This window comes from Roseinatronobacter bogoriensis DSM 18756 (genome assembly GCF_004366635.1).
Taxonomy (GTDB): domain Bacteria; phylum Pseudomonadota; class Alphaproteobacteria; order Rhodobacterales; family Rhodobacteraceae; genus Roseinatronobacter; species Roseinatronobacter bogoriensis.
Genome location: NZ_SORN01000007.1, coordinates 115,344 through 173,014 on the forward strand (window position 1 = coordinate 115,344; position 57,671 = coordinate 173,014).

51 protein-coding genes and 3 pseudogenes (2 of these 54 cut by a window edge) are annotated in these 57,671 nt (G+C 57.5%); 15 read left to right on the plus strand and 39 right to left on the minus strand.

Annotation, left to right across the window (positions count from 1 at the left end; translation table 11 throughout):
• On the minus strand, positions 1-4,123 hold the 5' portion of the coding sequence (locus EV660_RS18915) for a VCBS domain-containing protein (protein WP_134047594.1). 1,379 nt of this gene lie to the left of the window's left edge; 4,123 of the gene's 5,502 nt are visible here — the first part of the coding sequence; its start codon is at positions 4,121-4,123; the stop codon falls past the left edge of the window.
• Between the two features lie 561 nt (positions 4,124-4,684).
• Between EV660_RS18915 and EV660_RS14300 the strand changes: the two genes are divergently transcribed.
• The gene (locus tag EV660_RS14300; protein ID WP_071479461.1) at positions 4,685-5,755 is read left to right on the plus strand and encodes a hypothetical protein; all 1,071 of its coding nucleotides are present in this window, start codon (positions 4,685-4,687) and stop codon (positions 5,753-5,755) included.
• 306 nt (positions 5,756-6,061) lie between these two features.
• Here the strand turns inward: EV660_RS14300 and EV660_RS14305 are convergent, their stop codons facing one another.
• From EV660_RS14305 to EV660_RS14335, 7 genes are all read right to left on the minus strand, one after another.
• The gene (locus EV660_RS14305) at positions 6,062-7,720 is read right to left on the minus strand and encodes a Na/Pi cotransporter family protein (RefSeq protein ID WP_071479460.1); all 1,659 of its coding nucleotides are present in this window, start codon (positions 7,718-7,720) and stop codon (positions 6,062-6,064) included.
• A 45-nt stretch (positions 7,721-7,765) separates the two neighbouring features.
• Positions 7,766-8,563 carry a metallophosphoesterase gene (locus EV660_RS14310; protein WP_071479459.1) on the minus strand — a complete coding sequence of 266 codons (798 nt, stop codon included), beginning with the start codon at positions 8,561-8,563 and terminating at the stop codon, positions 7,766-7,768.
• A gap of 3 nt (positions 8,564-8,566) precedes the next feature.
• Positions 8,567-9,397, minus strand: a complete 831-nt coding sequence (locus EV660_RS14315; RefSeq protein WP_071481847.1) for a carbohydrate ABC transporter permease — start codon at positions 9,395-9,397, stop codon at positions 8,567-8,569.
• A 38-nt stretch (positions 9,398-9,435) separates the two neighbouring features.
• Entirely contained in the window at positions 9,436-10,329 is an 894-nt protein-coding gene (locus tag EV660_RS14320; protein WP_071479458.1) for a carbohydrate ABC transporter permease, read from the minus strand.
• 89 nt (positions 10,330-10,418) lie between these two features.
• Positions 10,419-11,684: an ABC transporter substrate-binding protein gene (locus EV660_RS14325; protein WP_071479457.1), complete on the minus strand. Its 1,266-nt coding sequence runs from the start codon at positions 11,682-11,684 to the stop codon at positions 10,419-10,421.
• Between the two features lie 60 nt (positions 11,685-11,744).
• On the minus strand, positions 11,745-12,776 hold the full coding sequence (locus EV660_RS14330) for an ABC transporter ATP-binding protein (RefSeq protein WP_071479456.1): 1,032 nt from the start codon (positions 12,774-12,776) through the stop codon (positions 11,745-11,747).
• The gene (locus tag EV660_RS14335; RefSeq protein ID WP_071481846.1) at positions 12,773-13,555 is read right to left on the minus strand and encodes a DeoR/GlpR family DNA-binding transcription regulator; all 783 of its coding nucleotides are present in this window, start codon (positions 13,553-13,555) and stop codon (positions 12,773-12,775) included. Before EV660_RS14335 ends, EV660_RS14330 begins: the two co-directional genes overlap by 4 nt.
• A gap of 251 nt (positions 13,556-13,806) precedes the next feature.
• Between EV660_RS14335 and EV660_RS14340 the strand changes: the two genes are divergently transcribed.
• The gene (locus tag EV660_RS14340; protein WP_071481845.1) at positions 13,807-14,691 is read left to right on the plus strand and encodes an HAD-IIA family hydrolase; all 885 of its coding nucleotides are present in this window, start codon (positions 13,807-13,809) and stop codon (positions 14,689-14,691) included.
• Positions 14,692-15,002: 311 nt separating this feature from the next.
• Here EV660_RS14340 and EV660_RS14345 read toward each other — a convergent pair whose 3' ends face one another.
• Both EV660_RS14345 and EV660_RS14350 read right to left on the minus strand, forming a co-directional pair.
• Positions 15,003-15,368 carry a YigZ family protein gene (locus EV660_RS14345; RefSeq protein WP_071479455.1) on the minus strand — a complete coding sequence of 122 codons (366 nt, stop codon included), beginning with the start codon at positions 15,366-15,368 and terminating at the stop codon, positions 15,003-15,005.
• A gap of 318 nt (positions 15,369-15,686) precedes the next feature.
• Positions 15,687-16,247: a TetR/AcrR family transcriptional regulator gene (locus EV660_RS14350; RefSeq protein ID WP_071479454.1), complete on the minus strand. Its 561-nt coding sequence runs from the start codon at positions 16,245-16,247 to the stop codon at positions 15,687-15,689.
• Positions 16,248-16,328: 81 nt separating this feature from the next.
• Between EV660_RS14350 and EV660_RS14355 the strand changes: the two genes are divergently transcribed.
• Together EV660_RS14355 and EV660_RS14360 are read left to right on the plus strand one after the other, a co-directional pair.
• Positions 16,329-17,426 carry an efflux RND transporter periplasmic adaptor subunit gene (locus EV660_RS14355; protein ID WP_071479453.1) on the plus strand — a complete coding sequence of 366 codons (1,098 nt, stop codon included), beginning with the start codon at positions 16,329-16,331 and terminating at the stop codon, positions 17,424-17,426.
• Positions 17,423-20,497 (plus strand): efflux RND transporter permease subunit, encoded by a 3,075-nt coding sequence (locus EV660_RS14360; protein WP_071479452.1) that lies wholly within the window; start codon positions 17,423-17,425, stop codon positions 20,495-20,497. The genes EV660_RS14355 and EV660_RS14360 overlap by 4 nt, the downstream gene beginning before the upstream one ends.
• 170 nt (positions 20,498-20,667) lie before the next feature.
• Here EV660_RS14360 and EV660_RS18920 read toward each other — a convergent pair whose 3' ends face one another.
• Positions 20,668-20,808 carry a hypothetical protein gene (locus EV660_RS18920; protein WP_232727333.1) on the minus strand — a complete coding sequence of 47 codons (141 nt, stop codon included), beginning with the start codon at positions 20,806-20,808 and terminating at the stop codon, positions 20,668-20,670.
• A 46-nt stretch (positions 20,809-20,854) separates the two neighbouring features.
• Between EV660_RS18920 and EV660_RS14365 the strand changes: the two genes are divergently transcribed.
• Both EV660_RS14365 and EV660_RS14370 read left to right on the plus strand, forming a co-directional pair.
• Entirely contained in the window at positions 20,855-21,139 is a 285-nt protein-coding gene (locus EV660_RS14365) for a cyanase (RefSeq protein ID WP_232727334.1), read from the plus strand.
• An 11-nt stretch (positions 21,140-21,150) separates the two neighbouring features.
• A pseudogene (locus EV660_RS14370) lies at positions 21,151-21,270 on the plus strand (IS3 family transposase); the annotation flags it as partial.
• 129 nt (positions 21,271-21,399) lie between these two features.
• Here EV660_RS14370 and EV660_RS14375 read toward each other — a convergent pair.
• Positions 21,400-21,885: a hypothetical protein gene (locus EV660_RS14375; protein ID WP_071479451.1), complete on the minus strand. Its 486-nt coding sequence runs from the start codon at positions 21,883-21,885 to the stop codon at positions 21,400-21,402.
• 211 nt (positions 21,886-22,096) lie between these two features.
• A complete protein-coding gene (locus EV660_RS14380) occupies positions 22,097-22,447 on the minus strand; it encodes a winged helix-turn-helix transcriptional regulator (protein ID WP_232727335.1) in 351 nt (116 codons plus the stop codon).
• A 167-nt stretch (positions 22,448-22,614) separates the two neighbouring features.
• On the opposite strand from EV660_RS14380, the gene EV660_RS14385 reads away from it, so the two are divergent.
• A complete protein-coding gene (locus tag EV660_RS14385) occupies positions 22,615-24,045 on the plus strand; it encodes an amidohydrolase family protein (protein WP_246028978.1) in 1,431 nt (476 codons plus the stop codon).
• Between the two features lie 69 nt (positions 24,046-24,114).
• Here EV660_RS14385 and EV660_RS14390 read toward each other — a convergent pair whose 3' ends face one another.
• Positions 24,115-24,306, minus strand: a complete 192-nt coding sequence (locus tag EV660_RS14390; RefSeq protein ID WP_134047595.1) for a hypothetical protein — start codon at positions 24,304-24,306, stop codon at positions 24,115-24,117.
• A gap of 239 nt (positions 24,307-24,545) precedes the next feature.
• Between EV660_RS14390 and EV660_RS14395 the strand changes: the two genes are divergently transcribed.
• Genes EV660_RS14395 through cls form a run of 4 tightly spaced genes read left to right on the plus strand, consistent with a single transcriptional unit; the run spans position 24,546 to position 30,794 of the window.
• Positions 24,546-26,927, plus strand: a complete 2,382-nt coding sequence (locus EV660_RS14395) for a pyrroloquinoline quinone-dependent dehydrogenase (RefSeq protein ID WP_157798875.1) — start codon at positions 24,546-24,548, stop codon at positions 26,925-26,927.
• Between the two features lie 20 nt (positions 26,928-26,947).
• Positions 26,948-27,880: a cation diffusion facilitator family transporter gene (locus EV660_RS14400; protein ID WP_184409760.1), complete on the plus strand. Its 933-nt coding sequence runs from the start codon at positions 26,948-26,950 to the stop codon at positions 27,878-27,880.
• The gene (locus EV660_RS14405; RefSeq protein WP_071479447.1) at positions 27,877-29,508 is read left to right on the plus strand and encodes an FAD/NAD(P)-binding protein; all 1,632 of its coding nucleotides are present in this window, start codon (positions 27,877-27,879) and stop codon (positions 29,506-29,508) included. Before EV660_RS14400 ends, EV660_RS14405 begins: the two co-directional genes overlap by 4 nt.
• The gene (gene cls, locus EV660_RS14410; RefSeq protein WP_071479446.1) at positions 29,502-30,794 is read left to right on the plus strand and encodes a cardiolipin synthase; all 1,293 of its coding nucleotides are present in this window, start codon (positions 29,502-29,504) and stop codon (positions 30,792-30,794) included. Before EV660_RS14405 ends, cls begins: the two co-directional genes overlap by 7 nt.
• Positions 30,795-31,008: 214 nt before the next feature.
• Here cls and EV660_RS14415 read toward each other — a convergent pair whose 3' ends face one another.
• From EV660_RS14415 to EV660_RS14470, 13 genes are all read right to left on the minus strand, one after another.
• Positions 31,009-31,251 (minus strand): hypothetical protein, encoded by a 243-nt coding sequence (locus tag EV660_RS14415; protein ID WP_071479445.1) that lies wholly within the window; start codon positions 31,249-31,251, stop codon positions 31,009-31,011.
• 88 nt (positions 31,252-31,339) lie between these two features.
• Complete coding sequence (locus EV660_RS14420; protein ID WP_071479444.1) at positions 31,340-32,839, minus strand: tripartite tricarboxylate transporter permease; 1,500 nt, start codon at positions 32,837-32,839, stop codon at positions 31,340-31,342.
• Positions 32,840-32,852: 13 nt separating this feature from the next.
• Positions 32,853-33,296: a tripartite tricarboxylate transporter TctB family protein gene (locus tag EV660_RS14425; RefSeq protein ID WP_071479443.1), complete on the minus strand. Its 444-nt coding sequence runs from the start codon at positions 33,294-33,296 to the stop codon at positions 32,853-32,855.
• A gap of 13 nt (positions 33,297-33,309) precedes the next feature.
• Positions 33,310-34,287, minus strand: coding sequence for a Bug family tripartite tricarboxylate transporter substrate binding protein (locus tag EV660_RS14430; RefSeq protein WP_071479442.1), 978 nt, complete (start codon positions 34,285-34,287; stop codon positions 33,310-33,312).
• Positions 34,288-34,374: 87 nt separating this feature from the next.
• Complete coding sequence (locus tag EV660_RS18675) at positions 34,375-34,545, minus strand: DUF7713 domain-containing protein (protein WP_157798876.1); 171 nt, start codon at positions 34,543-34,545, stop codon at positions 34,375-34,377.
• Between the two features lie 22 nt (positions 34,546-34,567).
• Positions 34,568-35,638, minus strand: a complete 1,071-nt coding sequence (locus tag EV660_RS14435) for a PDDEXK family nuclease (RefSeq protein WP_071479441.1) — start codon at positions 35,636-35,638, stop codon at positions 34,568-34,570.
• 356 nt (positions 35,639-35,994) lie between these two features.
• On the minus strand, positions 35,995-36,906 hold the full coding sequence (locus tag EV660_RS14440) for a DMT family transporter (RefSeq protein ID WP_071479440.1): 912 nt from the start codon (positions 36,904-36,906) through the stop codon (positions 35,995-35,997).
• Positions 36,899-38,698, minus strand: coding sequence for an ABC transporter ATP-binding protein (locus EV660_RS14445; protein ID WP_071479439.1), 1,800 nt, complete (start codon positions 38,696-38,698; stop codon positions 36,899-36,901). The genes EV660_RS14440 and EV660_RS14445 overlap by 8 nt, the downstream gene beginning before the upstream one ends.
• 7 nt (positions 38,699-38,705) lie before the next feature.
• Positions 38,706-39,062, minus strand: coding sequence for a Rid family hydrolase (locus EV660_RS14450; RefSeq protein WP_071479438.1), 357 nt, complete (start codon positions 39,060-39,062; stop codon positions 38,706-38,708).
• Complete coding sequence (locus tag EV660_RS14455; protein WP_071479437.1) at positions 39,059-39,433, minus strand: RidA family protein; 375 nt, start codon at positions 39,431-39,433, stop codon at positions 39,059-39,061. Before EV660_RS14455 ends, EV660_RS14450 begins: the two co-directional genes overlap by 4 nt.
• Before the next feature lie 11 nt (positions 39,434-39,444).
• Positions 39,445-40,305 (minus strand): ABC transporter permease, encoded by an 861-nt coding sequence (locus EV660_RS14460; RefSeq protein WP_084634646.1) that lies wholly within the window; start codon positions 40,303-40,305, stop codon positions 39,445-39,447.
• A 3-nt stretch (positions 40,306-40,308) separates the two neighbouring features.
• Positions 40,309-41,313, minus strand: a complete 1,005-nt coding sequence (locus EV660_RS14465) for an ABC transporter permease (RefSeq protein WP_071479436.1) — start codon at positions 41,311-41,313, stop codon at positions 40,309-40,311.
• 56 nt (positions 41,314-41,369) lie between these two features.
• Entirely contained in the window at positions 41,370-42,962 is a 1,593-nt protein-coding gene (locus tag EV660_RS14470; RefSeq protein WP_232727336.1) for an ABC transporter substrate-binding protein, read from the minus strand.
• Between the two features lie 99 nt (positions 42,963-43,061).
• Between EV660_RS14470 and EV660_RS14475 the strand changes: the two genes are divergently transcribed.
• Positions 43,062-43,751 (plus strand): TetR/AcrR family transcriptional regulator, encoded by a 690-nt coding sequence (locus tag EV660_RS14475; RefSeq protein WP_071479435.1) that lies wholly within the window; start codon positions 43,062-43,064, stop codon positions 43,749-43,751.
• Positions 43,752-43,935: 184 nt separating this feature from the next.
• Here EV660_RS14475 and EV660_RS14480 read toward each other — a convergent pair.
• The 4 genes and pseudogenes from EV660_RS14480 to EV660_RS14495 form a co-directional block, all read right to left on the minus strand.
• Positions 43,936-44,091 (minus strand): annotated as a pseudogene (locus tag EV660_RS14480) (integrase core domain-containing protein); the annotation flags it as partial.
• A gap of 279 nt (positions 44,092-44,370) precedes the next feature.
• Positions 44,371-44,844, minus strand: coding sequence for a tripartite tricarboxylate transporter TctB family protein (locus tag EV660_RS14485; RefSeq protein ID WP_071479434.1), 474 nt, complete (start codon positions 44,842-44,844; stop codon positions 44,371-44,373).
• On the minus strand, positions 44,841-46,373 hold the full coding sequence (locus EV660_RS14490; RefSeq protein WP_071479433.1) for a tripartite tricarboxylate transporter permease: 1,533 nt from the start codon (positions 46,371-46,373) through the stop codon (positions 44,841-44,843). Before EV660_RS14490 ends, EV660_RS14485 begins: the two co-directional genes overlap by 4 nt.
• Before the next feature lie 89 nt (positions 46,374-46,462).
• Positions 46,463-47,422: a Bug family tripartite tricarboxylate transporter substrate binding protein gene (locus EV660_RS14495; protein WP_071479432.1), complete on the minus strand. Its 960-nt coding sequence runs from the start codon at positions 47,420-47,422 to the stop codon at positions 46,463-46,465.
• A 264-nt stretch (positions 47,423-47,686) separates the two neighbouring features.
• Between EV660_RS14495 and EV660_RS14500 the strand changes: the two genes are divergently transcribed.
• From EV660_RS14500 to EV660_RS14510, 3 genes are read left to right on the plus strand one after another with little or no spacing between them, the layout of a single operon-like run.
• A complete protein-coding gene (locus tag EV660_RS14500; RefSeq protein WP_100319042.1) occupies positions 47,687-48,616 on the plus strand; it encodes a DUF6282 family protein in 930 nt (309 codons plus the stop codon).
• Positions 48,617-48,621: 5 nt separating this feature from the next.
• Positions 48,622-50,010: a dihydropyrimidinase gene (gene hydA / locus EV660_RS14505; RefSeq protein WP_071479430.1), complete on the plus strand. Its 1,389-nt coding sequence runs from the start codon at positions 48,622-48,624 to the stop codon at positions 50,008-50,010.
• Positions 50,011-50,056: 46 nt separating this feature from the next.
• On the plus strand, positions 50,057-50,713 hold the full coding sequence (locus tag EV660_RS14510) for a GntR family transcriptional regulator (RefSeq protein ID WP_071479429.1): 657 nt from the start codon (positions 50,057-50,059) through the stop codon (positions 50,711-50,713).
• Here the strand turns inward: EV660_RS14510 and allE are convergent.
• The 8 genes and pseudogenes from allE to istA form a co-directional block, all read right to left on the minus strand.
• Positions 50,710-51,462 carry a (S)-ureidoglycine aminohydrolase gene (gene allE / locus EV660_RS14515; protein ID WP_084634644.1) on the minus strand — a complete coding sequence of 251 codons (753 nt, stop codon included), beginning with the start codon at positions 51,460-51,462 and terminating at the stop codon, positions 50,710-50,712. The genes EV660_RS14510 and allE overlap by 4 nt on opposite strands.
• Entirely contained in the window at positions 51,459-52,418 is a 960-nt protein-coding gene (locus EV660_RS14520) for a dihydrodipicolinate synthase family protein (RefSeq protein ID WP_071479428.1), read from the minus strand. The genes allE and EV660_RS14520 overlap by 4 nt, the downstream gene beginning before the upstream one ends.
• A 10-nt stretch (positions 52,419-52,428) precedes the next feature.
• On the minus strand, positions 52,429-53,553 hold the full coding sequence (locus EV660_RS14525; RefSeq protein WP_071479427.1) for an NAD(P)/FAD-dependent oxidoreductase: 1,125 nt from the start codon (positions 53,551-53,553) through the stop codon (positions 52,429-52,431).
• Positions 53,550-54,935, minus strand: a complete 1,386-nt coding sequence (locus EV660_RS19030; RefSeq protein ID WP_168800318.1) for an NAD(P)/FAD-dependent oxidoreductase — start codon at positions 54,933-54,935, stop codon at positions 53,550-53,552. The genes EV660_RS14525 and EV660_RS19030 overlap by 4 nt, the downstream gene beginning before the upstream one ends.
• A gap of 14 nt (positions 54,936-54,949) precedes the next feature.
• Positions 54,950-55,207, minus strand: coding sequence for a (2Fe-2S)-binding protein (locus tag EV660_RS14535; protein WP_084634642.1), 258 nt, complete (start codon positions 55,205-55,207; stop codon positions 54,950-54,952).
• Between the two features lie 571 nt (positions 55,208-55,778).
• Complete coding sequence (locus tag EV660_RS14540; RefSeq protein ID WP_071479425.1) at positions 55,779-56,591, minus strand: aminotransferase class V-fold PLP-dependent enzyme; 813 nt, start codon at positions 56,589-56,591, stop codon at positions 55,779-55,781.
• A 173-nt stretch (positions 56,592-56,764) separates the two neighbouring features.
• Positions 56,765-57,566, minus strand: a pseudogene (istB, locus tag EV660_RS14545) (IS21-like element helper ATPase IstB).
• A protein-coding gene (gene istA / locus EV660_RS14550; RefSeq protein ID WP_071479424.1) for an IS21 family transposase crosses the window boundary here: on the minus strand, positions 57,563-57,671 show its 3' end. The gene runs 1,331 nt beyond the window's last position; the window shows 109 of its 1,440 coding nt (coding positions 1,332-1,440); its start codon lies beyond the right edge, outside the window; the stop codon is at positions 57,563-57,565. The pseudogene istB and the gene istA overlap by 4 nt, the downstream one beginning before the upstream one ends.

Here is a 57,671-nt window from a genome sequence, read left to right on the forward strand (position 1 = left end):
GGTCGCCGTAGCCCCCAGTTTCTCCGTAGCCGGTAGTGTCGCCGTAGCCCCCAGTTTCTCCGTAGCCGGAAGTGTCGCCATAGCCGCCAGTGTCGCCATAGCTGTCGCCATAGCCATCAACAGGGCCATCACCGGTTGTCGCCAAGCCGTCAAAATTGGCCCCGCCTGCATGCAAGCCGTGGAAGAAGAAATTGTTCTCGATCGAGGCATCTTCCAGCGAGGACAGATACATATGGCCAGCGGTCGGGCGCCAGAACAGGTTGTCAGAGATATCGATTTCGGCCACGCCGCTGATATAAAGCGCACCGGCATTGCCCGATGTCATGCCACCGAACAGGTTGCCCGAGAGTTCCCAGTTGCTGGCCACTGTTTCACCTGCATAGCTGCCGGCATCGACAGTCGGATCAGGGTTGAACTTTGGCGCGCCTTCAGCCGTGTAGCCAACGACAATGCTGTTCAGCAGTGCAAACCCATCAAGTGAACCCGTCTGCAAGACATCCATGTCCCAGGCAAGTGGCGCATCTGACGCAAACTTGACCCCGTCGATGGTGACATTCTCGCTTGCAACTGTGACGGCCCCAGTCAGAACGGTTTCGGCACCGCGCTCACCTGCCATATCTTCGCCCGAGAAGGCATTGCCGATGGCCGCTGTGTCTGCCGTATCGCCATCCATGAATTTGGCAGAAAGCCCGGCGTTTGCACCGCTTAGCGTAATGCCCTTGTCGATGACAAGCGCCTCATCGAAGCTGCCAGCGATAATGCTGATCTCATCCCCCTCCGATGCTGCGGCAATGGCTGCTGCGATCGTGGTGAATGTGGCACCTGTTGCGACATTGGTAGCCACAATATCGCCAGGCTCTGCCGGATCGGTCGGTTCAACCGGATCGGTCGGTTCTGCCGGATCGGTCGGTTCAACCGGATCGGTTGGCTCTGCCGGGTCGGTCGGCTCAGCCGGGTCGGTCGGCTCTACCGGATCGGTCGGCTCTGCCGGATCGGTTGGCTCTGCCGGATCGGTCGGCTCTACCGGATCGGTCGGCTCTGCCGGATCGGTCGGCTCTGCCGGGTCGGTCGGCTCTACCGGATCGGTCGGTTCTGCCGGATCGGTTGGCTCTGCCGGATCGGTCGGCTCTGCCGGATCGGTCGGTTCTGCCGGATCGGTCGGCTCTGCCGGATCGGTCGGTTCTGCCGGATCGGTTGGCTCTGCCGGATCGGTCGGCTCTGCCGGATCGGTCGGTTCTGCCGGATCGGTTGGCTCTGCCGGATCGGTCGGCTCTGCCGGATCGGTTGGCTCTGCCGGATCGGTTGGCTCTGCCGGATCGGTTGGCTCTGCCGGATCGGTCGGCTCTGCCGGATCGGTCGGTTCTGCCGGATCGGTCGGTTCTGCCGGATCGGTTGGCTCTGCCGGATCGGTCGGCTCTGCCGGATCGGTCGGCTCTGCCGGATCGGTCGGCTCTGCCGGATCGGTCGGCTCTGCCGGATCGGTTGGCTCTGCCGGATCGGTTGGCTCTGCCGGATCGGTCGGCTCTGACGGATCAGTCGGCGTGACCGGGTCAGTCGGCTCTGCCGGATCGGTCGGCTCATCAATAACGCCTTCCTGCGTCACACGAATGGACAGGGTCTGCGAGGCAAGCCGCCCTTCTTCTGTGCGGATGGTGAAGGTGAAATCATCTGAAACAGTGGCGCCGGCTGGGATGTCATCGGCATGTTCGCCACCGGGCTGATAAATGTAATCTCCGCCCTTGGTCACGATCAACAGGCCGTATTTCCCTGTGACCACAAGCGCAGAGATGCTTGGGTCTACCACCTCGCCGTAAGACTGGACATTGCCGATCTGTCCGAAGCCATCTAGGAATTCGACCGCCCCATCCACATCAAGTCGGATATTCGAGGCGTAAAGGATGGAGTCGACGATGCGGTCGCCGACATCCGTGGCCCCGATCCCGATCTTGAACGTGCCTGCTTCTTCAAAAGTGTAGCTGAAAGTCTGTTCGTCACCCAGACGCCAGCGACCAGCCTCTGCAAAGGGAACAGGGCCCTTGAGGTCCAGGACATCTTGCGGGCCGCCTTCACTGGTGTTGCGCAGAACAAGGCCAGCCTGTTCCTCTGCCGTGCCGCCGTCGGTCGCCTTGACCGTGAAGAAGGAATAATCGATCCAGGGCACATAGTCGAAAGAACCGAACTGGTAGTCAAACTCAAGCGTTGTCCCTGCTTCTACCGTGATTTCCTTACCAATCGCCGAACCTGCCGTTGCAGGACGAACCCAGGTCCAGGGTGAACTCTGCGGACTTACTGTTGCTGTCGGAAAATCAGAGAATTCAACGCCAAGAAAATCAGCGACGCCGTTCTGCCCGGCAATGTTTACGGTACGAACTGGGGTGTTCCAGTCAGCAGTGCTGATGACGAAATTCAACCCTTCGCCTTGCGCACCGGTCAGAATATCCGGCACCAAAGTGCCATTGACGGAGTGCAGACTGGAAGCAGAGGATAGACCGTCCCCAGTGGTGAACGTAACCCCGTCGAGAAGGTTGCCCTTGATATCTTCCATCTGCTCTTCGCCCTCAAGGAACAACTCCTCGATGACAAACGGCACGCTCAGGCCCAAGATATTCGTGTTGACCGCATCGCCGACATCGCCCAGCAGCTTGTCTTCAAGCGAATCCAAATCCGCGCGCAATGCATCACTACCCTCACCCAGAAGCGGGCCATCGGCATTACGCAAAAGGGTCTCGATATCACGTGCGCCTGTGCTTACAGCCGTGCTGGTGTCGCGCACCGCGGCGGATTGCTCATTGCTCAACCGCCCTGCAGCTACTTCATCCTGAAGTGCTGCCGAGATAGCATCGGCTGCTGTTTGCCCTTCGGGGCGTGCATTTATCCGCCCGATCATATCATTTGCACTGATCTCGGGGTTCGATTGACGCGCGGAAATGACGGCAGAAGAAATAGCCGCGATATCCTCCAGCGGCGTACCGGCTGGAACGCTGCTGATGACCTCTGCCGCATCGCGGGCGGCATCTTGCGAAATCTGGCGAATCTGGGCCAGCGAGAGCGGCTGCTCTGATCCGGCCTGCGCGGCAGTGACAGCCGCTTCGATTGAGCGGGCCATGGCAATATTGGCCGAAGCCAATGTGCGCGCGGCTGCTTGCACGGCAGGGTCTGCAGAGGCGAAATTATCAATATAGTTGAAGTTTGCCAGATCCAGATCCGCAGGCAAACCAAGCGCGGCCTTCAGCGCCCCCTCATCTGCTCCTTGCGCTATCAGGGTCGAAATTGGCGAGATGATCTGATCGCCAGCACCAGTATCATTTCCGGCAAGTGAAATCTGGAACCGGTTGGCTGTGACCACGTCGCGCGTGACCACTTCACCAAGGTTGGTATCGGCGATATTATCGCCATCGATAAACGCATCCGTCCAACCAAAACCTTCGGCGCGACCTGCCGAAACCGGCGCAGAAATAACAATGAAGCTGCCATTTGCGGTGGGCGTATATTCGACCTGCGCGGCGCCGTTTTCATCCGTAAGCCCCAAAAACTCTGCCATCTCGGGGATGCCGTTGCCATTCGCATCATAGAAGACCAGCGCGTTTTCAAGCGGGCCGTCCAGCACGAAAACAGATTTGCTGACCACCGCAGGCCCGGAGGAAGAGCTGCTGCCGCCACCGCCGCCCGCAGCTGCCGCAGCAGCAACAGCACCACCAGCGACGGCCGCGATTGCGCCAGGGGCACCAGCCCCTGCAATCGCCCCACCGACGCCCGCCACGCCCGCAGCAGTCGCCGCTTCGGCTGCCGCTGCAATCTGCGCGGCCATGTCCGGGCCAATCAGAACCGATCCTGCCTCGCCCAACTGGACACTGGCTGCATCAAGGCGCAGAACTGTTCCGTCCTGCATTGTGATTCGCACATCGCCCGATTCAAGGATTTCAATATTCCGCACGCCCTCGACATCCGCGAGGTTCAGCATCCCTTCCTGCGCATGCCCGACCAGCGGCAGCACCATCAACCCCGAGACCATGCTCAGCCGAATGCGCGAGCGGTTGCGTTTCAGCCAGTCACGAACGAACGCGTTCTTTTCAGCGCGATCCTGTGGCAATTCCAGACCTTCGGCTGCGATTGCCTCATTCACTTGACGGGCAAGGGCTGGCCATGTGAGGCTTTTGCGGAAGCTGTTTCTTTTAGCCAGACTGTTGACAGAATCTTGAAATACCTGCGGCAAGCGAATGTTCATGGAGCAATTCCCATCGAAGCTGTTTTTAAATAAAAAGAATGCAAAATCACAGGGACGTTATTTCACTAGACCGCTTTGCGTCAAGAGGCGCTATTGCAGATAAATCATGGCGTGTGTTACTTCACCATTCCCTTCTGAATACCTGCCATTTTTTTCATCTTTTATTGGTTTTTTCACATTCCACTCATCGTGATGATGGCAGCAAGGAAGGGGTATTCCGGATCATCCGAAGCGCGCGGGCTGTGCGATCTGAAGCGACCGGCCAGAACACAATTCATCGCCTTGACGGGCTGTTGCGGCAGTTGGCCAGATCCGCCCCGCTTCAGGCATTTGCGCGGCCATAGACAGGGCTTGGGCGATAATTACTTGTTAAATCGAAAGTTTCGCGCGATCCTGAGCCCATTCAAGTAAAGCATTCTTATTTTATATCGAAAATTATCTGACTAAGAACAGGTTTTCATGACGGCATCGCCCTCCCCGACCGAGATTACGCAGCAACGCCGCGATCTTCTTGCAGCTGTCGGCCTCTCGCGCGCTGGCAAGACCGCCGCGGCTGAGGCCGCATTCAAAGACTATCTGGCCAAGTACCCTAATTGTTTTGACGGGTGGTGCAGCCTTGCGCTTCTGCTCAAACGTGACAATCGTTTTGCGCAGGCCGCGCGGGCTTTTGAGGCCGCGCTGCGCATTCGTGACGATATTCCGGCGCGCAATGCGGTGGTAACCTCGCTCTGGCGGGCGGGTGAGCATACCGCCGCAAAAACGCAGGGCAGAATCGCGCTTGAAAAGAAAGATGCGCTGGCCTGTGACGCCTACAGAGCACAACCTCAAGGCGACCAGAAGGCGCTATCTGAACGCAGGCCAGATCACGCCAAGCGCAAGCCCGGTCAGAAAGTCATTTCCTTCGGGCTTTGGGGCGACAATCCGGTCTATGTTTCGGGTGCAATCATCAATGCGCGGATTGCACCGCATCTCTATCAGGGCTGGAAGGCGCGGTTTTATTGTGATCACACTGTTCCGCAAGACGCGCGAGACATCTTGTCACGCCTTGGGGCGCAGGTTATCCTGATGGAGGATCCGGCATGGCAAGCCTTTCGACCGATGTGGCGCTTTCTGGCCTCTGATGATCCCGAAGTAGATCTGTTTCTGTGCCGGGATGCGGATTCACGCCTGAATGTGCAGGAAGTGCTGGCGGTCGAGGCTTGGCGCAACTCTGGCAAGCGCTTCCATGTGATGCGCGACCATATCTTCCATATGGAACTTATACTGGCCGGGCTTTGGGGTGGCGTCGCAGGCGTGCTACCCCCGTTGGGGCCTTGGCTGCGCGAAGCGCGCGCCTATCATGATGACCGCTTTGCCGATCAGGCGTTTCTGGCAGCAGAGATATGGCCGCTCATCCGCGAAGACCTGTGCACGCATGACAGTGTCTATGGCTTTCCTGATGATCAGGACTTTCCGCCCGGCTATCGCTTGCCGCGGCCTATTCATGTCGGTGGCGGGGTCAAGAAGATGCCGCATTGGACCAAGATCTGACCCTTCTCATACTGTAAGCAATTCTCCTGCAATAAACAGGTGGCCTTCCAACAACCCGGTCGCGGTTTGGTGCCGCCGCATGATGGCGTCATGCGCAACATTGCAGATAAGATGCGGCAGGCGCGCCAAGGGTAGATCACGCGTCACTAACCAGCCATGCTTCAGCTATTTCCAAGTTCGGGTTTCATGTATGAGGCCCCCCTCAAGACACACATGATAAAGAGCACTGGTCGATCTGCGAAAAGCGCATATCAGCCCGGTAACGCTGCCCCTGTCTGCGGGTGGACCGTGGTAAAGGCAACGCAACTAGACTTCAGTCAAACGGCTCTCAAGCAACTCTCCGCGCTTGCGAAGTAGTGGGTAGCCGATCATGGCAAAAGACGTGTTCAAAGACTTGAATGCCCGTAAGAGTTCGAGATGAATCGCGCTTGTTTCAATCGATTCCGCCGTGCCCTTACGTAACCGATCCAGGTGGCGTGATTGCAGGTCGCGTGCGGTGTTGCGGATTTTCTCCTTTTCCTCCACCAATTCGCGGGCAAGCCCCACATCCTCTGACATCAGAACCGCAATCCCTTGCTGAACATTGCGAAGGACAACATCGTGGAAATCCGACAACTCGCGCCAGCCATCGCTGGAGAACTGAAGGTTCTCAAGTGATTTCCGCCGCGCCAGATCGACGGCCTTGCGTGCGATCATATCTGCACCAGCTTCGAGATTGATGGCCGTCGTCGATAATTCAAATGCCCGAGCACCAATATCCTCTTGGCCATCGCGGCTACGAATCCCGGCGAGGTACATCCTCACCTCCAATGCGCGGCGCTCGATAGCGCCATGTGCGTCCTGCATTTTCTGCGCAGCGACTTCATCAAAACTTTCAAACAATGGAAGGACCTGCCGCATCATGGTTTCAATACGATTGCCCATATCCACCAGTTCACGCACAGCGCAGGCATAGGCGCGTGCAGGCTGGTCCTGAACTGCAGGATCAAGTGAGCTGTGGTTCATATCGGCAAGATGCGGATTAGGCACATCCGGCAGTAATACGGATGTCATACGCATGATCGGCCCGATCAATGGCAAACACACCGCCAGAAGCGCGGCATTGAACAACAGGTGCAAATGCAGCGCTTGGGCCCCAGCGTCTGAACCCAGCAGATGTACCGGTAATTCTCCGGCCACGATCGCCCATAGCAGTAGTATCGCACCACCACCGCGTAGAACAAAATTTGCCCAGATCACCCTGCGCACCGTTACATCTGATTTCAGGGTCAGCAATACTGCAATCAAGGCCCCGCCCAGATTGGCACCCAGAACCATCGCAAACGCGGCAGAGGGGGGCAGCGCCCCTTGTGCTGCCAATGTTACGAATAACAGCACGGCCGCAACACTGGAATGCACAAGCCACGCAAAGACCGCTGCCAGAACAAACGCACTGACCATGTCATTTGCCAGATATTGCATGACGGTGCTTGCGCCCGCGCCATCGACCAGCGGCAGGCTGGCAGAGCGGATCAGGTCAAGTGACAAAAACACGAGGGCCAGGCCGATCATGATGCGCCCGATCTGGCGCAAACGCCTGCGCGAACTGCGCAGGAATATCAGCACACCCCCCAACAGCAATACCGGCGTAACGCCCACCAGCCGCGAATTCAGGACCAGCGCAACCACCGCCGAGCCTAGATCGGCCCCCAGAACAATGGCCATCCCCGCCATGCTGCCAATCGCGCCCGCAGACACGAAACCCGCCATCAGCATGGCCACGGCTGTAGAGCTTTGCAGCAATACCGCTGCACCTGCACCACTGAACGCGGCAGCAAGACGGTTTGATGTAGACCTGCGCAACCATAGGCGCAACTGTCCGCCAAAAGCGCGCTCGAACCCCGTGCGCACCAGCCGCACAGCCCAGATCAGCAGCGCCGCCGCGCCTGCCATATTCAGTATGAAAAGTATGGGCGAGGTTGCCATGATGTCCTGCCGGAAAAGGAAGTCGCTACTTTGATGGGCAAGGCGCTAGAAGTCAAAGGGGCCATCCCCCATGAACAGCGGCTGTGCTGTCCAGCTGTCATCGGGTCCGGTGTCCAGAAGGGCGTAGCCTGTGGGGCCGGTCAGAAAGCCTACAGGGGCATCGGCGCGTCTATCCAGCGCGAATGCACTGCACAGCGACGGCGCGGTTACAACGCGGTGCGCGCCAATCCGGCCCAGATAGACCCCATGCACATGCCCCGCCACGAAAGTAACCGGTTGGCAATTCGCGGGGATGGCCGCCGCCAGATCTTTGATGTTTTCCAGCGCTATATTATCCATGAACCGGATGCCTGTCCTCAGGGGTGGGTGATGCAACGCCACAACCAGCGCCCGCCCATCCGCGCCTTGCAAAGCGTGGTTTAAAAACTCCAGACTGACCGGCTGCACCCGCCCAGCGCCCCGCCCTTCGACCAGCGTATCAAGCCCGATCAGGCGGGTATCTGGCAGGTCCACGACCCAATCGACCAACCCAGACGCGGGCATCCAGTCCTGCCCCCCGAATGCTGCACGAAAGGCGCTACGGCTGTCATGATTGCCCGGCACGGCATAGACAGGCAGGCCAAACCGCGCCAGTTCACGCCGCGCCAGATCATAGCTTTCCACGCTGCCATCCTCGCTAATGTCACCTGTCACCAGAACCCCGTCCAGCGGGCCGATGGCGGGCATCTGCGCAAGTATCCGGTCCACACCTGCACGCAAGATCGCGCCGGTATCCAGCACACCGGAACACAGTGAACCCGGGGCCATGACATGCAGATCGGTCAGTTGCAGAAGACGCGCCATGATCTACTTGATCCCCGCGCGCAGGAAGGCCTGCACAAACTGGCGCTGGAACAGCAAAAACGCAATCAGCAGCGGCGCAATCGACATGATGGTCGCGGCTGAGATGACCGAGATATTCACCCCGCTTTCGGGCGCACCAAACAGCGACAACCCGACAGTCAGCGGACGTGTCGTCTCGGAATTGGTCACGATAAGCGGCCACAGAAAATTGTTCCAATGCGTGGACACCGACACCAGCGCATAGGCCAGATAGGTGGGCTTGGCCGAGGGCACATAAACGCGCCATAGCACGCCAAACCAACTGCACCCCTCAATGCGCGCGGCCTCGTCCAGTTCCTTGGGGACACTTTTGAACGCCTGCCGCATCAGAAAAATACCGAAAGCGCTGGCCCAATAGGGCGTGCCGATCCCGAACACAGTGTCAAACATGCCCAGCCGCGACACCATGACGTAATTCTCGACGATCAGCACCTCTGGCAGGATGAAAAGCTGCAACAACACAATGATGAACAGCACATCGCGCCCCGGAAACTGGAACTGTGCAAACGCATAGCCTGCCAGCGTGGTCACCACCAACTGCCCGGCCAGAACAACAGTCACCAGCAAGAAAGTATTGAAGAAATACCGCAACCACGGTGCCCCGTCCCAAGCGGTGCGGAAATTGTCCAGCGTCCATGCGCCCGCAAGGTTGAAATTCACCGCATCTGATGTTGAGTGGAACGCCGCCCACACGGCAAACAGCAGCGGTGCAATCCATACAATCGCAAGGGTCCATGCCCCGAGTGTGTCCAGCGCCAAAGTCAGGCGGGGCCGGAAACTGCGCTTGGGGGCCATGACATAGTGCGTGGCCTGACCGGATTTAACTGCATCGCTCATTGGTAATGTGTCCTGCGGTCCAGAATGATGAACTTGATCGCGGCGGTAATACCCAACACCAGCAGCACCATGACCGTCAGCGCCGCCGCCTGCGGCCTGTCAAAATAGGAAAATGCCAGTTCCCAGATGTAATACAGCACCAGTTTGGACGCATCTGACGGCCCGCCCTTGGTCAGGATGAACAGGTGATCGATAAGTTTCACGGAATTGATCAGGGCATTGACCGCCACGAAGATGGTGGTGGGCATCAGCAGCGGCAGGACAATCCGGCGGGTATAGGTCCAGCGGCTGGCCCCTTCGATATCGGCAGCTTCCTTCAGGTCCGGCGGAATGGTTTGCAGCGCCGCCAGATAGAAGATCATGAAGAAACCGGCCTCTTTCCATATGGTCACAATGATCACCGCCCAAAGCGCGGTTTCGGGACGGCCCAGCCAGTTGACGGACCCGAACCCGAACAAAGCGCCGATTTGGTCCAGCACCCCAAGACCCGGCGTATAGAAGAACAGCCAGATATTCGCCGCCGCAATCATCGGCAGGATTGTGGGCGTGAAAAAGGCGGTGCGCACGAAACCGCGCGCAGGGATTTTGGAATTGGCCCAGAGCGCCATCGCCAGCGCGATGATGATCGACACAGGAATTGTCACACCTGCATAGATCAGGTTGTTGACGACAACTTTGGAAAAGGTGGGGTCGGCAAACAGCAGCTCATAATTGCCCGCGCCCACGAATTCAGACGGGTTGCGCCGTGTGCCCCGCGAAAACAGGCTTGACCAGAAGGTCATCGCGGACGGGATGAACGCAAATAACGACAGCAGGATCAGCGCAGGCGACAACAGCATCCAGCCATACATGATGCGGCGGCGGCGCTCGTATCTTGCAAGATCATTCATGCTGTCACTCCAGACGAAAACCGCACCCGCTGGGCGCTGGCAGGACAAAGCGACAGGGGGCGCAACTTGCGCCCCCCACCTGGGGAGGATTAGCGGTAAGGGGCCAGAAGCCGGTCAGCGATGGCTTGCGCCTGTGCCAGTGCATCTGCGGGCGCGGCAGAACCCGTCAGCGCGGACTGGATAGCGGTGTTCAGTGCATCACGCACCCGCGCCCCTTCATAGGTGGACAGTTCCGCCACCGAATATTCCAGCTGGTCGCGCGCAACAATCGCAGCCGGGAAATCTTCGGCATAGGCGCGCAGCACATCCGTTTCATAGGCCGCAGGGCTGACACCCACATAGCCTGTGGCAATCGACCATTGCGCGGCGCGCTCCGGATCGGTCAGGAACCGGATCAATGTCAGGGCGGCGCGATATTCCTCGTCGCTGGCCCCTTCAAATAGATAGAAATTGCCGCCTCCTGTGGGCGATCCGGGACGGACCTTCTCGGGCAGCATTGCTACGCCAAAATCAAAGCTGGCCTCATCGCGCACAGCGGTCAGGTTGCCGGTGGTATGCCACATCATTGCGGTCTGCCCCTCCAGAAACGCCTGACGCAATGTGCCCCATTCGACTGTGCCCGAGGGCATGATGTCATGCTCTGCCGACAGCGACACCCAGTATTCCAGCGCCTCAACCACGGCGGGGTCGTCGAAATATGTCTCGGTGCCGTCACCGTTCATCAACTCCATCCCGTTCTGCGTGGCCAGCGCCTGAAACATCCAGTAGGGATAGCCGGTGGACGGGATCATGATGCCGTAAGGGCCGGTTTCGCGCAGCGCCAGCCCCATGCTGACCAACTCGTCCCAGTTGGCGGGCGGCGCTTCCGGATCAAGGCCCGCTGCACTGAACATGTCCTTGTTGTAATAGGCCACGATGGTTGAGCGCTGGAACGGCACGCCCCATGTCTGGCCATCAATCTGGCCGTTTGCCATCAGGCCGGGATAGAAGCTGTCCAGCCATTCACGGTCTTCATCGGTTTCCAGCACATCGTCGAAAGGAATGATCATTTCCTGTTCAATCAGATCCAGCGCATCAATGGAAAACAGCACTGATAACGGGGCAGAGTCGCCCGATGAAATCGCCGACAGAACCCGCACGCGGGTGTCATCATAATTCCCCGCATAGATGGAATTGACGCGAATTTCCGGGTGGGCCTCGTGGAATTCGGCAATCAGCCCGTCAACCACTTGCGTCAGCGCACCGCCGACAGCAATGGGGTAATACATGGTCAGTTCGGTTTGTGCGCTGGCAGGCAGCGCCGTCAGTGCTGTGGCACCGGCCAGCAGCGTAGCAGTCAGGGTATGGCGTGTCATGGTAGTTCCTCCCTTTGGGTTCAATGTTCCACCGCCACAATGCGTGGCGGCGAAATGGGGCTAACGCGACAGTTTGTAGCCCGTGTTCTTGTCAAACGCGTGAAGGTTCGACAGATCAAACGTCAGGCCGGCCGCCTCCCCGACCGATCTGCGCACTTCACCCGGCAGGCGCACTGTCAATCCGCTTGTGCCGGGGACATCGAAGCTGATGAACGTTTCCGATCCCATATACTCGCAATGAGTAATCACCGCCTGCAACAGGCCCTCGCCCTCCTGTGTTAGGTCCAGATGTTCAGGCCGGACACCATACACCGCATCCAACCCGGCGCTGGTCAGCCCGGCTGGCAGGATGGCCGCATCCATGAAAGCCATGGGCGGACTGCCGACAAAGCCTGCAACAAAAGTGCTGGCGGGGGTTTCATACAGCTCGGCCGGTTTGCCCGCCTGCTCGATCCGGCCTTCCTTCATCAGCACGACCATATCGGCCATGCTCATGGCTTCGGTCTGGTCATGGGTGACATAGATCACGGTCATCCCCAGATCGCGCTGCAACTTCTTGATGTCACGCCGCACGGAATGGCGCAGTTTCGCGTCCAGATTGGACAGGGGTTCATCCATCAGACACAGCGGATGGCCCGCAACAATGGCGCGCGCCAGCGCAACCCGCTGGCGCTGGCCGCCCGAAATCTGGCCGGGTTTGCGCTTTTCCAATCCGGTCAGGCCGGTCATGTCCAGCGCCTCGGCCAGCTTCTTGCGCTGCTCGGCACGGGGCACACGGCGCACCTTCAGGCCGAACAGCACATTTTCCGCCACGTCCAGATGCGGAAACAGGGCATAGGACTGGAACACCATCGACAAACCACGCTCAGCCGCCGGGCTGGCGGTTACGTCGCGCCCGCCGATGACAATCCGGCCACTGTCAGGCACTTCCAGCCCCGCCAGCAGGCGCAACGTGGTCGACTTGCCGCACCCAGACGGACCCAGCAACGCCACAAAAGACCCGCGTGGAATGGACAGCGAAATATCCTCGACCCCTAGCTGGCCGTTCCAGCGCTTTTCAACGCTTTCGACATGAACGAAAGGGTCAGTCATTCCATCTCTCTTTCTTCTGAAAACACAATCCGGCCCCCCAGAGCCTCGATCAGTGGTGCGAAGGGGGCGGCGGGCGGGCGGTCACAGATCACATGGTCCACTTCTGTGATGGCGCAGCCGATGGACGGGGCATGGCGCCCGAATTTGCTGCGGTCGATCACCAGAACCGATGTTTGCGCATTCTGGCGCATCCGTTCCGATGCGCGCACCTCGGCCTGATGAAACTCCGACAGGCCGCCATCAATATCGACACCGGCGGTACCGAACACCGCATATTCAGCGCGGTAACGACCGAAAAAAGACACCACTTCTTCACCGATGAAATCACGGTCGGGCAGGCGCAATTCCCCCCCCGGCAGGATGATCCTGTTCGAGACTTCCTCGCTCAGGGTCATGGCCGCGCTCAGGTTGTTCGTAATGACGGTCAGTTCGCGGCGACGATGCAAGGCGCGCGCCACACTCAGCGCGGTTGACCCGATAGACAGAAACAGCGTTGCGCCATCAGGGATCATTCCTGCGGCCACTTCGGCAATCGCGCGCTTGCCCACAAGATTGGTGCCCGCGCGCTGGTCAAACGGCGTGTTCAGCCGGTCCTCGGCCAACTCAATGCGCCCGTGGACGCGGCGCATGGTGCCATCGTCGCATAAAGAGTCCAGATCACGGCGGATGGTCTGCATGGAAACGCCCAGCATGTCCGCCAGCGCACCCACGCTGATGCCGCCACGTTCCTGCACAACCTGCTGGATAAGGTCGCACCGTCTGATCTTCTTTGACGCCATGATAACCCTGTTGCTTTGTTGCAAAGAATACATACACAAAACCACAAAGCAACAAAATTTGAAGCGTGTATGTGTAATTTTTCGGCAACAAGTCAAAGAACTCTGTGATTCTGTGAAGGTTTTTAGCAAGAAGGCCGAATATCTCAGGTCAAGAGGCCCATGTTTTGTCTTTTTGTTGCTTTTTGTTTTCATCTTGGTGCAGAACCGCTATGACAGCAGGAACCAGCGAACCAAAAAGGCACGTCGCGCGCATGAATGATGTATCAGGTATTTTTAACCGTTATGAGACAATCCGCCATCGCATGCCCCAAGCCCGGTTTGGCCCCGCCACCGGCAAGCTGGGCTCGCTGATGGACATTGCGCAAGAAGCCGATGCCTTCGTTTTTGATGCGTATGGTGTGCTCAATATTGGCGAAACCCCCATCGCAGGCGCAGCGCAGCGGTTGGACCAGTTGCGCGCAGCAGGCAAGGAAATTCGCATCCTGTCAAATGCCGCAAGCTACAGCCACCCGGCCGCCGTTGAAAAATTTGCTAAATTGGGTATTAACGTTAGTCCGAACGAGATTGTCACCAGCCGTGACGCCGCCATTACCGGCCTTGGGGCTGGGCTTTGGGGCTGTATCACTGCCCCGCATGACGACCTTGCCGATATTGATGCCAGGGTTTGCAGGTTGGACAAGAACCCGCTCGATTATGATCGGGTGGACAGTTTTCTGTTTCTGTCCTCGGCGGTCTGGACGGACACGCATCAGGACATTTTGACACATAGCCTGCGCCGGAACCCGCGTCCGGTCATCGTTGCGAATGCTGATCTGGTGGCCCCGCGCGAAGGAGGGTTTTCACTGGAACCGGGGCATTATGCGCATCTTCTGGCCGATGCCGGTCTTGGACAAATGACCTTTTTCGGCAAACCCTTTCCACAGGTCCACCAGATGATCGAGGCCACCTTGCCAGACACCCCGCGCGACCGGATTGTCATGTGCGGGGACACGCTTCATACCGACATTCTTGGCGCCGCAGCGCGCGGCTGGCGCACGGTTCTGGTCACCCGTGACGGACTGTTCTCAGGTGTCGAAACAGAGGAGTTTTGTCGCCGAAGTGCAATTATTCCAGATTGGCGAATTGAAAGAATATAGGTTTGCACGGTCGGCGTTCGGCACCAAACACAAGTACCGTATCTGGACACCCTGAGCTGATGTTGGTCAACCTGCTGGTCGGGCTGTTCGCCCGTCCATGGGTGCGGCGGGCGGCGGGTTTGTTACTTGCCGCACTCTCCCTTACCCCGTTCACTCTCAACTTCCGTCGATCAGCCGAGCCACGCGAGACGCGAGAGGGCATAACAATTCGCCACTCAGCGGAGCACTGCAGAAAGGTCGTTCCACGCCCTTCGCCGGGCTTCGGCTCAAGGGGTCGTGAGTGACCGGTATCAGCGAGAACCAAAACTGCCTCAGGCGCCTCTACGTTCCCGCAAATTGTCGAGGTAAATTCGCACCGCGTCTTGCACATGCCGGAAACGGTCGCCGCCCAGATGCTTACCGCCAAACCATCTCGTCACCACTATAACATGGTCATGCAGCCCTTCGCGCTCCAGCATCCGCAAGATCACCATGCCGGCCCCGGCCTCGCCATCATCGCTCTTGATCGGGGCGTCAGCCGTCAACAATGCCCAGCTGTTATGGGTCGCCTTGGCGAATTTTTTCTTCTGGCACAGCGCCTTGATAAAGGCTTTTGCCTCTTCCTCGGACTCACATGGCCCGCCCGAGACGGCGTATTTCGACCCACGGTCGCGGATGATGTCGTCGAGGATAAGCATGTGTCAGGCTTAGCCCCCGCCGCTCGCAGTGGCAAGGTGACAACGTCTTCAAGCGTTCCTGGCCTTAGCCCCGGTTCACCAACCGAACCTGGCTGGCAACATTCAGCCCTATGCGGCCCAATAGTACGCTCTGCGTGGGTACAATGCCGCGGCGCAGCTTCAACGAAACGGGCACTCATACTTCGGGCAGCATTTCTACCAAGCATCTGTTCCCACGGGCGAATCCGGTAGAACCAACAGGACTCGTCAGCTTGGCGCGCGAACTAGGCGAACGATGTGGTCGATGATGTCTTCGCCTAAGATTTGGTCGCCTAGCCCCTAGCCGCCGCCATCTTGCAATTTGCGGTTCAGCCAGCCGATTATCGCCTGAGCTTCGGCATCATCGAGTACTTCAGTGCCTAGCATCTTCATCGCCCGCATGGCATGCACGACAAGGAAAGCGACTGTGGCGAAGTCAGGGTCCGTTGCATCGGCACGGATGCGCGCGAGAAAATCGCTTTCTTGCGCGCGAACCGGTTCCAGAAGCTGGGGGTTTTCGGCCAGCGCGGCCAGCAAGCCGGATGCTGGCGGTTTCTGACGCGCACATTCTAGCAGGAATTGGTCCATATAGGCGGTAATCGCAGCATTGGGTCGGCCAGTTGCTTCTTCAGCACGCAATGCAGCATCAAGCCGCGACAGGTGATGCGCAACCAACGCCTCAAGCAGTTTTGCCTTTGAAGGGAAGTGATATAACAGTCCCCCTTTCGATACACCGGCCTCGGCGGCGACGGCATCCAGCGACAGGTTGCCCGGCCCCAACCGGCGCGATAGCGCCTCTGCGGCTTCCAGCAGGCGGGTTCTGGTGTCGGTTTGGTGGCGCGAAACGTGGTTGTGGGTCATGATGCGATCCTGCCTTGACTGTACCGTCCAGACGGTATAGTACCACCCCTCAGAATTCAAGCCCTCAAGGTGGATCTCTCCATGGCAAAGCGTTTCATTATCGTAATCCTGCTGCTTTCGCTGGTCGGAGGCGGGCTGATAGGTTTCAATCTGTTTCGCGACCGAATGATCGCGCAGTTTCTGGCGGATCGGCCTGTTGCAGCGCTGCCTGTCGAAACGGTCGTGGCCGAAACATCGACATGGCAACCTTCGCTAAGCGCAATTGGCACGGTCAACGCGGCGCAGGGCGTGGAGCTTACGGTCGAAGCGGCGGGGATCGTGCGCGAGATCGGATTTGCGGCAAATGATGACGTTCAAGCAGGACAAACGCTTCTGCAACTCGATGATGAAATGCAGCAGGCTGACCTTACCGCCGCGCGAAGTCAGCTTGATCTGGAACGCGCCACACTTGCCCGCGAGCAGGAACTGCAAAGTCGCGGCGTGGCCAGTGACGCAAGGCTTGACCAGACCCGAGCCGCATTCGACGCAGCGACCGCGCAACTTGCGCGCGGCGAGGCTGTGATTGCGCAGCGCCGCCTTATAGCCCCGTTTGATGGCACGATCGGCCTGCCGCGGGTGGATCGCGGCGCATATGTCTCGCCCGGTACCATTATTGCAACATTGCAGGATCTGGACACCATGCGCGTGGATTTCAGCCTGCCCGAACAAGCGCTGCCTGCGCTGTATATTGGTCAGCGGCTTCATGTGCGGATTGATGGTGACACGCGCGAATTTGATGGCGAGATTACAGGCATTGATCCGCGCATCGACCCCGGCTCTCGGATGGTCGCAATTCGCGGCAATGTCGATAACCCTGACCGCGCGCTGACACCGGGCCAGTTTGCCCGCATACGGGTTGATCTGCTGCAGGAAGACGGCGTGATCACCTTGCCACAGACTGCCGTCACGACCAGCCTCTATGGTGATTTCGTCTATGTTGTGCGTGAACGCGAGGAAGATGCCGACACGCTTGAAGTGCGGCAGGTGTTCGTCACGCTTGGGCGGCGCGATAATGGCCGGATTGAGGTTGTCGAAGGTCTGAGCGCCGGTGAACATGTGGTGTCATCCGGTCAGAACCGCCTCTCGAACCGTGCCCCTGTAACACTCGCTGACTCACAGGCACCGGAGGCAACGCGATGAATATTTCTGCGCCATTTATCAAACGGCCAGTCGGGGCCAGCGTTCTTGGCCTTATGATCATGCTGCTGGGCTTGATGGCCGTGTTCGGGCTACAGACGCGTCAGTATCCGCAAGTCGATGAAACTGTAATAACAGTGACGACAGTCTATCCCGGCGCGTCGGCAGAGTTGATACAGGGCTTCGTCACAGCGCCGATTTCGGCAGCTGTCGCCTCGGCAGAGGGAGTCGATTACGTCACCAGCCAGTCGCGGACCTCAGCCTCTGTAGTGACAGTGCAGATGCGGCTCGGGCAAGACCCGGATGTGGCGCTGACCGAGGTCATGTCCAAGGTTCAGGAGGTGCGCGCGCGCCTGCCATCAGATGCGCAGGACCCCAGCATTGTAAAAGGCACCGGCCAGACCTTTGCGACCATGTATCTGGCTGTCCAGAACCCCGAAATGACGGCCGAACAGGTGACTGAATATATCGAGCGCGTGATCGTGCCGCGCATGTCCACCATCGAGGGGGTGGCCGAAAGTCAGGTCATGGGGGCGGCAAATTACGCGATGCGGGTCTGGATCGACCCGGTGCGGCTGGCAGGCCACAACCTGACTGCGGGCGAGGTGACACAGGCCATCAACGACGCGAACTTTCTGGCCGCGCCGGGCCGAACACGGGGCGAATTGGTGGGCTATGCCATCACCATGGATTCAACCCTGCAAACCCCCGAAGCCTTTGGCAACCTGCCTTTGGCTGGCTCCGGCTCTGAGATCGTTCGTCTGAGCGATGTTGCCCGGATAGAACTGGCAGCCGAATCCACCGACATGGTTGTCAACTTCAATGGCGAGGACGGGACATTTATTGGCGTATTTCCCAGCCCCGGTGCAAACCCGCTGGATGTGTCCGCCGCTGTGCTTGCAGAACTGCCTGCCCTGCAAGCCAGCCTGCCTGATGGCATGACGATGGAACTGATGTATGATGCGACCGAACAGATTGCAGCCTCTATCAACGAAGTGCTGCAGACCATCGTGCAAGCCACCGCCATCGTGGCGCTTATCATTCTGCTGTTTCTGGGGTCGATCCGTTCAGTGTCGGTGCCACTGGTGGCAATACCGCTATCGCTGGTGGGCACGCTCTTTATCCTGTTGATCATGGGCTATTCGATCAACCTGCTGACCCTGCTTGCGCTGGTGCTGGCTATCGGGCTGGTGGTGGATGATGCGATCATCGTGGTTGAGAATGTGCAACGCCATATCGACGATGGCCAGACCCCGATGGAAGCGGCCTTTACCGCCATGCGCGAATTGTCCGTAGCGATCATTGCCATGCTCACGACGCTCTTCGCGGTTTTTCTGCCGCTGTTCTTTGTCGGCGGGCTGACGGGAGCGCTGTTTCGTGAATTTGCGGCGGCCCTGGCGGGTGCGGTCTTCATCTCGGGTGTCGTGGCGCTGACCATATCGCCAATGATGGCGGCGCGGGTGCTGCGTCCCGGTGGCGGGGAAAACCGTTTCCAACAGCGTCTGAATACGGCATTCACCCGATTAGAACGCTGGTATGTCCGCAGCCTGAACGCGTCGCTCAGCTTTGTTCCTGTCACCGCGATGGCAGTGGTCGTCTTGATGGGCCTGACGGGTTTTCTGTTTCTCAACACATCGTCCGAACTGGCACCGGAAGAGGATTCAGGCGCGCTGTTCTCCTTTGTCAATGCACCGTCCTATGCCACCACTGACTACACCACCCACTATGTCAGCCAGATGCGCGAACGCACAGCCGATCTGCCGGAACTGGCTGCGAATTTCTCAGTTGTGGGCTTTGGTGGGCAGACCAATTCGGGCATCATGCTGTGGGCCTTCGACGATTGGGCAGACCGCGACCGCAGCCAGGCCGAGCTTCAGCAAGATCTACAGGCCCGTATCGAACCGATTGCCGGTTTGCAGGCCTTTGTCTTTGCGCCACCGTCACTGCCCGGTGCGGGCGGCGGGCTGCCCATCGGGCTGGTTGTCCAGTCCACAGGCGACCCGTCAGAGGTCTATGAGGTCGCCGACCGAATCCGGCGCGAGGCAGAGGCATCTGGCCGGTTCCTCGTGGTGCAAAACTCGATGTCCTTTGACACCACGCAGGTTGTCGTCACCATTGACCGGGACCGCGTGGCCGCGCTGAACCTTCCGGCCAGCCAGATTGGCCAGACTCTCAGCTTGCTGGTGGGCGACGGGGCCACGGCACAATTCGACCGCGACAGCCAAAGCTATGATGTCATCATGCAGGTGCCGCAGGAATACCGCGACAACCCCGAACGATTGGGCGACATATACCTGCGCGCAAGGTCGGGCGAGTTGGTGCCGCTCTCGGCGGTCGCCGACATCTCGACGGCCGTGGCCCCGCAAGCTATCGAGCAGTTCAATCAACTTAATTCCGCCACGCTGACCGCCCTACCGATGATCGGCACCTCGACGGGCGACGGGCTGGCGGCGCTGGAAGAAATCGCGCGCGCCGAATTGCCCGATGGGTTCTTTCTGGATTATGAGGGCCAGTCGCGGCTGGAAATGGCCGAAGGCAATACCGTGGCCATCGCTTTTGCGCTGGCAATTGTAGTGATCTACCTGGTGCTTGCGGCACAGTTCGAAAGCCTGCGCGACCCGTTCATCGTGCTCATGTCCGTGCCGCTGTCGATCTTCGGGGTGATCGTGCCGCTCAACCTTGGGTTGGGGACGCTGAACATCTACACACAGGTGGGGTTGATTACCCTGATCGGGCTGATCACGAAACACGGCATCCTGCTTGTTGAATTTGCCAACCAACTGCGTGTTGCCCAGAGGCTGGAGCGCGCGGCGGCGATCGTCGAATCCGCACGGCTGCGGTTGCGCCCGATCCTGATGACCACAGCCGCCACTGCCCTGGGTGTGGTTCCGCTTATGCTGGCCGACGGCGCAGGCGCTGCCGCGCGCTTTGCCATGGGGCTTGTGATCTTTGCAGGTATCACCGTCGGTACAGTCTTTACGCTGTTCATCGTGCCAGCTTTCTATGTGCTGATCTCGAAGAAAGAAACAGCCGCGGTATCGGTCTCTGTTCCGCAGGAACCAACTCTCAGCTGACACGACGAAAAAGCAGAAGATGTGCGACCTGAGGCACAATGCCGTAATTCCTTAAAGAGGCTTGGTGCGGCAACACGCTTCACCAGGTCTGACTGACGGCTCCGCGCATGCAGCATCTCAGCCGGCCTATAACCGGCAGGCAGCCTTTCAGGCCAGTGTCACCGAAGCGGTCAGTCAGAGGGACTGTATCGAGAATGATGTCCTTGCATATAGCGTTGCAGGACCTCGGGCGCAGCCTGCATGGCGGTTTTGAAGCGGTCCAGATCGGCCTTGCGTTCGTTTTGCAAGGTCCCCTCGACAATCAGGATCAACCCACGCCCTAGTCTGGCGGGATCAAGGACCGCAATTTCGGCATTGATGATAACTTTGCTTGACCTGCCAGCATGGGCACAAGACGTGCTAGAAGAGCACCCCACCAAGGTCCGGGAGCAGGCAGTGCCGACCGGTCCGTGCATATACCGCCTGCACGGGATCGTTGGCTTCTATGGGCCTACAATGAAGGCGCTGATTCAAGAAGAATTCGGTGATGGCATCATGTCCGCGATTGGGTTTGATATGGTCATAAGCCGCGTTCCCCACCCCAAAGGGGACCGAGTGAAGGTTGAGGTGACTTGTAAGTATTTGGCCTACGCCAACTGGTGACTTCCGTCGTGGCAGGGATCAGCCGATACTTGAGCGTCTACAACACGCACCGCCCGCATTCTTCGCTTGACGGGAGCACACCCGATCAGGCCCACGTCAACCATCAAATCCCCGAAGCGGTAGCGGCATAACCAAGGCGGAAAACCACTTGGCAAACGCCCGGAATCTGTTCAGATCAACCCAACCGCCTGTGAGCGACGCAGCGCGTCAAACCGAAGCTTTGCCGCCAAGGTCTGTCGCGCTGCAACCGCCACTATGTGTCAGTCCAAACGCGCGACCACGCCATCCGCAAAGGCGGCGATCAGCGTTTCATAAGCGCGCTCACTCTCTACATTCTCAAACAAAAGTGGATCACCAGTTTCGTCGACAGCCGTCACGCCCGACAATGACACGCTCAACTCGTAAGAGTTGAAATTCGCGTTGTTGTTTTCGTCAGTGATGTTGACCTGACCAACAAGCACCGACTCGTCCAGATCGAAATTGCGCTCGAACGCATTTGCAAGTGCAACTTCTTCCAGTCGAACCGAGATTCTGACACCTTCATCGTCAACTTGATCCAGCACTCCGGCAAGGATTGCATTTTCCAGATCTGCCGCAATGGAGGACCAGAATTGTGCGGCACTTTCATCGCCAATGGCAGTAATATCGGCAGCAACGCTCACTTCTGATACCGGGACGCCATCTGCCAGTGCGGTGCTGGATGCAAGCGCAAATACTGCGGATGCAAGGGTGTGGGAAAGTTTCATCTTTCGTTTCCTTTTTGCTGACATGGTCGATTGCCGACCTCATGACAGCAAAAACCCTGCAAGCATTTCAACGGTTCCCGACAGGTAAAATCTTGCGCGGAATTCCGACTATAGCGATCCACTTTCGCATTGCCCTCTTAAACCGCTTCAACGCCGCAGGTTATGAAATCCATTCAGCGCAACATGCTTTTGGTGTCGGATTTCATTCCCGTCACTTTGCTGCTGATCTTGCGACATTCTCTTCGATCGTTTTGCAGTTCTTTGCGGCCCACTCGCAAAGTGCAAACAGCGGCTCCACCAAGCTTTGCCCAAGATCGGTGAGCCGATATTCCACCCATGGCGGGTTTTTGTCCGCATACACCTGCCGAGCTACCAGACCGTCTCGTTCCAATCCACGCAGTGTCATGGTCAGCATCCGCTGCGAGATATTTTCGACCTCGCGGCGGACTTGGTTATAGCGCTTGGGCCGCTCTGACAGGATTAGAACAACCAGTACGGTCCATTTATCACCGACCCGTGACAGAATAGGCGAAATCCGCGCGCAGTCGCCGGGCACAGACATGTTCCCTAGTCTCATTCACGTGTCTCCTTGTGCCAAATTTCGCTTCCTCTAGATACCCTAGGCACAAATAGTAACCATATAGGAAAGACACAATGTGTAACCTTTGCAAGGCGGGTTTTCCACAAGGCCACAACAACCCGACGCGCCGTGCATTCCTGCGGGGCGCCATGGCGTCAGCTGCGGCAGCGGCGTTTCTGCCAGCTTTTCTGACGCGTCCGGTCGCAGCACAGGAAATGCCTTTGGGGATAGGGCAGGCAGGACGTCGAACATTGATCAAAGGCGAGCATATCCTGAGCCAAGACAAAACGATCGGAGATTTCACGGGGGATGTCCTGCTCGAAGGCAACCGTATTCTAGAACTGGGACCGGAGATCGACGCCACAGATGCGGCAGTGATTGATGCAAAGGGCCGGATTGTGATGCCGGGTTTTGTCGATACCCATCACCATCAATTTGAAACCTCGTTGCGATCCTACCTACCAAATGGGATCATGTATGAAGATCCGACGCGCCCGGGCGAGCCGAATTACCTCGATGATATTCTTGGGGTCTTTTCCAGAGTATACCGGCCGGAGGATGTATATATAGCGCAGCTTTTCGGTGGGCTGAGTCAATTGGATGCCGGTGTGACGACCGTTCATGATGTGTCGCAGATCCATCATTCGCCAGCCCATTCAGATGCGGTCATATCAGGCATGCAAGCTGTGGGCCGTCGTGGTGTCTTTGGGTATTTCGAAGGTTACGGTCCGGACCTTGCCTATCCACAAGATGCGCGTCGCATTCGTGATGAATACTTCGCGTCTGATGACCAGTTATTGACGATGTTGATGGGGGGCGAAGTCTATTTGCCCGGTGTGGATCCGTTAGAGCTTTGGCGCTTGGGACAGGAACTGGATCTGTTGATCGGCTTGCATGTTGTTGGGTCGTTGGGAATGCAGGAAACGATGGATGCGCTGATTCCGCATTACACCGACAAGCATCTGTTCATTCACATGACCGGCATGTCTGATGCAGCCTGGAACCGCGCGCAGGAAGTGGGCGCGCACATTTCACTGTCTGTTCCGATAGAAATGCAGATGCGCCACGGCCTTCCCCCGATCCAGAAAGCCATCGACATGGGCATGGCGCCATCGCTGTCCGTTGATGTGGAATGCACGATGACCGCAGATTTTTTCACCCAGATGCGCAGCCTGATGACCGTCCAGCGTATGTTTGCAAACCAGATTGCCCTGGAAGAAGGGCCGGAGGAGGCACCGGCGTTGATGGATGTCCGCGATGCAATCACTTTTGCCACGGTCAATGGCGCTGCTGGCTTGAAACTGGACCACAAGATCGGCTCGCTTACACCCGGAAAAGAAGCAGACATCATTCTTCTGGATGCTGATGCCTTGAATGTCGCGCCTTTGAACAACGCAGCAGGGGCCGTTGTGACGCTGATGGAACGGTCGAACGTGGAAACCGTTCTGGTGGGCGGGCAGATCAAGAAGTGGAAAGGGGCAATGGTTGGTCACGATATCGCCGCCCTTCGTGAACAGATTGTAGCGTCTCGCGACTACTTGTTTGAAACGGCCGAAGTCGAAGTGCCGCTGTTCGACTGACGTCATGACACTCCACACGCCACGGGCGCCGCCCGTGGCGTGTGATGCGCAATCAGCCTGCGCAAAACATCATTCGACTGATTTTAATCGCAAGCCTGTCAATCTGCATTCAAAACTGACCCAGCGTGACCCTTTGGAAATGACCCACCGCATCCAGTCGCGCAGGCGCAGCGTGTCTTCAGGATCGCTGAATTGGCCATAAAGTGCGACAAGCGCGGTTAGCATCGGGAACAGCGACAACCGCACCCGGTCACGCGTCACGGCGTCTTTGATGCGCCAGACGATTTCGCATGGAACCTGTGCAGGGCCACGCTCCATACGGTTGGCGCGCCCGACACCTGTTTGCCTTGCGCCTGCAAGACTTGGCGTGCGCCGGTGCGGGAACCTGAACGCGGCTGGGGCGTTGTGTCTGGCGGTCTACTGGTCGGATGCTCATGCAAAATTTCCAATACACATTTCTATCGCTGCGGTTTTCGCAGTATGGCTTGATAGCGAAACTGTTGTTAGCGTTACTGGCGCTGGCCAAGCTTGGGCTTGGCGCGGTGCTGATCTGGGTGGGGGTTCAGATCGCCTTGAACGGCGGTGGCCTGTATTATGCGCTGGCGGGATTATTACTACTTGCAGGTGCCGCAGGGCTGATTTTTGCCCCTGTCGGTGCAGCGCTGTTGCCAAGCGGACTTTTACTTGGTCTGACCTTCGCTTGGGGTTTGATCGAGATTTCTGAAAATGACTGGCTGGTGTCATGGCAATTCGATCTGTTGGGCCGGATCGCTGTGCCGGGGTTACTTTTCGCGGCCTTGGCGCTCATTGTCGTCTGGGGCAGCGCACGGCACATGCAGCCGCGCTGGCTGCGTCCTGCAGGCTGGGGAGTGCTGGCTGTTGCAGTTATCGGGGCAATTCTCAGCGTGGCGTTGGTTTGGGAACGGCCGACAGCCCCTATGGGCCGCGATACGAATGCCACGCTTTTTGACGGGCACAACACAGCTGACGACTGGACAGCTTTCGGTGGCTCGGCCTTGGGGGCGCGCTACTCTCCTGCGGTGCAGATTGACCGCGACAATATTGACGAGTTGGCCGAAGTCTGGCGCGTCCAGACGGGGGATATGACCGAAAATGACCGAATTCACTACAGTGCGCAGAACACGCCTGTGTATGTTGAGGGCCGCCTTTACGCCTGCACACCCTCGAACAAGGTCATCGCGTTGGACCCTGCCACCGGGCAAACAATCTGGCGGTTCGACCCGCAAACTTCCGAAGTCGATATGGAGTCACTCTTCTCTGTCGCCTGCCGCGCAGTGGCGCACCATCGCAACAGCATGGAAGATGGCACCTGTGCCGCGCGGATCTATATGGCTACGGTCGATAGCCGCCTCTTTGCGCTTGACGCAGCGACAGGAACCGTCTGCACGGATTTCGGCACGCAGGGCATTGTTGATCTGGCCGAGGGGATGGGCATTCAGGAAATCGGCCTTGCCTCGTCTACCTCTGGTCCGGCAGTGGTCGGCGATCTGGTGCTCATCGGCCAGCAGGTCAGCGACAACCAGCGCGGCGATGCGCCCTCTGGCGTTGTGCGCGCCTATGATGCCCTGACGGGCGATCTGGTCTGGGCATGGGATGCGCTGCGCCAAGGCATAGCGTCTGACCCATTGCCAGAGGGCGAGGTGTTCCCGCGCGGCACGCCCAATGCGTGGAACGTGATCTCTGGCGACCCCGAAGCGGGGATTGTTTATATCGCTACGGGCAATTCCGCCAATGACCATTGGGGCGGGGCACGCACCCCCGAAGAAGACCGCTTTACCTCTGCCGTCATTGCGATTGATATGGAAACCGGCGAAACGATCTGGGATTTCGCCACTGTTATCCATGATCTGTGGGACTACGATCTGGGCGCACAGCCCGCATTGATGGATATTCAGATTGAAGGCGAGACGCGCCGCGTCGTGGTGCAAGGCACCAAGCAAGGCTCCATCTATGTGCTGGACGCGGCCACGGGCGCGCATCTGCGCCCGGTCGAGCAGCGCCCTGCGCCGCAAGCTGCATTGCCCGGCGACTGGACAAATGAGACGCAACCGCAAGCCGTGTTCTATCCGAATTTCGCAGGCCGCATCGGTCCTGACCCCGAAACGCTGCGCCATACGCAGACATGGGGCGTGGCGATGATTGACGCGGCGCTGTGCCGCCGGGACTTTCTGAGGATGGACTATCGGGGCATTTACACGCCGCCATCGGAAAACCCGCATGGGATGCTTTTGCATCCGGGCACAGTGGGCGGGATCAATTGGGGTGGTATCGGCCTTGATCTGGGCCGGGACATCCTGATCACCAATCATTCGCGCCTGCCAAATGTCGTGACCATGTTCCCGCGCGAAGAGGTCGACGACCTGCCCGTAGGCCTTGGCGGCGCGCGGCCTGATCAGGAGATTGCGCCGCAATGGCTGGCCCCTTACGGCGTGACCCGACCAATGTGGCTGTCAATTTTGGGTGCCCCCTGTATCGCGCCGCCATGGGGCTATCTGGCCGCGACCGATCTGCAAAGCGGTGAATTGCTCTGGTCGCAGCCCTTCGGCACGGGCTTTGACACCGGGCCAATGGGTCTGCCCACCTTCCTGCGGGTGCCTCTGGGCACAGTCAACATCGGCGGGCCACTGGTGACGGGCAGCGGTATCACCTTCATCGGGGCCGCGCAGGACAACTTCTTCCGCGCCTACGAGACCGAGAGCGGGCGCCTGTTATGGTCCGCGCGTCTGCCCTCGGGCGGGCAGGCCTCGCCCATGAGCTATATGCATGAGGGCCGCCAGTATGTTGTCCTCCATGCAGGCGGGCATTCACGGCTGGAAACGACAGTGGGGGATTCCATCATCGCCTATGCGCTGCCGCAATAGACCCATCTGGCAACAAACAGATGACAAGCATGACCGAAGAAACCCTGTTGAAACTGTCGATTGCGGCAACGCTTCTGGTGGCAGCGCTTGGCATTGTCATGGGTCTGTGGACCGGGTCGCGCGCGATTGTTTTCGATGGCGCCTTTTCATTGGTGGATGCCGCGATGAGCGCTGTATCATTGCTTGTTCTGGGGCTGATGAAATCCTACGCCCTTTCGACTGCGCGCGGGCAGAAACTGGAGGCACGGTTCAATTTCGGATTCTGGCATCTGGAGCCGATGGTCTTGGCGCTGAACGGTATTCTGCTGATGGCAGTCGCCGCTTACGGGCTGATCAACGCGGTCGAGTCGCTTCTGGCAGGCGGTCGGTTGCTGGATTTCGATCTGGCGCTCTATTACGCGGGGGCGGCAACAGTGATCTGCTTTGTCATGGCCGCCCTAGGCTACCGCGCCAACCGGCGTTTGCGATCCGGTTTCGTCAAGCTTGATGCGCAAGGCTGGCTGTCGGCCGGGGCGCTAAGTGCGGCGCTGGTCTTGGCTTTCGGATTGGCTGCGCTGGTCGCGGACACGCGGCTCGCGCCCGCCTTGCCCTATATCGATCCGGCCATTCTGGGGCTGATCTGTCTGGTGCTTATACCAGTGCCCGCCGCCATTACCCGCAAGGCGATTGCGGAAATGATGCTTGTTACACCGACGGATCTTCGCGCGCGCGTTAATGCCGTCGCGCGGCAGATCACGCAGAAATATGGGTTCCTGGCCGCGTATAGCTATGTCGCGCGCGTGGGTCGCGCCGAACAGATCGAGATGTATTTCGTCGCCCCTGCCGATATGCCTGCCCGCCCCCTGTCTGACTGGGACAGGTTGCGCGACGAAGTGGGCGATGCCTTGGGCAATGCTGGGCCGGATCGCTGGCTGTCAGTCACCTTTACCGCTGACCCAAAGTGGAGCGCATGATGCGCGACTTGTCACGATCACAGGGGCGCGCCTTGTGCCTTGCGATTGTCGGCTTCGGGCCGCGTGGACTTGCGGCGGCGGAATATGCGCTCGCTGCCATGCCTTCATGCAGGATAGATATCTTTGATCCCTCCGCATTCCCTGCAGCGGGGCCGAATTTCGCCCCTGCAGAGTCGCCGCATTGCTTGCTCAACCTTCGCGCCAGCGATGTGAACTTGCCTTCGCCTGTTTTGCAGCGGCTCCCCTCGTTCAGCGCGTGGGTTGCGCAGGCGGCAGGGCAGGACGTCAGCCCCGATGACTACCCATCTCGGCGCTCGCTTGGGGACTACCTGACCCTGCGCTACGAGACGCTGAAACAGGCTTTTCCAGATGCGTTGACGCATCACCGCAGCGCGGTGCTAAGGGCGTGGAAAGACGTACAAGGCTGGTGGATTTCCACACATGGGCATGAAGCAGGGCCTTTCGACGAAGTTTTGCTAACCTTGGGCCAGCCGTCCAGCAAGGCTGACCCAACTTGGGAAGATTGGCGTGCACGCGCGGCACGTTGCGATGTGGCGCTGTCAGCGGCCTATCCCGGCCATGCGCTTCAGGCCAAAGCGGCAGACTGGGCGGGCAAGACGGTCGCAGTACGTGGACTGGGGCTGTCCACACTGGATGTCGTCGCAATGCTGACCTTGGGACAGGGCGGGCGGCTGGAACATGGGCGCTATATCCGCTCAGGGCAGGAGCCTGCATGTATCCTGCCCTTTTCGCTTGACGGTATGCCGCCCCTGCCCAAGCCTGACCTTGCGACCGAACCCCGTTTCACGATGTCTGACAATGAAAGCAAAGCCTTGCGCAACACCCTCGAATGCGCGTTATCTCTGCCCCCGGACACTGCCATGGAACAGATCACCCAAGCGCTGGCGGCACCTCTGTACCGTCAAACCGGCCAAGACCCGTCGGATTGGCTGGCGCGCGAGTGTGCCAGCGCCGGGGCGCAGGATATGTCTCGCGCGCCGGTGGAGATGTTGCGCGAGGGTATTGAGATGGCTTCAGGACGGAGGCCCGCATCGGTTGGATATTGCACCGGTCAGATCTGGCGCGCGCTACAGCATGACCTGCGCGCAGTATTTCAGCGCTGTGACAGCCGCGCCGACACGCGCGCGGTGATACTCGGTTTCGATCGCGGGCTGAAACGCATGAGTTATGGGCCGCCGCTCTCTTCTGCAAGACTGCTGCTTGCGCTGGTCCAGGAAGGGCTCGTCCAGTTGAGTGTCGCCGATGACCCGGAGGTCACTCTCTCGGATGCTGGGTGGCGACTGCAAGGCCGCGCCACGGCGCAGGTCATGGTCGACGCGGTTTTGCCTGCGCCGCGACTGGAGGTGATCGAAGACCCACTCATCCGGACATTGCTGCGCGACGAAGTCCTGCGCGAGGATCCGACAACCGGCGGCATTGCGGTTGATCGCGCGGGCCGGGCTGCGCAGGGGCTCAGCGTGCTCGGGCGGCTGACCGAGGGGCGCAGCATCGCGACGGACTCCTTGCATGACTGCTATGGGGCGATGACGCGCGCGTGGGCAGGCGCTCTGGCTGATGCTCAGGATCAGGGCGCCGCCCGCGGCGTCTGGGAAAGTTCGCAATGCTGACTGTGTTTCGCAGATACCGACGCGCCATTATCGCAGCCATCGTCACGCTTGCTCTGACCCTTGTGGCGGTGGTCGCGGCCCTGAACCTGATGCCCGACAGGCGCGAGTTGCGCGGGCCAGTGACGGCACAGATTGCACCAACAGATTCCGATTTCCAGCGCACCATGGCAGGGCTGTTCGGATCGAGCCTGATGGACGGCAACAGTATCGACATCCTTCAGAACGGCGACGAGATTTTCCCGGCCATGCTAGAGGCCATAGCCAGCGCGCGGACCAGTATCAATTTTGAAACCTACATCTACTGGACCGGTCAGATTGCGCAGGACTTCGCGCAGGCGCTGGTCGAGCGTGCGCAAGCGGGGGTGGAGGTGCGGGTCTTGCTGGATTGGGTGGGGTCTGTCTCGATGGATGAGGCGCTGATCGCGGCGATGGAAGATGCGGGCATCCAGGTCAAACGCTTCCGCCCTGTCCGCTGGTATACACTGGACCGGATCAACAACCGTACCCATCGCAAGTTTCTGGTCGTTGATGGGCGTGTCGGCTTTATCGGCGGGGTCGGCATAGGGGATGAATGGCTGGGCGATGCGCGCACCCCCGACGAGTGGCGCGAGACGCATTACCGCGTCACGGGGCCTGTGGTCGCCGCGATGCAAGGCGGGTTTGTGTCGAACTGGGTCGAAGATACGGGCGAGGTGCTACAGGGGGATGCTTTTTTCCCACCGTTGGAGCAAACGGGCGATATCACCGCGCAATTGGTGCTCAGCTCGACCGGCAGCCGCAATTACATACATCTGATGCTGATGACGGCTCTTGCGTCAGCGCAAGAGCATATCCGCATGACAACCCCATATTTCGTGCCCGATGAAGTGGCCATTGCCCAACTGCGTAACGCCCGCGCGAGAGGTGTCGAAGTGGATATCATTGTCCCGGGCGAGCATATGAGCAAAGAGATGGTGCGTTATACGTCGAGACATCTGTGGAAGCCCCTTTTGCAAGCCGGCGTTCGGATTCACGAATTTCAGCCCACATTCATGCACGCGAAACTGTTGATTGTGGATAATCAGTTTGTATCCATCGGATCGACCAATTTTGACGAACGCTCTTTCCGACTGAACGACGAGGCCAATCTGAACGTCTATGATCAGAGCTTCGCAGCGGCCAAGACCGAAATATTCGAAGCTGATCTCTCGCGCGCGCGCGAATACACCCTGCAAGACTGGCAGAATCGCCCGATGGACATAAGAGTGAAAGATTGGGCCTGGAGTTGGCTGCGCACACAGTTCTGACACTCAAGTCTGCGCCACCTGACTGAAGGTTCCACAATACAAGACGAGGGGCAGCTATGCGGGATTCTGCCCCGGATTTGCGCTAGCAATGACCATCTGTGGAAGAATCTGGTCATTCGCGTCTCATGATGTCTGCTTGCTCCGAAACTCTGCTCGGGTTCCAGTAGCGGCGCGCTGGCTACACTTCCCCGTCTCTGCGATCAATTTGACCAAGTCATCGAAATTGATAGATATTGCCGTTCGGTAAGTCTTTGGGGAGGGAGGACGCATCGTTGCCCAAGACGCATGCAAAAGGCAGGCCCTTTGTGCGAAGCACTCTTGCAAGATCGAAACTTATACCTGATCTCAAATGCATATCGAGATTTGCGAATTCTGGCGCGCGCTGTTCCAATATGTTTTGTACATCCGGGGCCGTTGCAGCGTAAAAAAGAGTCAAATCCGCGATCAGAAAGCTCATCCTCAGTATCCATCGCAATGAGTGGGTTAAGGTTCCTTCCATGCGGATTACACATATGGAAGGGCTGCGTTCACGCGATTTCGCCGTATTAAAAGTCCGCCGCAGCGCGTTTTCTGCGCCAGATTTTCCACAGCGGCACAAGCAACAAGACCATACTGGCGAGAACGAACCCGGCAGAAATCGGTCGCTCAAGAAACACCATCGGATCTCCGCGCGCGATCAGCAGGGCACGGCGCAGGTTGGTCTCGATCAAGGGACCGAGAACAAACCCGAGTAGCAGCAGCGCCGGGCTGAGTTTGGCCAGCGTCATCAGATACCCCGCCAGCCCGATGCCTGCGACCAGCACGATGTCGAATGCCAGGCCGCGCACGGAATATACGCCAAGGCACAGGAAGACGATGATCGCGGGATAGAGGTAGTTGAACGGGATGCGCAGCATCGCGATCCATATACCGATCAGAGGTAAGTTGATCAGGATCAGAAGCAAATTGCCAATCCCGAAGCTGGCTACAAGCCCCCAGAACATCTCGGGTCGGGCCTCGAGCATCATCGGGCCGGGCTGGACGCCGTGAATGATCAAGGCCCCTAGCATAAGCGCCATGATCGGATCGCCGGGGATACCGAGTGTCAGGGTCGGGGTGAAGGCGGTGATCGAGGCCGCGTTATTGCCCGCTTCGGGACCGGCGACGCCCTCAACAGCGCCCTTGCCGAAACGTTCGGGTTGACGCGCAAGCCGGCGTTCGGTCGCATAGGCGAGAAAGGCCGACAAGGTCGAGCCCGTGCCGGGCAGTGCCCCGAAAAAGCTGCCCAGAGTGCCGCCGCGCAGGATCGGCAGCGGGAGGCGGCGCAGGTCATCGCGCGTGGGCAGTAGGCTGCGCAGCGGAATGCGGGCGGCGATGCTCTGCCTTTCGGGATTGCGGATATTGGCGATTACTTCGGCCACACCGAACAAGCCCATCGCGAGCGCGACAAGGTTCAGGCCGTCGAGAAGCTCGGCATGGCCGAAGGTAAAGCGCTGCGCGCCTGAATTGACATCAGTCCCGATACAGCCAAGCAGCACACCAAGCGTGATCATCGCGAAGCCCTTGGCCGGGCGCGAGGCGCCAATCGTCGATGCCGCAACCAGACCGAAAATCATCATCATGGCGTAGTCAGCGGCGCCGAAACGAGTGGCCAGCCCCGACAGCCAGCCCGCCAGCATGACCAGAACCACGATCCCGATAAGGGATCCGGAAAAAGACGACACCATCGCCGTGAACAGCGCAATTCCCCCGCGCCCCTGTTGCGTCATCGGGTAGCCATCGAGCGTGGTTACAGCAGATTGTGGTGTCCCGGGCAGACGCAACAAGATCGACGCCACAGCGCCGCCATATTGCGCCCCGTAATAGACACCGGCCAGCATGATCAGCGCGGCTTCGGGGCTCATGTAGAATGTCAGCGGCAGCAGCAGCGAAATGGCGGCCATCGCCCCGATACCGGGCAGCACCCCCACGAAGGAGCCCAGCAGCACGCCGAGGATGCAATAGACCAGCACATGCGGCTGTAATGCGAAGCTCAGCCCCAGAAGCAGGCTGTCCCAGGTATTCATAAAGGGTGCCTCATCATAGCCGAGGCCAGAGCGGGAGCGTCATACGCAGCCCGACATGAAACACCAGCACTGTCACAAGCGTGATCGCCAGTGCCAGAACACCGCGCCAGACCCAGCCCCTCCGCTCGGCTGGCAAGGTCGCGATAAGAACGGTCGCAAAGGCAGTGCCGACAAGGCCCAGTCGCGGCAGTGCTAGCCCGAAGACAAGCACCGCTGCGAGTATCAGGAGCAGTGACGCGATATCGAATGGCACCCCCTCGCTGCGCCGCCAGAGACCGGGCAGAGCGATGATCAAGCCAAAACCACAAAGGGCAACACCCATTGCAACGGGGAAGAAGCCCGGCCCCATCTGGCGCAGCGTTCCAAGATCGTAATTCTGCCAGGCATAGAAAGCGGCGCCGATGCCGATCATCGCGAGGATCAGACCGCCCCAGACCTCTGGCCAATCGCGTTGCATTGCGGGGCTCTGGTTATTGCGCCTCGATCCTGTCAATCACTGCGCCCCACATTTCGGTATCCGCTGCGATCCGATCGGCCATGTCATCAGCGGTGCCAGGGGCCACTTGCCAGCCCATGCCCAGCATCCGTTCCTGCACTTCCGGATCACTGAGGATTTCGGTGATCTCGGCACTCAGCCGGGCGATTATCGCCTCGTCCGTGCCTGCCGGGGCGATGAAGCCGTTCCATAGCTCGGCACGGAAATCATCCGACAGCCCGGCATTGCCCGCGATCAGCGGCACATCCGGGGCTTGCCCAAAAGGTTCGGAGGAGGTTATGCCAAGTACATTCATCGTGCCAGCCTCGACAAAGGACATCGCTGCTGAGGGTGCCATGAACCCCGCATTGATCTCGCCGCCGATGATCGAGGTTGTCACTTCTGCATAGCTGGTGAAGGGAATATGAAGCATGCTGACCCCAGCCTCAGCGGCAAAGAGTTCAGCCGTGAGATGCGCGCCCGAGCCTTGCCCAACCGAGCCGTAGGTCAGCGCGTCAACCTCGGCCCCGGCGGCCGCGATAAAACTCTCCAGATCCTCGATCCCGCTCGCGCTGGCCACGGCCAGTACCAGCGGCGAGGTCGCCAAAAGCGTGACCGGCGCGATATCTTCCGCGACGTTGAAGCCAGTGTCATCCATCATTCGCTGCGCTGTCGTCATCGGCCCGTTGATGGTGGTTCCGAAAGTATGCCCATCACCAGCAGAGACCAGCATCTGCTGAATCCCGATCACTCCGCCCGCACCGGGGCGGTTTTCGATCACTACAGGCTGACCAAGGCGCTCTGACAGAGCCTCGGTCACGATCCTCGCGAGCACATCCGGCGAAGAGCCTGCAGGAAATCCGACAAAGACGCGCACAGGTTGCGAGGGCCAGTCGGCCTGCGCCGTGGCAGGCAGCACTACGCTACAAATAGCGCCGGCCAGCGCCAAACGCCAAGTGATCGATGTGTTCATGATGTTCTCCCGTTTCGTTGCGTGCAAAGAACCAAGACTTTGATTTGAATGCAAGGGCTTTGGTGCAGATAGTTATCGACCCTCCACTCAGCCCTGATCTTCGGGTTCGCGCAGGGTCACTTCCGGATCACCATGGATTTGCGACTCGTCCGTGAACGTGATGCGCATCCCCCAACCACAAAAGGGTCGGATCAGCCACAAAAATGCCCCTACATCAAGTTTCTGGTCATCAACACAAACCACAAGGTCGCCGTCCACGCCCTAGCTGCCCTTGGCCCGATTACCCCATCTCAACCGGGGTGAAGGTGATTTCCCGGTCGGGGTGCGCATCTTGCAACCCGGACATGGCCTCCATCCACCCGTCACCGCCCCACTGGTTCGAGAACGCGTATGTTCGGCCATTGCGACGGATCAGCTCATCCTCGCTGCAAAAGAATCGGTTCGGGCGGAACTTCCGGCCACCTGCCGACATAGCAATGTCGGCCAGACGCATGAATTCATCCCGGTCGACCTCACCATCCACGGCATAAAGCGCGCGACCGGCACGACGACCACAATGCGCCACAAGGACCTCCGGATCGAGACCGCTATCCACCAAGTGCCGGAACACGAGATAGAGCGCACGTCGCTTCGTCTCAGCCAGGTGCTTTTGCGCGCCGAGTGTCACATCGTATCGCGTGAAATCTGCACCACTTGTGCGTGCCTCACGCTCCTTGCGTGCCTTCTCACGCACCTGGACCTGATATTCAGCGGCCTCGGGAAGCGGGATGATCTGTTGGACATCCACCAGCACGCGCCCATTCATGTCGTAGGGCTGCAGCCGCACGCAGCGAATGTCGATGCCGCGATCAATCAGCCAGAGCACCGATGTCGTCACCTCACGGCTGAACTCGGCGGAAGCCAGAACAATCCTGACGTCCTGCGCGAAAGCATCCTCATCGGGCTCGTCCCATCCGAGGAAGTCGAGCAACTCGGCCCGCGCATCCGTGTCCGCCTTTTTGATTTGAGTCAGGTAGCGATCAAACACATCAACGGCTTGGTCGAAGGTCATGGTTGAGACCATCGCTGCGTAACGGATGGACTGCAGCTCCATGTGGCCGCCGTCTTCGGTGCGCTTTAGCTCAATCACCACAAGGTTCGCATTCCGGTCAATACCGAGAAGATCGATGCGGCGGCGCGACTCGTTCCAGTCCCCGAATTCTTCCGCGATCACGAGCGTGTCAGGCGCAATAACAGAGATGTTCGCCCGCAGAAGGCGCTGCAGGTCGCGCCGCTCCTGCATCTGCGCCTGCGCGAAGGTTGTCGTGCTGAGGGCACGGATATCATCGCTGGCAAATTCATAGATCGGCATGGGCAATTCGGACCTTTCAGAACCTGCACCGACACAAGCACAGCTACAACCCATGGGCAAGCGCTGCACCCGAGAATACCTGTGGAATAACAACTCAACCGACACATGCGGCCCCCCTGAGCAGTAGGACCACCCGCTCTTTACGGACCAGCCGTACCCACCGCATAACCTTTGCGACTCGACCGGCATTGGCCTGCGTGGCACAAGGAAGCTCGGCGCCGTGTTGTACGAAGGCCAGTTCCAGGTCTTGTGCTTTGTAGGGGGCCAAGTGCTCACGTACAGTTGCTACCCTACTGGATTCAAACAGTGAATCCCTTACGGCATTTGTGCAACAAAGCCGGCAGGACAACACAATTTCATTTCGACCGCCGTCTCAGGTTTACGAAACTCAGCAGAGCCAACGCGCTCAGGACTATGGCCATACCGAGACCTGTCATCATATCTGGCCGTTCACCCAGTTGCAGCCAGCTGGCTACAATCCCTACAACGGGCACCAGAAGGGTGGAGAGGCCCGCCGCACCGGCCGACATGCGTTCTAATATGAAAAGCCATAGAAACCATGCCACACCCGTCGCAAGGATAGAACTATAAGCGAGCGCGCCCCAGAAGTAAGGGGCCGGCGTCAATGGCTGGGTTGGCAAGAACAACACCAGTGCCCCCAAAAGGAACGCACCGAAAAGCATTTGCCAAGCGGTGAGCGCCAGCAAGCTTGCGCCCGTGCTCCTCGGCATTTTTCGTGCAATTGCCGCAGCCACCGCCCAAATGAGCCCAGCAAGCACAGCCAGCAGGGCCCCGTCACGCGCAAGGGTTCCATCCGTCCAGGGCTGTACGATCAGCACAAGCCCCCCTGCTGCGCCCAGAACAGCCGCAAACGCCCAAGCACCGATACGCTCGCCTAGAAACAGTGCAGCAAGCGCGACAAGCCAGAAGGGCATTGAATACACGACCACGACCGTCCGCCCCGCTTCGCCTGACACCAATGCCCATTGGATAAGTGCGCCGAACGCTGCCGTCTGCAAAATACCCAGCAAGATCATAGGCTTCCAATGCGGGATCGGCAACCTTTTCCCGGTCAACAGCGCGAAGATAAAAAGCGACAAGGCCCCGATAAATGTCCGAGCAGCAGTAAAATAAAAAGGGTCGGCATAGTCCAGAACCTCTTTCATCACCACGAAGTTGTAGCCCCAAATAGCCGAGAGCAGGAGCAGCGCGCCAAGCGCCGGCCCATCAATGGCCAGCGCGCGCGTTCGGGCTCGTAGTTCACGCATGCAGGCTGCGCCGTAAGAAATGGCCGGGCGTTATTTCATCCATGGTAAACGGCACTGGTTCTGCTCCAACGGAGCGGATTGGACTTGCGATCTCACGCGCGATTAACTTGCGGTCGCGACGCTGGTCGGGATGGGCAATCGGAACCGCATCAAGCAACCTTTTGGTATAGGGATGCGCGGGCGCGCGCAAAATTGCATCGCGCGGTCCTATCTCGATGAGTTCGCCTTCATACATGACCGCGATCCTGTCCGAGACTTTCTCAACCACAGCCATATCGTGGGAAATGAAAAGAATCGCCACGTTGAATTCGGCTTTAAGTTCGGCAATAAGGTTAAGAATCTGTCCCTGAATTGACACATCGAGAGCCGAGACTGGTTCATCCGCGATGATAACCGACGGGTTCAGAGCCACAGCCCGCGCGATACAGACACGTTGACGTTGCCCCCCAGAAAACTCGTGTGGAAAACGGTCCGCCGCTTCCGGCGGCAGGCCCACGCGCTCAATAAGCGCAGCTACACGAGCGGCGATCTCTGCTTTACTTCCAATCCGATGGATTTCCAGCGGTTCGGCTATAATGTCCGCGACACGTTTGCGCGGGTTAAGACTTGCGAATGGGTCCTGAAATATCATCTGTATACCGCCGCGCGCGCGCATCATTTCCTGATGATCAAATTCCAGAAAGTTGGCTCCATCCAGCAAGATACGCCCGCTCGTGGGTTCGCTCAGGCGCAAAATTGCCTTCGCAAGGCTGGATTTACCACAACCACTCTCTCCGACCAGTGCAAGCGTTTCCCCACGCGCCACGTCGAAAGAAACATCCTCGACTGCGTGAACGTTCGCACGAACCCGACCAAAAAAACCACCGCTCAAGGGATAACGGACGACAAGATTTTGGACGCTCAGTGCCGGGGTAGTCGTTTCTTTAGTCTTGTTTTTGGACGCGGGCGCTGAACCAAGCTTTGGTGCTGCGTCAAGAAGCAAACGGGTATAGTCATGTCGCGGAGTCGAAAAGACAGTATGAACATCTCCTTCCTCAACCACTTCACCGCGCAGCATTACCTGCACGCGATCCGCTATTTCGGCAACGACCCCCATATCGTGAGTAATGAACAAGATCGCCATACCTGTGTCGCGCTGTATTTTCTTTAGCAGCGCCAGAATTTCAGCCTGCACGGTAACGTCCAATGCAGTCGTCGGCTCGTCCGCAATCAGCAGATCGGGCTTGCAAGCCAGCGCCATGGCGATCATCACACGCTGCCGCATTCCGCCTGACAGCTCATGCGGATACTGGCGCAACCGACGCTTAGGTTCGGACAAACTCACCTGCTCCAAAGCTTCAAGGCAGATCCTCTCAGCTTCGGCGTGCCCCACGTTTTGATGACGTTGCACTGCTTCAAAGAGCTGAAAGCCTACCGTCAGCACAGGATTCAGCGAGGTCATCGGTTCCTGGAAGATCATTGCGATACGGTTTCCACGGATCTTTTGCATCGCCGCTTCTGACTGGGCAAACAAGTCGACCTGAAGTCCTGCACCATTTTCAAGCCACGCATGGCCACCGGTGATGCGCCCCCCGCCGAACTCGATCAGGCGCATCGCCGCCTTTGCAGTAACCGACTTGCCTGAGCCGCTTTCACCGACCAGTGCCACGACCTCGCCCTTCGATATCCGAAGCGATACGTCACGCACAGCAGGCATATCGTTGCCAGGAAAGGTTACGCGCAGACACTCAATCGACAGCAGTGTGTCTGCAATAACCTGATGATCAGTCAACTCGGAGGAATGGCTACTCATTGTACCCTCATGGAGCGGCATAGGCACGGATTTCGATCAGCGAGTCCTTGCGCGAGGCTGCAGCTTCGACAACTGACAGCGCTGGGGGGTGATCAGGCAAGGTCCATTCATTCCATACCCGACGGAATTCGGGGAAGTCGCGGATGTCAGCAAGCCAGACCTGCACCATCATTAGCTTTTCACGTCCTGAGCCGTTTTCGCTCAGGTGACGCTCAATTACTTGCAGGATATTCAAGGTCTGATCTGCAACATCACCGGATTTGTCCGACGCGGTCAGGCAGCTGGAAATCATCTGCTTGCATGCTGCGCCAAGATGGATTGACGGCGAGCGTGGGCCGCTAATTCGTTCAATCTTGGTTATCATGCCGCAGCCCCCTTTGTCCGGCAGGCAGTGACGACAAGTTCCACCAACAGGTCCGGTCGGAACAACTCGCCAGAGACACAGGTGCGCGCAGGCGGGTTTTCCGAGTCGGCCCATTCGTTCCAGACCGCGTTCATGGCACTGAAATAGCGCATATCCTTCAGCCAGATATGAATAACGAAAATCGAGGATTGATCCTCATTCATCGTGGCAAGTGCGGCGTCAACATTCTTGAGCGCCGCGCGCATCTGTTCTCTTATGTCGCCATCGGTAGTGTCGGGCTGCATACCTGACATGAAAATCAGGTCTTCGCTGGCAACGATCTGTGCTTTGCGGGCCCCGTCGAGGCTGGTGATCTGGTGGCGTTCGAGCATGTTTTATCCTTTCAGAAGTTTTTGATCTTGGGGTCGAAATGGCTGCGCAGAACATCGCCCAATAGATTGATGCCCAGCACCGTCAGGAAGATGCAAAGCCCGGGAAACAGCGCCATCCACCATGATGTGCTGATATAGGCTCGCGCATCGGCTAGCATGCCACCCCAAGTTGGGATTGATGGCGGCACGCCTAGCCCCAGAAACGACAGTGCCGCTTCGGAGATGATCGCTGTGGCCATTGCAAACGTGCCGACGACCAGCGTTGATGGGATGATGTTGGGCAGGATATGCTCGCGCAAGATGCGAGCATGGCCAGCGCCCAAAGAACGCGCTGCCACAACAAACTCTCGGTCACGCAGCGCCATCGTTTCCGCGCGCGCTAGTCTGCAATACGGGATCCACCGCTGTGACGCCAGCGCGACAATCACGATGGTCAGGCTCTGACCCAGAAAGGCCACGATTGCGATGGCCAGTAGAAGGGGAGGGAATGCCCAGAATACTTCCAGAAACTTTTGGATGAAGCTGTCTATCCGCCCCCCAAAGTAGCCCGACACAATCCCCAAGAATACGCCCACGATGCCCGAGAAGAAGACCACCGCTATCGCGATCAGGAGCGACACACGTGCGCCATAAATCAACCGGCTCAGAAGATCGCGCCCCACATGATCAGTCCCCAGATAGTGCGGGCCGGTCAGCTGCGGCGGGGTCATCGCCATCAGGAGATCTTGACGAGCGGGGTTAAATGGCGCGATGAAAGGGGCAAAGGCTCCGGCGATGATTAGCGCGCCAATCATGATAAGCCCGAAGATGGCTTTTGGTGTCAGAAGGAAACCATACGACATCCGGGCGCGGGTATAGGTTGCGGTTGTCATGGCTTACCTCATCCGGATGCGGGGATCGACGATCGTGTAAAGGATGTCGATAAAGACGTTCAGCAAAACGAAAAGCGTCGTGTAAATGAGCACGAGCCCTGTAATTAATGGAAAGTCTCGAAAGGTAATTCCTTGAATCAACAGCAATCCGATGCCCGGCCAAGAGAATACTGTCTCAACAATGATTGCCCCTGAAATCAGAGCGCCAAATTCCAGACCGATGATGGTGATAACGGACACCAGCGCATTGCGAAAAGCATGGCGCCATAGGACCACACGGTTTGACAACCCCTTGGCGCGTGCGGTCATGACATAATCTTCGCCCAAATTTTCGAGCATTGACGCGCGGGTGATCTGCATGATGATACCGGTCATTGCAGTGCCCAGAACGATGGTTGGGAGGGCAAGATATCGCAGCGCATGAACCAAAGCGTCCCAGCGACCCTGTAGAACCGCATCAAGTGTCAGGAAGCCCGTAATGCGGGGCAAATCAAGCCCCCATGGCTCTCGGCCACCAGAGGGCAGGATATTTAGATAACCCGCAAAAATCAGGATCATCAAAATACCCAACCAAAAATTTGGCATTGATATCCCAAAGAAACCGCCGATTGATCCGATAGTGTCGAAAACCGAATTCGGACGGGCTGCGGCCAAAACCCCCAATGGGATGCCGACTGCTATTGCAAGCAATGTAGCATAAAGTGCCAACTCTATACTGGCAGGAAGCCGGGCGAGCACAAGATCCATAACAGGCTCGCGGTAACGAAAGGAGGTACCAAAATCGCCGGTTGCTGCATTTTTGACAAAGTTTGCATATTGCACGGGAGCAGGCTGATCCAGCCCCCACGCGGCTGCGATCCGTTCACGGTCTTCAGCGCTCGCTTCATCCGATACCAGCATCGAGACGGGGTCGCCTGGTGCCGCTTGCATGAGAGCGAAGATCATCAACGAAACAACCAGCAAAACCGGGATCACGCCAAAGAGTCGTTTGACGGTGAAGGCAAGCATCGGACTTCCTTTCGTGAGAGGCATCGGCTGGGGCAGTTTAACTGCCCCAGCTGGTTTTAAGGCGCAGTGCGGATGTGGATGTCCCAGCCATCAACGCGGTCTGCTTGACGGGGGGTGTATTCGACCGTTTCAGCGACGCCCCAGGCCATCTGGTGAAGCCAGAGGAAATGTGCGGGTACCTCTTCGGTGAGTTTAGCAATTGCCTGACGCATGAGGCCGTAACGCTCGTCCGGGTCGAAGGCAGCGCGTTCGGCCTGCAACAATGCGTCGAGTTCAGGGTCCGAAAACTCAAGTCGCGGTGAACCACCCGTTTCAAAGTACTGCCGTAGGGCGCGGGATGGGTCCAGCATCTGACCGCGCCCCATATAATAAAATGGCACACCACCCGTCTGTACATTTGACCAAAGTGTAGCCCATTCTGGCGTTCGCAGATTCACGCTGAAACCAGCCTCTTCCAGCATCGGAACCATTGCTTCGGCGATCTGGCGATCCGCTGTGTAACGGCCTACAGGTGTATAGAAATCAATCTCTACCCCCACTAGATCAACACTCTCCAGCAGTTCCCGCGCACGCTCTGGATCATAGCCATAAGGGGATTTGAAGTCAGGGTCGAAACCGAACTGCCCCTCGCCCACCGGTCCGTCCAAGAGCGTAGCCCGATCGCCGAGAAGCGCCCGCACGATCCCTTCTCGGTTAATCGCATGTGCAACGGCCTGACGCGCTTCTTTCACATCCCACGGGGCGGTGGCAGGGTTCATTGCCAAAAACATCATTTCAACCGAATTGGCGAATTCTGTCCGCGCATTGGGCAGTTGCTCGATGCGGTCAATTAACTGTGGCGGGATGCCTTGGGCGATTTGAACCTCGCCATTGGCAAGCGCGGTCACGCGCGCCTCTGGTTCGGCCATGATGCGGTACATGATTTGCTGTGGATTGGACGGCGCGACCATCGGATGATCATCTACTCGTTCTAACACCATATGACTGCCGATAGACAGTTCTGACAGACGATACGGACCTGCACCAATAGGATGGGATCGATAAACCGACTGCCCATGTTCATCATAAAGCCGCTTTGATGTGATTTGCAGAAGCGTCAAATTATCCGCGAGCGTAGCCGTTGGTTCATGCGTGGTGATGCGCACGGTCAGGTCATCGACCACCTCGGCCGTATCAATCGGCTGTACTATGAAGCCCGACGTTGATTCCGGATCGTTTCGAACGCGATCGATCGAATGGACCACATCTTCTGCCAGCACGGGATCACCATTGCTGCGCACCCAATCCGGACGCAAACGCACGATCCAGTTCAGTTCATCCTCTGCCTCCATGCTTTCGGCCAGAAACGGAATCGGCCGTCCCGTCTCAAAATCATAGCGCATGAGGCAGCCATAGACTTTGCACCAAAGGCTTCCAATTAGAACAACGGCATCTCCGTATGGATTGTGCCCGGCAAGGGTTTCAGTAATGGCAACTGCAATGCGTTGCTGTGTCATTTCCTCTGCCGCTAAGGCAGCAGGGCTTGCGCCGAAGAGAAGCGCCGCTGACGCTAGGCAGCGAAGAGTTGGCATTCGAGTCATGTTTTTTCCTCCCACAAGGCCCGACAACAATTTCAGATCCAGCACTGGGCCCTGATGAAAAGCAAACATGATTAAACAAGTAAGTCAAGTATTACTTACTTATTGGAAAACGCGGCAGATCTGCTAGTTCTATGGGTGTGAAAGATTTGAGAAGCGTGCGAGGATAACATGAACAATAAAGTCAGAGGTTCCAAAAAAGTGTCACGCAAAGAGCCCAAAGCCGCGCGCAACAGCGCTGAAACAAAAGAAAAGATTTTAAACTCTGCCATCGATGAGTTCTGTGAACATGGCTATGCTGGCGCCAATACGACCCGGATTGTACAATCTGCAGGATGCAACATTCGCATGCTGTACCACTATTTTGACAACAAGGACGGGTTATACATGGCAGCCCTTAGTCGGGTTTATGAAGAGTTACGAAGCAGTGAGGAGGCAACCAACTTTTGGAACGCGCCCCCTCTAGAAGGAATTGTCGCACTGACGCATTTCACGTTTGACTATATGCATCAGAACCGGCGCTTCCCCAAGATGATCCTGAATGAGAACTTAAACAAAGGACGCGCAGCAGGGCAAATTGCCCAAACAATCAACACCACCGCGCGCCCGTTCATCGACAAGATTGGCAATCTTTTATCAAAGGGCCATGCACAAGGCGTGTTCACTCACCACCCCGATCCACTTCACCTCTATCTGACCATTCTGGCGCTCAGCTTCATCCACATTTCGAATCAACATACGCTAGTTGCGACCTTCGATGTCGATCTTGGAGCGCCACACTTTCTAAAGGAAAGAAAGGCGCATGTAACAGAAGTAATGCTTAGCTTTCTGACAACGCCGCGAAGCTCGCCTGCTCCCTGAAATAATTTTTCAAAGCTGCAGGAGATGCCCTTAACGAGAAGATCGGAGGCTCTTTTGCCAGAATTTCAATCTCGCAAGCCGCTGAAGGCACAAATAATTGTATCTGGTCTTTAAAAGTTCACCCGCCACATTTCATACCGCCCCTGTTAATCTCCCCCTTTTTAACGGGGTGCATCGGTAGAATTCACGCAGCCATTCTCAGTTTCATGGCGGGTGTGATGCCGCCGATGCCCATATTGGGGCAGTCGTTGTTGTAACTCCAGAGCCATTGGGTGGCTTGATCTTGTACCTCCTCGATGCTTTCGATGATGTATCGATCCCGCCATTCGTGCCGAACTGTTATAAGGGTGTTCTAGCACCTACCTTCCAGTCTTTGCCCTGAGTCGCGCTCTCCCGTCTGATGGAAATCAGGATGGAGTTTCGCGATGGCGACTACGGATGAGTTTCTCCGTGACGATGGGGTAGATACCGGACTAGAACTTCTTCGCGCTTGAATGCCGTCCCTCCGCCACACAAAGTGAGGCGGACCCTGATACGAGGCAAACGCAGAGGATGCGGGATTCGGGCATGATGCAGGAATTGTGTCGGAAGTCGGCGCTTTATACTGACGCCTGTTCAGTCAAAACAGGATCGGGCTTGCGAGCAAGATAGGGGCTAGCTGAGTGAAAAGTACCCAGAATACTGCCCCCGCGCACATGGACACGACCCAAATACTGAAGGGCTTGCGCTCATCGGAATACGATAACGCCCATATGGCAATGGCCATGAATCCTGTAGTTGCAACGGCTACGCCGAGATGTCGGACCGCGAGAAAGTACAACCCGGCCCATAGCAACCCGCCAAGAACTGGCGCCAACGAAATGGTAAGTACTGGCTCTTCTTCGTTCGATGTGCGAATCCTTCCCGCGAACAAGGCAAGGCCTGTCAGAACGAACACCCAATGGACGATCATCGGGATAAGGTGATTGCCCACCCCTGGTCCAGGTCTCCAGGTGCCATGCCGGATATCTAGCAGACCAGCAGTTCCTAGAAGAATGACCAGCAGCGCCAGCAGAATATCGCGCTGCGCCGCTTGAGAGAGCTGCCGAATCATTTCACCTCTTCCTTTGTCAGTACGTTCCGTTTGCGCGTTAGAAGCCAAAATAGCAGCAAAAGTGCAAAGGTTCCGAAGTAAATCCCCAGCGCCAGTGGACTTTTGACAAGATGCGTCCAGTCATTGCGTCCCAACATAAGCGCCTGTCGCAAGGACTCCTCCAGCCCTGGACCAACGATGAAGCCAAGCACCAGCGGCCCGAGCGGCACGCCGAACCAACGCAAAGCAACACCCAACACACCGGCTGCCAGTAGCATCCAGACAGCGTTGATGGAATTACTGGAAGCGAATGTCCCGAGAATCGCTAACCCTAGAACAATTGGCAGCACATAACGAGGCTGGATCATGGCTAAGCGCGAATAGACTGGAAGCAGTACTTTCGACGCGACAAGATTGAACAGGTTGGCGTATATCAGGATGAAGAACAGCGCATAGATGATCGCCATGTTGTCGCGCATCATCGTTGGGCCGGGCGTGATGCTCATCATTATCAAGGCTGCGCCGAATAGGGCCGCTGTAGCGCTGCCCGGGATGCCAAAGGCAAAAAGAGGGATGAACGTCGCGCCAGATGTCGCACTGTTGCCGGCCTCGGCCGCCGCGACCCCTTCTAGAGATCCTTTGCCAAACTCCTTCGGTTTACGCGACAGCCTTTGTGCGAGACCATAGCTCATAAAAGCAGCTAGCGAAGCTCCTGCGCCCGGCAATGCCCCAATAAAGGTACCCATGCCTGTGCCCAGCATGGTTGCGCCAAAAGTCGAGCGGAAAGTGGGCCAATCCATCTTGTCCTTTGAAGGATCATAGGCGGGGGCATCTTGTGCGGGCGTTGTCACTCGCTGCTGAAAACGACGACGCTGAAGCATCCGCGCAATCTGCACAAGAATCTCAGAAATCGCAAAGATACCGACAAGCAACGGGATCAGGCCGATCCCACCGGAAAGCTCCGGCATCCCGAATGTATAGCGTTGTGCGCCGGTCATCGGGTCTCGACCGATCATAGCCAACATCACGCCGAGTGCTGCTGCGGCGACGCCCCGCGCAACCTGCCCCATGGTCAGCGCTGCGACAAGAGTGAGTGAGATCACATAAAGAGCGAAGAATTCAACAGGCCCAAATTTTAATGCGACAAGCGCTAGAGGTAGGGCGAGGAAAATAAGGATCAGGTCGCTTGTCGTATCACCGATGCAGGACGAATAGAGAGCGGTATGCAACGCTTTATTTGGCTTGCCGGCAAGTTTGGCCTGATATCCGTCAATCACTGTCGCCGCTGCCCCGGCTGTCCCCGGAACGCCGAAGGTAATCGCCGAGATTGATCCGCCAAACATGCTGCCCTTATAGACGCCAACCAGAAGTCCTAGTGCAGAGGCGGGTTCAAGCACAAAAACAAATGGCAGAAGTACCGCGATAGCCATATCCCCGGACAAGCCAGGAATTGCACCGACCGTAATACCCAGCAGGATACCGACACAGGCGAAGATGATGACCTCTGGTGCGAAAGCAAGCGCAAACGCTTCGCCAAGGAATTCCAGCATGACAACTCCACAATAAGTGAGGGGGGGCTGCACCAGCGCGTTAGTTCCGCTGATATAATCGTGGGCGCTTGTGCGCCCACGAAAAGAGTTTAGTCAACAAGTTGATCAAGGATCGCTGTCAGGTTCCCGATGGTTGTCTGATAAGCAGTCATGCTAGCCTCTGCACCAAGAGGCTGAACATCGGTACCAGTACGCTGTCCTAATGCCTGCGCGGATTCGCTTTCCAACGCAGCCATAATGCGCTCTTCAAGGATTGCACGGCGCTCTTCAGGTACGTCGCGATGAGCGAAGATCGTGTACCAAGCGGGCATGACCACATCAAAGCCCAGCTCGAGTAGAGTGGGAACGTCTGGCATGGATGAAACGCGCTCCGCTGTTGCAACCGCGAGGGCAACAAGTGTTCCGTCATCGACGCTTCCTTGAATGGTCGACGGGACCGAAGCCCCAACATCAACCTGTCCTCCCAATACGAAGGCAAGTGCCTGCGCGCCCCCTGTCGTGGGCAAGTGAACTGTGCTGAACTCTGCTTCTTGTTCAAGGAGGATCAAGGGAAGATGCGGTACAGACAGATGACGGCCATGACCCACGCTGATTGTGTCGGGCGCGGCTTGTGCGGCTTCGATCAAAGCCTCTATCGATGTAAACGCACTATCGGCACGCGCAAAAAAGATAGGAGCGACTTCTGTGATCTGTACGATCGGAATCCAGTCATCCAGCTCATAGCCCACATCTTCGCGCAGTGCCGTTGTTACAAGTGGGCCATAATCCGTTATCAGCATCGTGTAACCATCTGGTTCGGCATCTCGGACATACTCGATTGCCTCTTGCCCACCAGCGCCGCTAAGCGAAATAACATCGACGCGCGTATCCAGAAACTCGCCAGAGACCGACGATAGAATGCGGCCAGCAATATCAACCGCTCCTCCAGCTCCATAAGGACTTACCAGCCGAATCGGGCTTTCGCTCGGGAATTCCGCCAAAGCGCCGCCAGCGGCTGTCAGGCTTGTTGCGGTCACAGCGCACGCAAGCGCGAGTTTTCTAAGTGTCATGATCTGTTCTCCTGTTGGTGACGCGTAGGTGGTCAACTTGCAGTCGGTCGTCTTTATCTGGACGTCGCAGGGCCGTTGCCACAGCGAGCGATCGCTTGAGTTTCAATCGAGCAATCTCGGTTTTGGTATACAATCTGTATTCATTTGTCAAAGAAAACTGCAAACTCAATGTTTGTTTGCCTCTTGTTTTGGCTTTCGGCGCATTGACAGGCAGAAGATACGCCTGCATAAGAAAATACAAACAGTATACCGCAGAGGAACAAAATGCGGCCAGAAGGTACAGAACTTCTGACGGGCAGCATCGATTGCCATATTCATGCCTGTCCGCATATGAATGGCCGCAGCGTCACCGTTTTCGATGCTGTCCGCCAAGCGGCCGAGGTCGGGCAGCGCGCAATTGTACTCATGGATAATTTCCAAAATTCTTCAGGCTATGCCGCGCTGGCTATGCAGGAGCTTCAAGGTCAGGGCGTAGATGTACTGGGCGGCATCATTCTTCAGCCGACCGCTGGTGGTATCTGCCCCGAAACTGTCAGAATCGCGCTGAACTATGGTTATGGATCGGGAACAGGCGCGCGCTTCGTATCACTTCCCACACATCATACTCGGCATGTTGCCTTGCAAGAAGGCCGCACAGCCTTGCAGGCAGAGAGCGCATTCCACATTCCTTCGAACGGTCTTGTGCCAGATAAGGTGCTGGAAATTCTTGATATCTGCGCTGCGCAGGATGTGGTGTTCGATTGCGGTCACGTTTCCGGACCTGAGGCGATACGATTGTCCGAGGTCGCGTCCGAGCGTGGGGTGGCGCACGTGCGGGCCCACTGTTCCGATTATGCGCGCGACATCGTCGCTTCTATCGCGCAACTGGGGGCGTATTGCGAATTTTCCTTTTTCGTACTTTCCCATGCCACGCAGGTGGGCTTGACCCATGCTGACAGCGAAAAGCACCGCATATCAGCCGTGACTCTCGCTCAGCAGGTGGAGCGCATTCGCGCCGCCGGATCACAGGCAATCGTATCATCTGATGCCGGCATATCCTTACTTGCGCCACCGGCCGAAACCTTCCGCCAGTATCTGGTGCTCTTGCGCGCCGCCGGATTTGAATATTCTGAGTTGCGCAATATGAGCAGACATGCACCGGCTGCCCTGTTCGGCATTGACCTTGCCTCAAGCAGCCACTCTCGATTGGAGTAACCTAAATGACCAACCTAGAGATCGCTATCACTGGCGGCACAGTCGCCACGGCCTCTGATACATTCCAGTGCGATATCGGCATTCGCGACGGCAAAATTGTCGCGCTTGGGCACGATCTTGCACAGCACGCCGCGGATGTGATTGACGCCAGCGGTAAATTCGTATTGCCGGGCGGAATAGACAGCCATGTGCATATTGCGCAGCCCTCAGGCGAAGGGATCGTGATGGCGGATGATTTTGAAAGTGCCACACTTTCGGCGCTGTTCGGTGGCAATACAACAATCATGCCATTCTGTTTGCAGGAACGCGGCCAGAGCTTGCGCAAGACACTGTCGGAGTATCATTCGCTTGCAGATCACAAATGCTACACAGATGTCAGCTTTCATCTAATCATATGCGACCCAACGCCCGAGCTGCTTGGGCAGGAGCTACCGGCTGCTGTCCATGACGGCTACAAGTCCTTCAAGGTTTTTATGACCTATGATAATCTGCGATTGAATGACGCCGAATTACTGGCGACATTCGACGTTGCGCGTGATCTTGGCGCAACCGTGATGGTTCATTGCGAAAATGAAGACGCAATTCGTTTTTTGATCGAAAAACATGAAGCTGCAAACAAGCTGCGCCCCTCCAGTCATGCCAGTACGCGACCCGTGGCGGCGGAGCGTGAGGCAACGCACCGTGCCGTCTCTCTTGCTGAAATTGTGGATATTCCGGTTGTGATTGTCCATGTGTCAAACGGGCAAGCAATCGACGAAATCACACAAGGGCGCAAGCGTGGGTCCAGTATTACTGCAGAAACCTGCCCGCAATATCTTGTGCTTACGTCCGCAGATCTGGAGGGCATGGATTGGGAAGGCGCGAAATTCGTCTGCTCGCCTCCACCACGGGATACAGCTGATCAGATTGCCTGCTGGCGTGGGCTGAAGGATGGCACATTCGACCTCTTTTCCTCTGACCACTGCCCATTCAAATATAATAGCCCAGATGGCAAGTTGAACCCGAGGGGTGCGAAGAATTTTCGCCATATTCCAAACGGAATACCTGGCGTTGAAACACGCATGCCAATCCTGTTTTCGGAAGGCGTCAACAAAGGCAGAATTGATCTGAATCGATTTGTGGCACTGACCGCGACCAATCATGCACGAACCTATGGCCTTTATCCGCGCAAGGGCACAATCGCCATTGGTTCTGATGCAGATATCGCGATTTGGGATCCCGATCTGGAGGTAACAGTTCGCCATGCGGATCTGCACGACGGCGCAGATTATTCGCCCTATGAAGGGCTGGAACTGCGGGGCTGGCCAGTGACTGTCCTGCTACGGGGCAAGGTCATGATCCGTGACCGGAAGCTGGAGGCGCAATTGGGTGACGGGCAGTACCTGCCGCGTTAAAGTGATGGTTGATTTAAGCTTGAGCGAAGAGAGGTAGAGTTTCGGAATGGACAATCACCCCACGAATTCTTCAAACCGTAGCATTTCTTTGCCAGAAATAGCCGTGCAGCGGATTACTGAATTTGTGCGCAACAAAACGTTGCTGGGCGGTGAGTCCATTGTCGAGCAGAAACTTGCGATGCAGCTAGGGATATCGAGGACACCGCTACGCGAGGCGCTGCAGCGGCTTGAAGGTGTTGGAATGTTAGAAAAAGACGCTGGGCGCTCTTATCGGGTGCGACGGGTCTACATGGAAGAATACCTTCAAAGCCTCAAGGTCCGGGCTTTACTCGAACCTCAGGCAGCTGCCGACGCTATCGGCCGCATTCCCGCACAAGAACTTGCAGATGTGCGCAGCGCGCTTGATGCGTTACAGCCAGGCATCACATCCGATCGCAAGGCGCATTGGGACTTTGATGACCAGATGCACCGGCTGTATACGCGCAATTGCGGCAATCTTGTCCTCTATTCAATCATAGAGCGCCTGCGCGTCACTACGCGTTTGTTCGAGATCGCCGATCTAGGCGCACGCTTCGAAGCAGACATGGTTGAACATAGAACGATCCTAGGCGCACTAGAGGCAGGAGTCCCCGCAGATGCGCGCAAGGCCGTTCGGGCACATTTACGCAGCCTGATGGACTTTTCATTACATCAACTGCGCTAAGAAGGGCCGGGGTTAGGGTCACGATTCCAGTTTTTATAGATCAGATAGCGCGCTTCATGTTTGCCGATTGCACCAAACCATTGAGGACAGAACGGGCCCATCCAGATAGCATCATCGGCCATTACAGGATACCAGTCATCTGCCAGCCGATAAATTCCGCCTCCATCAAGCATAAGTAGCCCATGCTCCATGAAATGCGTTTCGACATATGGCAGGCTGGCACCGGGTTCGAATGTCATGGTATTGATCTCCATGTCCCACATCGGCCCTTCCGGCAACAGTTTCGCAACCTGTAAGCGCTCGTCACCTTTCAACGGGTTGGACTGCCTCTCCCCAAGCGATGCGAGAAAAGCCGAAGGTGCGCCGCATTTGGGGCGTGGCGAGTATTGGCGTTCAAGCACCAGAAAACTGGCGCTCTCTTCGCTGTAAAGACGGTGCGGGTGATCGGCAGGAAGGTAGGCATAGTCATCCCTTTGCAAGCGTCTGGAACCTTGCGTATCTGATAGAATGATCGCCCCGTTTCGTACCAGAATGAACCGCTCATAGCCCGCCATCGGGCTATCCGTCGAAAAACCCGGCATGGCGGCAGCTAGAAACATTGAAAATCGCGCCCCCAGATCGGGAGTTATCAGGTGTACAAGCTGCGCGTGGCGCCAATCCGGTAACGTGACTGCTTCGTGACTGTCAGGCGCGATCAGGGCGTGACTGCGGCCGAGTCGTGAGCGAGTCAATCCAATATTCTGCATCATCTTTCAAGTTCCAGGGCTATAGTTGACACATCAATAGCATCCATCAGACGCCGATACTCTATAGTGGAAAGTTGGCGCATAGGGCGGCGGACAGTGTCATGCGGAATGCGCCCAAGCAGTTTCAGTGTGGCCTTGAGCCTTGCAGTGGCAAGATATGCGGGCCGATCCCGATAGATGGCAACCGAAAGCGCATAAAGCGCTTCATGCTGCGCGCGTGCTTCCTGCCAATCCTGTTTCATCACTGCATCGTGCAGCGCGACGATAGTACGCGGAATAATGGCGGCGAGCGACACCTGGCTTCCGCGAGAGCCGATCAGGTAGCTTGTCAAAAGATGCTCGTCACCAGAACCCAGAACTGAGACATCAGGGCGCAAGCGACCAGCCAGACGCCAGGTTTGTTCATAGGCAGCGACCTCCCAGCTACCTTCCTTGATTGCGATAATTTGCTCGATTTTCATCAGCAAAGCGGTCATTACCTCATCAGAATATGAAATCGGTCCGGCTGTTACTGGCGCCTTGTAAAGCACAATCGGCAGATCAACCGCGCGCGCGATCGTGCCATGATGTTCGCAGACGATTTGTGCATCGACACCACCAGCCCAGTGGTTGGGCGGAAAAATCAACAACGCGTCCGCCCCCGCCTGCTTGGACACGCGTGCTTCCTCGACCGCCATGTTTGTCGATTCAGCTGTCACGCCTGCTGTGATGAAACAGCCCTCGGCAGATTGCGCGCGGGCCGTGACGATTACCTCTGCACGCTCTTCCAGCGTCAGGAAGGCACCCTCTCCAGCATGGCCGTTCAGCAACAAGCCGGATATGCCCGGTGTCATGCAGATATCGCGCAAGTGCGCAGCAAGCGCATCCTTATCAATCCGCCCATCCGGCAGCATCGGGCACACTGTGGCTGCATGAATACCCCAAGTCGTCGCAGTGGTATAAGATTCGGATGTTTTCATGAACAGTTCCTTATTTCAGCGGATTGGAAACAACCGCAGGAAGCAGTCTGTCGATAGGAAATAGAGGCATTTCCGGTTCTTCGCCCAGGATTGCCTGCGACAGGCAGCGCGCGATATACGGGCCGCTCGTATATCCGGAATGGACCGATCCGCAGACCCAGGCTCCTTCATGTCCCGGCACTGCCCCAACGGCCGGTAAGGCATCTGCCGTTTCAGCCTCAAACCCGGTCCAGCTGCGAACGATCCGAGAGGCAGCAAGACCAGGAATGGCGTGTACCGCCAACCGAACATTGCCGATCAAGCTATCATGGACCACAGAATGCGTATTCCGCGTTCGATCCCCGATACCCTGCCACCCTCCGCCAATAACCACTGTTCCATGCGGATACTGTTTAAGTGATAAAAGCCCGCTGGCAATTCCCACCACTGTTCGCATCACTGGCGGCATCCGCTCGGTTACGGCCAGCTGATTTACCAGCGTACGGATGGGCACATGAACACTCAGCCAGCGCAGCATCGGCTCAAGCCATACGCCACCGGCCAGGACAATCTGACGGGCGTTGATCACGCCTGCCTTTGTATGAACTGAGTACCCCCTGGCCGCAGGCTCCACAGCGTCAACACTAGTATACTCCTGCAGCTCAACTCCTTCTGATATCAGAGCACGCCGGAAGGCGACGCCAGTCAGGTAGGCATTGGCAAAACCATCAATCGTACAGTGGCTTGCCATTCTGATCTGCGTGCTGACGCTCGGTTCGATTGCGCGAGCCTCTTCCGGCGTGACCAGTCGGATTGGGGCTCCGGCGGCACGTCGTGCTTCTGCGCGTTCTGCAAGCAGGGTTTCCTCAGCTTCGGTGAATGCAAGAGACAATCCATCGCAGGCTTTTACGCCAACATCATGGCCTAGCCATTCAGGTGCGCGCACCCACATTTCGTGCGCCTTCAGTGCATAGGGTATCAAGGCAGCGCGGGTCATCTGCATGGTCAGCGTCCCGGCATTTGTCCCTGAAGCTCCGCGCGCCAACGCATCACGATCGATTAGTGTAACATTCATGCCGCCACGTGCAGCAAACAAGGCGATACTGGCACCGTGAATTCCGCCGCCAATAACAGCAAGATCAACTGTTTTTGTCATAACGGGGCCGGTTTAGGAACGGGAATATCAGCATAATCGAACTGGCCTGCCATATGCGTGATATCGACTGGCCGAATAGGGCTGCGCGGTGTCAGATATTCCGCGCCAGGCTGCACCTTCGCGTGGCTGCGTAGCAATGCTGCAGCATTGGCACCGCACATGCGAGCCTGACAAGGCCCCATGCCAAGCCGTGTGAAATGCTTTAGTTGGTTTGCATCCTGCGCTCCTTCCGCGATGGCCTGGCGGACCATGCCCACGGTCACATCTTCACAGCGACACAGGATTACCTCATCGGGCAGTGTAGAAATGCGCGCGTCATCTACCTGCATAAGTCGGCATGAGGCATCGGCGAAGCGTTCAAATTCGGGCGCTTCGTCCACCGCATCAAAGCTGGTCGTAATTCCAGCATCGCGCGCAATCACCTGCCCGACACGCCGGCCCTGCGCTGCCGCCGGCAGCGCACCTCGGATACGGCCTGCATCACCCGCCACATATAAACCAGATGGACCACATCGCCCATGCGCATCGGCCGCGATGCGCCATCCAGTCATCGGGTCCGGCACGCGCTTTACACCAAGAAGGCGCAGGATCTCGTCGCCCGGAACCAAGCCATTGCCAATGAAGGCAGTATCAACTCGCAAGCGTTGCTTCCGACCGCGCCCCAGCGGCGCGATTTCGATCTCTGCAAGTAATCCGTTGTTATCTGCGAAGGCCTGGGTGATTTCAGAGCGCCTTCTTATCGGCACCCTTCCAAGAGCAAGCTTTGCCTGCCATGTCAAACCCTGTCCGAAAGAAGGTAAATGTCGCGCAAACCCTGCTACGCTGCGCAGCCAAGCGCCAAGGCCATTATAGTCAACAACTGCAATTGGGACCTTGCCGAGTTTTAGCGCTTTTGCAGCCACAGCGAGAAGTAGCGGTCCCTGACCGGCAATAACGATGCGCTTCCCTGGTAACATATTTTCAGTCTTCAGCATCAACGTTGCTGCGGCAAGGCCGAAGACACCTGGCAGCGTCCAGCCTGGAAAGGGCACAACGCGTTCCTGCGCGCCAGTTGCAACCAGCAGGCGGCGCGCCTTGACCATTTCCGGCCCGCCCTCGGAGGCAAGAGCTATTTCAAATCCGTCCGAAATGGGCGCGACCGACCAGACCGAAAAACCTGTTTTGATAGGAATTTTGGCATTTCCCAACGCCATGCGCATCGCTTGACCGCGTGTAAGATCGGGATCTGCCGCAAGCGTAACGCCGAGACTCGGGGCGCGCCAAACTTGACCCCCTGGCTGCGATGCTTCATCAATAACCAGAACATCAAGTCCTGCCTGAGCTGCCGAAAGCGCTGCATTACCACCTGCGGGGCCTGCACCAATCACCACCAAATCATGCATGCCACTACCTGTCATTATGCTGATGCGCCCGCAAGCTTAACATTCATATTATCGCGGACGGGAGTTTGGCACGCTCTCTGGATTCGACCATCTATTAGAATAGCACACTCCTGGCACGCTCCCATCATGCAGAACGGGCCTCGTGGCGCCCCATCGCCCGGACTTGATCTAAACTTGTAGATACCATTTCGCAGCAGCGCCGCAGCAACAGTCATTCCTGCCCTGCAAGGCATAGAAACTCCGTCAACCTTTATCTGAAGTTCAAGCAGCATGTCATCTCGTTTTTAGTACACAATCTGTATACCAAATAAATGTAATCAGCGCAATCCTGTTTTTAGTCCTGCATGTGAAGCTGAGCCCCGACATTGCATTTCAAGAAGCTGCACGCACTTTGAAGACGTTTCTAACCTGGAAAGATGAATGCAACGAGGCATGATTGTTTGGGGAAGATTACACATGCTATAATCTGGCGACGACTGGTAAACTCCCCGGTTGCAACGGGGTGCAGCCGCCGAATTCACGCGGCTAGTCGCAGTTTGATTTCAGGGGTGATGCCGACTAGTCGCGCGGCAGGTAGCATCGAAGCCCCAAAAAGCTTGGATTTACAAAGATCAAGAAGGTCAGCGGGGCTTTGTCAGCCAAGCCTGCTGGCACTCTGACTAGCCACCTTAAAAGAGAGCAGTATGACGCCAAGCCGGCCTGCTCCCAACTGTGACGATTTACCCTTGGCACGAGGAGTAAAGGGCAGGAGCAAAGTGTTCTGCCCCTACACTGCTAAGCAGATGCTGTCGGCAATAGGATCGACAATCTTGGTCCCACCCGGGATAGCGACGTCCAGACTGCTCAAGCTTTCTCGCGCGCCAGGATGTGTGACAGCGCATCGGTCAGGCGATCGACCTGCTTCAGAGTGTTGTAATGAACCATCGAAACTCGCAAGACACCACCGTCCCTGTTCTCGCCCAGACGCTCTACCAGGCGCCGCGAATGGAAGTCACCAAAGCGTATGGCGATGCAGTGGTCATCCATTGCGCGGGCGATTACGCCCGAGTCCATACCATCGAATTTGAAGGCGATAGTGGGCACACGGTCGCTGGCATTGTTCACCGCCGGGCCGATGATACGGCAATCATTCCGTGCCGACAGCCAGACCAGAAGGCGATCAGTCAGCGCATCCTCCTGCGCGGTGATCCGGTCGAAAGCGGCGGCCAGCAGCGCACGATCATTCCCCGTGGCGCCGTGGTGGCGGGCCAGCTCTGTCAGGTATGACAGAATGCCGTCCGTAGCATAGGCGGCTTCGTAGCTGGGATTGCCCGGCTCCAGCTTGGCGCTGACTTTATCCCGTCCATAGAAATAGTGATAGAGGCCGTCCAGCTTTGCCAACAGGTCGTGCTTTCCATACATCAGCGCTCCATGGGGGCCATAGGACTTGTAGAGGCTGAAGACATAGTAGTCCACGTCCCAAGCTTGCACATCAATCAGACGGTGCGGCGCATAGGCAACCGCATCAATGCAAATCTGCGCGCCGCGGTCATGCACAAACCGCGCGAACTCCGCGACCGGATGCACCTTGCCGAGGATGTTTGATACATGGGTCACACAGACGAGCCGTGTGCGGTCAGTCATCAGCGGCGCAAGATCATCCAGTTGCAGATCCATCTGTCAACGGCAAAGCAAAAGTGGGCCAAAGGGCAGCGCAAAATGTTACCACTTTGGGGTTGGGATAATCACCGCATAGACAAGCGCCAGCATCCGGGCAGCCGCGCTTGTCATATAGCTGACGGTTGCCCGGATGCTTTGGCCCGTCCGGGCCAATCCGTGCTGATTGGGGTTCAGGTTTTGGGTGTTGCCTGACGCGCCTTGCTTTGTCCTAGGCGGTAGCTTTCGCCATTCATCTCAAGGATGTTGACGTGGTGGGTAAGTCGATCGAGCAGCGCGCCGGTCAGGCGTTCTGATCCAAAGGTCTCGGTCCATTCGTCGAATGGCAAGTTGCTGGTGATCAGTGTGGAGCCGCGCTCATAGCGTTGGGAGATCAGTTCAAACAGAAGCTCGGCGCCGGTTTTGCTCAGCGGCACAAAGCCCAGCTCGTCGATGATCAGCAGCTTGTAACCGATCATCTGCTTTTGAAGCCGCAACAGTCTGCGTTCATCTCGGGCTTCCATTAGTTCGTGAACCAGCGCTGCGGCGGTGATGAAGCCTACAGACAGGCCTTTCTGGCATGCTGACAGGCCAAGGCCCAAAGCGACATGGGTCTTGCCGGTGCCGGAAGGTCCGAGAGCGATGACATTTTCGCGTCGCTCAATCCATTCGCAGCGCGCCAGTTCCAGCACCTGCATCTTGTTCAAGGCCGGGATCGCCTTGAACTCGAAGCTGTCCAGGCTTTTGACGGCGGGGAAGTGAGCCATGAAGCCGCCATTGGTTCAAGGCCATGGCGAACGCTGCCTTGATGCGCCGTTCGATCATCCGCCGTTCACGGTCGATCATTTCCAATTCGACCAGACGAGCGAGGAACTGAACATGATCCTGTCCCTCTGTGGCGCATTGCCGAGCGAGCTTGCCATATTCTCGCAACACAGTTGGCAGACGGAGAGATTTGAGCCGATGCTCCAGCAGGATTTGTGGCGCTTGCGTCATGCCGCTTTCCCCCGCTTCATCAGTGACATGTAGCTGGCCGCACGCGTCGTTCCAACGTTGGCGCGCGGCAGATACGGATAGACATCCAGATCCAGTTTAGGCGGC

Coding starts and splice junctions, on each gene's coding strand:
- EV660_RS14310 (WP_071479459.1), bottom strand. CDS start 8,563: ATGGCGCGTCTTCTGCAACTGACCGATCTGCATGTCATGGCCCCGGGT.
- allE (WP_084634644.1), bottom strand. CDS start 51,462: ATGATGCAGAATATTGGATTGACTCGCTCACGACTCGGCCGCAGTCAC.
- EV660_RS14540 (WP_071479425.1), bottom strand. CDS start 56,591: ATGGATCTGCAACTGGATGATCTTGCGCCGCTGATGACTGACCGCACA.
- EV660_RS14320 (WP_071479458.1), bottom strand. CDS start 10,329: ATGAATGATCTTGCAAGATACGAGCGCCGCCGCCGCATCATGTATGGC.
- EV660_RS14400 (WP_184409760.1), top strand. CDS start 26,948: ATGACAAGCATGACCGAAGAAACCCTGTTGAAACTGTCGATTGCGGCA.
- EV660_RS14345 (WP_071479455.1), bottom strand. CDS start 15,368: ATGCTTATCCTCGACGACATCATCCGCGACCGTGGGTCGAAATACGCC.
- EV660_RS14435 (WP_071479441.1), bottom strand. CDS start 35,638: ATGCCGATCTATGAATTTGCCAGCGATGATATCCGTGCCCTCAGCACG.
- EV660_RS14460 (WP_084634646.1), bottom strand. CDS start 40,305: ATGACAACCGCAACCTATACCCGCGCCCGGATGTCGTATGGTTTCCTT.
- EV660_RS14315 (WP_071481847.1), bottom strand. CDS start 9,397: ATGGCCCCCAAGCGCAGTTTCCGGCCCCGCCTGACTTTGGCGCTGGAC.
- EV660_RS14325 (WP_071479457.1), bottom strand. CDS start 11,684: ATGACACGCCATACCCTGACTGCTACGCTGCTGGCCGGTGCCACAGCA.
- EV660_RS14495 (WP_071479432.1), bottom strand. CDS start 47,422: ATGACACTTAGAAAACTCGCGCTTGCGTGCGCTGTGACCGCAACAAGC.
- EV660_RS14365 (WP_232727334.1), top strand. CDS start 20,855: ATGATAACTTTGCTTGACCTGCCAGCATGGGCACAAGACGTGCTAGAA.
- EV660_RS14510 (WP_071479429.1), top strand. CDS start 50,057: ATGGACAATCACCCCACGAATTCTTCAAACCGTAGCATTTCTTTGCCA.
- EV660_RS14500 (WP_100319042.1), top strand. CDS start 47,687: ATGCGGCCAGAAGGTACAGAACTTCTGACGGGCAGCATCGATTGCCAT.
- EV660_RS14475 (WP_071479435.1), top strand. CDS start 43,062: ATGAACAATAAAGTCAGAGGTTCCAAAAAAGTGTCACGCAAAGAGCCC.
- EV660_RS14520 (WP_071479428.1), bottom strand. CDS start 52,418: ATGAAAACATCCGAATCTTATACCACTGCGACGACTTGGGGTATTCAT.
- EV660_RS14470 (WP_232727336.1), bottom strand. CDS start 42,962: ATGTTTGCTTTTCATCAGGGCCCAGTGCTGGATCTGAAATTGTTGTCG.
- EV660_RS14385 (WP_246028978.1), top strand. CDS start 22,615: ATGGCGTCAGCTGCGGCAGCGGCGTTTCTGCCAGCTTTTCTGACGCGT.
- EV660_RS14485 (WP_071479434.1), bottom strand. CDS start 44,844: ATGATTCGGCAGCTCTCTCAAGCGGCGCAGCGCGATATTCTGCTGGCG.
- EV660_RS14340 (WP_071481845.1), top strand. CDS start 13,807: ATGAATGATGTATCAGGTATTTTTAACCGTTATGAGACAATCCGCCAT.
- EV660_RS14465 (WP_071479436.1), bottom strand. CDS start 41,313: ATGCTTGCCTTCACCGTCAAACGACTCTTTGGCGTGATCCCGGTTTTG.
- EV660_RS14525 (WP_071479427.1), bottom strand. CDS start 53,553: ATGACAAAAACAGTTGATCTTGCTGTTATTGGCGGCGGAATTCACGGT.
- EV660_RS14360 (WP_071479452.1), top strand. CDS start 17,423: ATGAATATTTCTGCGCCATTTATCAAACGGCCAGTCGGGGCCAGCGTT.
- EV660_RS14430 (WP_071479442.1), bottom strand. CDS start 34,287: ATGAACACATCGATCACTTGGCGTTTGGCGCTGGCCGGCGCTATTTGT.
- EV660_RS14380 (WP_232727335.1), bottom strand. CDS start 22,447: ATGTCTGTGCCCGGCGACTGCGCGCGGATTTCGCCTATTCTGTCACGG.
- EV660_RS14375 (WP_071479451.1), bottom strand. CDS start 21,885: ATGAAACTTTCCCACACCCTTGCATCCGCAGTATTTGCGCTTGCATCC.
- EV660_RS14425 (WP_071479443.1), bottom strand. CDS start 33,296: ATGCAACGCGATTGGCCAGAGGTCTGGGGCGGTCTGATCCTCGCGATG.
- EV660_RS14450 (WP_071479438.1), bottom strand. CDS start 39,062: ATGATAACCAAGATTGAACGAATTAGCGGCCCACGCTCGCCGTCAATC.
- EV660_RS14445 (WP_071479439.1), bottom strand. CDS start 38,698: ATGAGTAGCCATTCCTCCGAGTTGACTGATCATCAGGTTATTGCAGAC.
- EV660_RS14305 (WP_071479460.1), bottom strand. CDS start 7,720: ATGGCAACCTCGCCCATACTTTTCATACTGAATATGGCAGGCGCGGCG.
- EV660_RS14420 (WP_071479444.1), bottom strand. CDS start 32,839: ATGAATACCTGGGACAGCCTGCTTCTGGGGCTGAGCTTCGCATTACAG.
- hydA (WP_071479430.1), top strand. CDS start 48,622: ATGACCAACCTAGAGATCGCTATCACTGGCGGCACAGTCGCCACGGCC.
- EV660_RS14335 (WP_071481846.1), bottom strand. CDS start 13,555: ATGGCGTCAAAGAAGATCAGACGGTGCGACCTTATCCAGCAGGTTGTG.
- cls (WP_071479446.1), top strand. CDS start 29,502: ATGCTGACTGTGTTTCGCAGATACCGACGCGCCATTATCGCAGCCATC.
- EV660_RS14490 (WP_071479433.1), bottom strand. CDS start 46,373: ATGCTGGAATTCCTTGGCGAAGCGTTTGCGCTTGCTTTCGCACCAGAG.
- EV660_RS19030 (WP_168800318.1), bottom strand. CDS start 54,935: ATGCATGATTTGGTGGTGATTGGTGCAGGCCCCGCAGGTGGTAATGCA.
- EV660_RS14355 (WP_071479453.1), top strand. CDS start 16,329: ATGGCAAAGCGTTTCATTATCGTAATCCTGCTGCTTTCGCTGGTCGGA.
- EV660_RS14440 (WP_071479440.1), bottom strand. CDS start 36,906: ATGCGTGAACTACGAGCCCGAACGCGCGCGCTGGCCATTGATGGGCCG.
- EV660_RS14330 (WP_071479456.1), bottom strand. CDS start 12,776: ATGACTGACCCTTTCGTTCATGTCGAAAGCGTTGAAAAGCGCTGGAAC.
- EV660_RS14350 (WP_071479454.1), bottom strand. CDS start 16,247: ATGACCCACAACCACGTTTCGCGCCACCAAACCGACACCAGAACCCGC.
- EV660_RS14455 (WP_071479437.1), bottom strand. CDS start 39,433: ATGCTCGAACGCCACCAGATCACCAGCCTCGACGGGGCCCGCAAAGCA.
- EV660_RS14405 (WP_071479447.1), top strand. CDS start 27,877: ATGATGCGCGACTTGTCACGATCACAGGGGCGCGCCTTGTGCCTTGCG.
- EV660_RS14300 (WP_071479461.1), top strand. CDS start 4,685: ATGACGGCATCGCCCTCCCCGACCGAGATTACGCAGCAACGCCGCGAT.
- EV660_RS14415 (WP_071479445.1), bottom strand. CDS start 31,251: ATGAGCTTTCTGATCGCGGATTTGACTCTTTTTTACGCTGCAACGGCC.
- EV660_RS14535 (WP_084634642.1), bottom strand. CDS start 55,207: ATGCTGCTTGAACTTCAGATAAAGGTTGACGGAGTTTCTATGCCTTGC.